At 37.4% G+C, this 57,671-nt stretch carries 55 protein-coding genes (2 of these 55 cut by a window edge); all 55 read left to right on the forward strand.

What is annotated here, in order from left to right; genetic code table 11:
* A protein-coding gene (gene fabD, locus AC1Q8N_RS12205) for an ACP S-malonyltransferase (RefSeq protein WP_098079060.1) crosses the window boundary here: on the forward strand, window positions 1-757 show its 3' portion. Its footprint begins 188 nt before the window's first position; only the last 757 of its 945 coding nucleotides appear in the window; its start codon lies off the left edge, out of view; its stop codon occupies window positions 755-757.
* The gene (fabG, locus tag AC1Q8N_RS12210; protein ID WP_048546017.1) at window positions 757-1,497 is read left to right on the forward strand and encodes a 3-oxoacyl-[acyl-carrier-protein] reductase; all 741 of its coding nucleotides are present in this window, start codon (window positions 757-759) and stop codon (window positions 1,495-1,497) included. Before fabD ends, fabG begins: the two co-directional genes overlap by 1 nt.
* 69 nt (window positions 1,498-1,566) lie before the next feature.
* Window positions 1,567-1,800: an acyl carrier protein gene (gene acpP / locus AC1Q8N_RS12215; RefSeq protein ID WP_000786062.1), complete on the forward strand. Its 234-nt coding sequence runs from the start codon at window positions 1,567-1,569 to the stop codon at window positions 1,798-1,800.
* Window positions 1,801-1,859: 59 nt separating this feature from the next.
* Window positions 1,860-2,597 (forward strand): ribonuclease III, encoded by a 738-nt coding sequence (gene rncS / locus AC1Q8N_RS12220; protein WP_001146867.1) that lies wholly within the window; start codon window positions 1,860-1,862, stop codon window positions 2,595-2,597.
* Window positions 2,598-2,744: 147 nt separating this feature from the next.
* The gene (gene smc / locus AC1Q8N_RS12225; protein WP_048546015.1) at window positions 2,745-6,314 is read left to right on the forward strand and encodes a chromosome segregation protein SMC; all 3,570 of its coding nucleotides are present in this window, start codon (window positions 2,745-2,747) and stop codon (window positions 6,312-6,314) included.
* Between the two features lie 15 nt (window positions 6,315-6,329).
* Window positions 6,330-7,319 carry a signal recognition particle-docking protein FtsY gene (ftsY, locus tag AC1Q8N_RS12230; protein ID WP_000007644.1) on the forward strand — a complete coding sequence of 330 codons (990 nt, stop codon included), beginning with the start codon at window positions 6,330-6,332 and terminating at the stop codon, window positions 7,317-7,319.
* A gap of 133 nt (window positions 7,320-7,452) precedes the next feature.
* On the forward strand, window positions 7,453-7,785 hold the full coding sequence (locus tag AC1Q8N_RS12235; protein ID WP_000891061.1) for a putative DNA-binding protein: 333 nt from the start codon (window positions 7,453-7,455) through the stop codon (window positions 7,783-7,785).
* A 12-nt stretch (window positions 7,786-7,797) separates the two neighbouring features.
* Complete coding sequence (gene ffh, locus AC1Q8N_RS12240; protein WP_048546014.1) at window positions 7,798-9,147, forward strand: signal recognition particle protein; 1,350 nt, start codon at window positions 7,798-7,800, stop codon at window positions 9,145-9,147.
* Window positions 9,148-9,247: 100 nt separating this feature from the next.
* Complete coding sequence (rpsP, locus tag AC1Q8N_RS12245; RefSeq protein WP_000268750.1) at window positions 9,248-9,520, forward strand: 30S ribosomal protein S16; 273 nt, start codon at window positions 9,248-9,250, stop codon at window positions 9,518-9,520.
* Between the two features lie 14 nt (window positions 9,521-9,534).
* A complete protein-coding gene (locus AC1Q8N_RS12250; protein WP_000737397.1) occupies window positions 9,535-9,762 on the forward strand; it encodes a KH domain-containing protein in 228 nt (75 codons plus the stop codon).
* Window positions 9,763-9,883: 121 nt separating this feature from the next.
* Window positions 9,884-10,399: a ribosome maturation factor RimM gene (gene rimM, locus AC1Q8N_RS12255; RefSeq protein ID WP_048546010.1), complete on the forward strand. Its 516-nt coding sequence runs from the start codon at window positions 9,884-9,886 to the stop codon at window positions 10,397-10,399.
* Entirely contained in the window at window positions 10,399-11,133 is a 735-nt protein-coding gene (trmD, locus tag AC1Q8N_RS12260) for a tRNA (guanosine(37)-N1)-methyltransferase TrmD (protein WP_098079062.1), read from the forward strand. Before rimM ends, trmD begins: the two co-directional genes overlap by 1 nt.
* Window positions 11,134-11,279: 146 nt before the next feature.
* Window positions 11,280-11,624 carry a 50S ribosomal protein L19 gene (gene rplS, locus AC1Q8N_RS12265; protein WP_001186518.1) on the forward strand — a complete coding sequence of 115 codons (345 nt, stop codon included), beginning with the start codon at window positions 11,280-11,282 and terminating at the stop codon, window positions 11,622-11,624.
* A 101-nt stretch (window positions 11,625-11,725) separates the two neighbouring features.
* Window positions 11,726-12,277, forward strand: a complete 552-nt coding sequence (gene lepB / locus AC1Q8N_RS12270) for a signal peptidase I (RefSeq protein WP_000711857.1) — start codon at window positions 11,726-11,728, stop codon at window positions 12,275-12,277.
* Between the two features lie 20 nt (window positions 12,278-12,297).
* Window positions 12,298-13,188, forward strand: coding sequence for a ribosome biogenesis GTPase YlqF (gene ylqF, locus AC1Q8N_RS12275; protein ID WP_048546006.1), 891 nt, complete (start codon window positions 12,298-12,300; stop codon window positions 13,186-13,188).
* A 52-nt stretch (window positions 13,189-13,240) separates the two neighbouring features.
* Entirely contained in the window at window positions 13,241-14,014 is a 774-nt protein-coding gene (rnhB, locus tag AC1Q8N_RS12280) for a ribonuclease HII (RefSeq protein WP_048546004.1), read from the forward strand.
* A gap of 194 nt (window positions 14,015-14,208) precedes the next feature.
* A complete protein-coding gene (gene sucC, locus AC1Q8N_RS12285; protein ID WP_001020778.1) occupies window positions 14,209-15,369 on the forward strand; it encodes an ADP-forming succinate--CoA ligase subunit beta in 1,161 nt (386 codons plus the stop codon).
* A 19-nt stretch (window positions 15,370-15,388) separates the two neighbouring features.
* The gene (gene sucD / locus AC1Q8N_RS12290; RefSeq protein ID WP_000115178.1) at window positions 15,389-16,291 is read left to right on the forward strand and encodes a succinate--CoA ligase subunit alpha; all 903 of its coding nucleotides are present in this window, start codon (window positions 15,389-15,391) and stop codon (window positions 16,289-16,291) included.
* An 87-nt stretch (window positions 16,292-16,378) separates the two neighbouring features.
* Window positions 16,379-17,248: a DNA-processing protein DprA gene (gene dprA, locus AC1Q8N_RS12295; RefSeq protein ID WP_048546002.1), complete on the forward strand. Its 870-nt coding sequence runs from the start codon at window positions 16,379-16,381 to the stop codon at window positions 17,246-17,248.
* 144 nt (window positions 17,249-17,392) lie between these two features.
* The gene (topA, locus tag AC1Q8N_RS12300; protein ID WP_001286953.1) at window positions 17,393-19,471 is read left to right on the forward strand and encodes a type I DNA topoisomerase; all 2,079 of its coding nucleotides are present in this window, start codon (window positions 17,393-17,395) and stop codon (window positions 19,469-19,471) included.
* A gap of 48 nt (window positions 19,472-19,519) precedes the next feature.
* Window positions 19,520-20,824, forward strand: coding sequence for an FADH(2)-oxidizing methylenetetrahydrofolate--tRNA-(uracil(54)-C(5))-methyltransferase TrmFO (trmFO, locus tag AC1Q8N_RS12305; protein ID WP_000211997.1), 1,305 nt, complete (start codon window positions 19,520-19,522; stop codon window positions 20,822-20,824).
* A gap of 65 nt (window positions 20,825-20,889) precedes the next feature.
* Window positions 20,890-21,789: a tyrosine recombinase XerC gene (gene xerC, locus AC1Q8N_RS12310; RefSeq protein WP_001101235.1), complete on the forward strand. Its 900-nt coding sequence runs from the start codon at window positions 20,890-20,892 to the stop codon at window positions 21,787-21,789.
* A gap of 42 nt (window positions 21,790-21,831) precedes the next feature.
* On the forward strand, window positions 21,832-22,374 hold the full coding sequence (gene hslV, locus AC1Q8N_RS12315; RefSeq protein ID WP_000526271.1) for an ATP-dependent protease proteolytic subunit HslV: 543 nt from the start codon (window positions 21,832-21,834) through the stop codon (window positions 22,372-22,374).
* A 22-nt stretch (window positions 22,375-22,396) separates the two neighbouring features.
* Window positions 22,397-23,788: an ATP-dependent protease ATPase subunit HslU gene (hslU, locus tag AC1Q8N_RS12320; protein ID WP_000550070.1), complete on the forward strand. Its 1,392-nt coding sequence runs from the start codon at window positions 22,397-22,399 to the stop codon at window positions 23,786-23,788.
* A 78-nt stretch (window positions 23,789-23,866) separates the two neighbouring features.
* Window positions 23,867-24,646 (forward strand): GTP-sensing pleiotropic transcriptional regulator CodY, encoded by a 780-nt coding sequence (gene codY, locus AC1Q8N_RS12325; RefSeq protein ID WP_000421290.1) that lies wholly within the window; start codon window positions 23,867-23,869, stop codon window positions 24,644-24,646.
* A gap of 350 nt (window positions 24,647-24,996) precedes the next feature.
* The gene (gene rpsB, locus AC1Q8N_RS12330; protein WP_048546000.1) at window positions 24,997-25,698 is read left to right on the forward strand and encodes a 30S ribosomal protein S2; all 702 of its coding nucleotides are present in this window, start codon (window positions 24,997-24,999) and stop codon (window positions 25,696-25,698) included.
* Window positions 25,699-25,801: 103 nt separating this feature from the next.
* On the forward strand, window positions 25,802-26,689 hold the full coding sequence (gene tsf, locus AC1Q8N_RS12335; protein WP_048545999.1) for a translation elongation factor Ts: 888 nt from the start codon (window positions 25,802-25,804) through the stop codon (window positions 26,687-26,689).
* 66 nt (window positions 26,690-26,755) lie between these two features.
* Window positions 26,756-27,478 carry a UMP kinase gene (pyrH, locus tag AC1Q8N_RS12340; protein ID WP_048545997.1) on the forward strand — a complete coding sequence of 241 codons (723 nt, stop codon included), beginning with the start codon at window positions 26,756-26,758 and terminating at the stop codon, window positions 27,476-27,478.
* 2 nt (window positions 27,479-27,480) lie between these two features.
* Window positions 27,481-28,038: a ribosome recycling factor gene (gene frr, locus AC1Q8N_RS12345; protein WP_000531506.1), complete on the forward strand. Its 558-nt coding sequence runs from the start codon at window positions 27,481-27,483 to the stop codon at window positions 28,036-28,038.
* Between the two features lie 85 nt (window positions 28,039-28,123).
* Window positions 28,124-28,900: an undecaprenyl pyrophosphate synthase gene (gene uppS / locus AC1Q8N_RS12350; RefSeq protein ID WP_000971311.1), complete on the forward strand. Its 777-nt coding sequence runs from the start codon at window positions 28,124-28,126 to the stop codon at window positions 28,898-28,900.
* A gap of 17 nt (window positions 28,901-28,917) precedes the next feature.
* Window positions 28,918-29,709: a phosphatidate cytidylyltransferase gene (cdsA, locus tag AC1Q8N_RS12355; protein ID WP_048545995.1), complete on the forward strand. Its 792-nt coding sequence runs from the start codon at window positions 28,918-28,920 to the stop codon at window positions 29,707-29,709.
* Between the two features lie 23 nt (window positions 29,710-29,732).
* On the forward strand, window positions 29,733-30,875 hold the full coding sequence (dxr, locus tag AC1Q8N_RS12360; RefSeq protein ID WP_000790363.1) for a 1-deoxy-D-xylulose-5-phosphate reductoisomerase: 1,143 nt from the start codon (window positions 29,733-29,735) through the stop codon (window positions 30,873-30,875).
* A 16-nt stretch (window positions 30,876-30,891) separates the two neighbouring features.
* Window positions 30,892-32,148, forward strand: coding sequence for an RIP metalloprotease RseP (rseP, locus tag AC1Q8N_RS12365; protein ID WP_001090238.1), 1,257 nt, complete (start codon window positions 30,892-30,894; stop codon window positions 32,146-32,148).
* Window positions 32,149-32,257: 109 nt separating this feature from the next.
* Window positions 32,258-33,958, forward strand: coding sequence for a proline--tRNA ligase (locus AC1Q8N_RS12370; protein WP_048545992.1), 1,701 nt, complete (start codon window positions 32,258-32,260; stop codon window positions 33,956-33,958).
* Between the two features lie 124 nt (window positions 33,959-34,082).
* The gene (locus tag AC1Q8N_RS12375; protein WP_098642749.1) at window positions 34,083-38,384 is read left to right on the forward strand and encodes a PolC-type DNA polymerase III; all 4,302 of its coding nucleotides are present in this window, start codon (window positions 34,083-34,085) and stop codon (window positions 38,382-38,384) included.
* 333 nt (window positions 38,385-38,717) lie between these two features.
* Window positions 38,718-39,188: a ribosome maturation factor RimP gene (gene rimP / locus AC1Q8N_RS12380; protein WP_000359099.1), complete on the forward strand. Its 471-nt coding sequence runs from the start codon at window positions 38,718-38,720 to the stop codon at window positions 39,186-39,188.
* Window positions 39,189-39,205: 17 nt separating this feature from the next.
* A complete protein-coding gene (gene nusA, locus AC1Q8N_RS12385; protein WP_000102596.1) occupies window positions 39,206-40,312 on the forward strand; it encodes a transcription termination factor NusA in 1,107 nt (368 codons plus the stop codon).
* A gap of 11 nt (window positions 40,313-40,323) precedes the next feature.
* Window positions 40,324-40,596: an RNase P modulator RnpM gene (rnpM, locus tag AC1Q8N_RS12390; protein ID WP_000071127.1), complete on the forward strand. Its 273-nt coding sequence runs from the start codon at window positions 40,324-40,326 to the stop codon at window positions 40,594-40,596.
* A complete protein-coding gene (locus AC1Q8N_RS12395; RefSeq protein WP_001286521.1) occupies window positions 40,597-40,908 on the forward strand; it encodes a YlxQ family RNA-binding protein in 312 nt (103 codons plus the stop codon).
* Window positions 40,909-40,912: 4 nt separating this feature from the next.
* A complete protein-coding gene (gene infB / locus AC1Q8N_RS12400; protein ID WP_000036353.1) occupies window positions 40,913-42,973 on the forward strand; it encodes a translation initiation factor IF-2 in 2,061 nt (686 codons plus the stop codon).
* The gene (locus tag AC1Q8N_RS12405; RefSeq protein WP_000582364.1) at window positions 42,970-43,251 is read left to right on the forward strand and encodes a DUF503 domain-containing protein; all 282 of its coding nucleotides are present in this window, start codon (window positions 42,970-42,972) and stop codon (window positions 43,249-43,251) included. The genes infB and AC1Q8N_RS12405 overlap by 4 nt, the downstream gene beginning before the upstream one ends.
* A 15-nt stretch (window positions 43,252-43,266) precedes the next feature.
* Window positions 43,267-43,623, forward strand: a complete 357-nt coding sequence (gene rbfA / locus AC1Q8N_RS12410; protein ID WP_000776445.1) for a 30S ribosome-binding factor RbfA — start codon at window positions 43,267-43,269, stop codon at window positions 43,621-43,623.
* Window positions 43,624-43,709: 86 nt separating this feature from the next.
* Window positions 43,710-44,633, forward strand: a complete 924-nt coding sequence (gene truB / locus AC1Q8N_RS12415; RefSeq protein WP_048545987.1) for a tRNA pseudouridine(55) synthase TruB — start codon at window positions 43,710-43,712, stop codon at window positions 44,631-44,633.
* 43 nt (window positions 44,634-44,676) lie between these two features.
* Window positions 44,677-45,648 carry a bifunctional riboflavin kinase/FAD synthetase gene (gene ribF, locus AC1Q8N_RS12420; protein WP_098642747.1) on the forward strand — a complete coding sequence of 324 codons (972 nt, stop codon included), beginning with the start codon at window positions 44,677-44,679 and terminating at the stop codon, window positions 45,646-45,648.
* A 100-nt stretch (window positions 45,649-45,748) separates the two neighbouring features.
* Window positions 45,749-46,018, forward strand: a complete 270-nt coding sequence (gene rpsO, locus AC1Q8N_RS12425) for a 30S ribosomal protein S15 (protein WP_001229392.1) — start codon at window positions 45,749-45,751, stop codon at window positions 46,016-46,018.
* A 160-nt stretch (window positions 46,019-46,178) separates the two neighbouring features.
* On the forward strand, window positions 46,179-48,317 hold the full coding sequence (pnp, locus tag AC1Q8N_RS12430) for a polyribonucleotide nucleotidyltransferase (RefSeq protein WP_046957398.1): 2,139 nt from the start codon (window positions 46,179-46,181) through the stop codon (window positions 48,315-48,317).
* A 152-nt stretch (window positions 48,318-48,469) separates the two neighbouring features.
* Window positions 48,470-49,369 carry a polysaccharide deacetylase family protein gene (locus AC1Q8N_RS12435; RefSeq protein ID WP_098079068.1) on the forward strand — a complete coding sequence of 300 codons (900 nt, stop codon included), beginning with the start codon at window positions 48,470-48,472 and terminating at the stop codon, window positions 49,367-49,369.
* 86 nt (window positions 49,370-49,455) lie between these two features.
* On the forward strand, window positions 49,456-50,697 hold the full coding sequence (locus AC1Q8N_RS12440) for a M16 family metallopeptidase (protein WP_000593006.1): 1,242 nt from the start codon (window positions 49,456-49,458) through the stop codon (window positions 50,695-50,697).
* 129 nt (window positions 50,698-50,826) lie between these two features.
* Entirely contained in the window at window positions 50,827-51,078 is a 252-nt protein-coding gene (locus AC1Q8N_RS12445) for a YlmC/YmxH family sporulation protein (RefSeq protein WP_048545981.1), read from the forward strand.
* Between the two features lie 273 nt (window positions 51,079-51,351).
* Window positions 51,352-52,254, forward strand: a complete 903-nt coding sequence (gene dpaA, locus AC1Q8N_RS12450) for a dipicolinic acid synthetase subunit A (protein WP_000954740.1) — start codon at window positions 51,352-51,354, stop codon at window positions 52,252-52,254.
* Complete coding sequence (gene dpaB / locus AC1Q8N_RS12455) at window positions 52,251-52,850, forward strand: dipicolinate synthase subunit B (RefSeq protein ID WP_001049480.1); 600 nt, start codon at window positions 52,251-52,253, stop codon at window positions 52,848-52,850. The genes dpaA and dpaB overlap by 4 nt, the downstream gene beginning before the upstream one ends.
* Before the next feature lie 150 nt (window positions 52,851-53,000).
* Entirely contained in the window at window positions 53,001-54,047 is a 1,047-nt protein-coding gene (gene asd, locus AC1Q8N_RS12460; protein WP_000414854.1) for an aspartate-semialdehyde dehydrogenase, read from the forward strand.
* A 23-nt stretch (window positions 54,048-54,070) separates the two neighbouring features.
* Window positions 54,071-55,303 carry an aspartate kinase gene (gene dapG / locus AC1Q8N_RS12465; RefSeq protein WP_000692477.1) on the forward strand — a complete coding sequence of 411 codons (1,233 nt, stop codon included), beginning with the start codon at window positions 54,071-54,073 and terminating at the stop codon, window positions 55,301-55,303.
* An 11-nt stretch (window positions 55,304-55,314) separates the two neighbouring features.
* Complete coding sequence (gene dapA / locus AC1Q8N_RS12470; RefSeq protein ID WP_088321353.1) at window positions 55,315-56,193, forward strand: 4-hydroxy-tetrahydrodipicolinate synthase; 879 nt, start codon at window positions 55,315-55,317, stop codon at window positions 56,191-56,193.
* Between the two features lie 758 nt (window positions 56,194-56,951).
* A protein-coding gene (locus AC1Q8N_RS12475) for a ribonuclease J (protein ID WP_000823079.1) crosses the window boundary here: on the forward strand, window positions 56,952-57,671 show its 5' portion. The gene runs 951 nt beyond the window's last position; only the first 720 of its 1,671 coding nucleotides appear in the window; it begins with the start codon at window positions 56,952-56,954; its stop codon lies beyond the right edge, outside the window.

Consider the following 57,671-nt stretch of genomic DNA (forward strand, 5'->3'; position numbering starts at 1 on the left):
GCCGGCCTTATTAACAACGAGTTTTGCTATTTTGACAGCTTTGAAAGAGTATGATATTACACCAGACTTTGTTGCAGGGCATAGTTTAGGTGAATATAGCGCTCTTGTAGCAGCGGGTGCAATAACTTTTGAAGACGCTGTATATGCTGTAAGAAAACGTGGGGAATATATGGAAGAAGCTGTTCCTGGTGGAGAAGGTGCAATGGCGGCTATTTTAGGTGCTGATCCACATATGCTGAAACAAGTTACAGAAGAAGTAACAAGTGAAGGATATGCAGTGCAAATCGCTAATATGAATAGTAAGAAGCAAATTGTGATTTCTGGAACAAAGCAAGGAGTTGAGATTGCTTCTCAAAGAGCGAAAGAAAATGGTGCAAAGAGAGCAATTCCGCTTAAGGTAAGTGGACCGTTCCACTCTTCGCTTATGAAGCCAGCCGCGGAGAAGTTCCAAAGTGTCTTAAAAGAAATTACAATTCAAGATACGAATATTCCTGTTATCGCAAATGTAACAGCAGACGTTATTACAAGTGGTGCACTTATTCAAGAAAAGCTAATTGAACAGCTCTATTCGCCTGTCTTATGGTACCCGTCCATTGAAAATATGGTGAATCAAGGGGTAGATACATTTATTGAGATTGGACCTGGGAAAGTGCTTGCTGGACTTATGAAGTCAATTGATTCATCAGTGAAAGCATATGCGATATACGATGAAGAGACATTAAAAGATACCATTTCAAATTTGAGAGGAGAAAACTGATGTTAAAAGGGAAAGTAGCATTAGTAACTGGCGCTTCACGTGGAATTGGTCGTGCGATTGCGATTGATTTAGCGAAACAAGGGGCAAATGTTGTAGTAAATTATGCTGGTAATGAGCAAAAGGCGAATGAAGTAGTTGATGAAATAAAGAAATTAGGTTCGGATGCACTTGCAGTAAGAGCAGATGTTGCAAATGCTGAAGACGTTACAAATATGGTGAAACAAACTGTAGATACATTTGGACAAGTTGATATTCTTGTAAATAATGCAGGTGTAACAAAAGATAATTTATTAATGCGTATGAAAGAAGAAGAATGGGATACAGTTATTAATACAAATCTAAAAGGTGTATTCTTATGTACGAAGGCAGTATCTCGATACATGATGCGCCAGCGTCATGGACGTATTATTAATATCGCTTCTGTTGTTGGAGTGACAGGTAATCCAGGACAAGCAAACTATGTTGCTGCTAAAGCGGGTGTAATTGGATTAACAAAAACATCAGCAAAAGAATTAGCGAGCCGTAATATTACTGTAAATGCAATTGCTCCAGGTTTTATTGCGACTGATATGACGGATATATTAGATGAAAATATAAAAGCCGAAATGTTAAAGTTAATTCCTGCAGCTCAGTTTGGTGAAGCGCAAGATATCGCAAATACTGTAACGTTTTTTGCTTCTGATCAAAGCAAATATATTACAGGGCAAACGTTAAATGTTGATGGCGGAATGGTAATGTAATAAAAGAATTGATTTCAACTAGTTTTTTTGGCCAATATTTAATATAATATTTGAGGGGAGGTGAATGGAATGGCAGATGTTTTAGAGCGTGTAACAAAAATCATCGTTGATCGTTTAGGTGTAGAAGAAACTGAAGTAGTACCAGCTGCGAGCTTTAAAGAAGATTTAGGCGCAGACTCCCTAGATGTAGTAGAACTTGTAATGCAATTGGAAGATGAATTCGAAATGGAAATTTCTGATGAAGATGCTGAAAAGATTGCTACTGTTGGCGATGCTGTGACTTACATAGAGAGTCATCTATAATGCTTAAGTGAAGTCCCGTTTTTTTAGCGGGGCTTCTCGGCTTATATCTGGAGGGACTTATGCCGTACCGAAAACATAGAGAAAAAAAATACGAAACAAAATATCGTGAAGCGTTTAAAGTATTTCAAGAAGAGATAGGTATTACGTTTTCAGATGAAAAATTATTGATTCAAGCATTTACGCATTCATCGTATGTGAATGAGCATCGAAAAAAACCGCATGAAGACAATGAGCGTCTCGAATTCCTTGGAGATGCAGTATTGGAACTTACTGTGTCACAGTATCTGTTTCAAAAATATCCGACAATGAGCGAAGGAGAGTTAACGAAACTACGTGCAGCTATTGTATGTGAACCATCTCTTGTTCGTTTTGCAAACGAGTTGTCATTTGGTAGCCTTGTTTTATTAGGAAAAGGTGAGGAAATGACAGGTGGACGTGAACGACCAGCTTTATTAGCGGATGTCTTTGAAGCGTTTATTGGTGCCCTTTATCTTGATCAAGGGTTAGAAACAGTATGGGGCTTCTTAAAAGAAATTGTATACCCTAAAATTAATGAAGGTGCTTTTTCTCATGTGATGGATTATAAGAGTCAATTACAAGAGTTGATTCAGCGTGATGGTAGTGGCAATATTGAGTATCAAATTTTGCAGGAAAAAGGACCGGCCCACAATCGAGAATTTGTGTCACGTGTTACGTTAAATAACGTGGCTTTAGGTCTTGGTAGTGGTAAGTCGAAAAAAGAAGCAGAGCAACAAGCTGCTGCAGAAGCATTGAAAAAATTAAAAGAACAACTATAAGGAATCCCCCTTTGAATGAGGGGGATTCCTTATGCATAGAATGAAACTTTCTTTTTGTTTGTGAATAAAAGGAAGGGAAATCCGTATAATAGCTTGTTTTTGTATAGACAACAGTTATAACAACGGAGAATAGGAGGAAGGCCTTTCGTGTTTTTAAAAAGATTAGAAATAGCAGGGTTTAAGTCTTTTGCTGAGCGTGTATCTGTTGATTTTGTCCCAGGTGTAACTTCCGTAGTAGGACCTAATGGAAGTGGGAAAAGTAATATTACTGATGCGATTCGCTGGGTACTTGGTGAACAATCTGCAAAATCATTACGTGGTGCAAAGATGGAGGATATTATTTTTGCAGGCAGTGATACGAGAAGAGCAGTTAATGTTGCTGAAGTAACAATAACTTTAAATAATGAAGATCAACGTTTACCGATTGAATATAATGAGGTGTGTGTAACGCGTCGTGTATCTCGTTCTGGTGATAGTGATTTTTATATTAATAAACAATCATGTAGATTGAAAGATATTATCGATTTATTTATGGACTCTGGTATGGGAAGAGAAGCTTTTTCGATTATTAGCCAGGGGAAAGTTGAAGAGATTTTAAGTAGTAAATCAGAAGAACGTCGTGGTGTATTTGAAGAAGCTGCGGGAGTGCTGAAATACAAACTTCGTAAAAAGAAAGCTGAAGTGAAATTAGCAGACACACAAGAAAACTTAAATCGTGTACAAGATATCATTCACGAATTAAGTAGTCAAGTAGAACCTTTAGAAAGACAAGCTTCTATTGCGAAAGATTATCTCGAGAAAAAAGAAGAATTAGAGAAAGTAGAAGCGGCGCTTATTGTACATGAAATTGAAGAATTACATGAGAAATGGGAAGCGCTTCGAAATCAGTTTGGGCATAATAAAAACGAAGAAGTTAAAATGTCAACGCATTTACAAAAAGGTGAAGAAGAGCTTGAGGAATTACGAGGACAATTACAAGCAGTAGATGAGTCTGTAGATTCCTTACAAGAAGTGCTGCTTCTTTCTAGTAAAGAGCTAGAAAAGTTAGAAGGACAGCGCGAGTTATTAAAAGAGAGAAAACAAAATGCAACGACGCATTGTGCACAACTCGAACAGTTAATTGTTGAATTAACAGAGAAAGCTACAAGTTATGATGGTGAAATTGAATCCAGTACAGAAGTGTTGATGCAATTTGTAAATCAAGTAAAAGAGTTGGAGACAAAATTGCATGATAATGAGCTACTGCTTGCAACTTTTGCTGACAATTTAGAGGAACAAATTGAGAATTTAAAAGGTGACTATATTGAACTTTTAAATCAACAAGCTAGTCATCGTAATGAGTTATCTATGATTGAAGAACAATCTAAACAACAAAACTCAAAAAATGAACGACTCGATGAAGAAAATGCAAAATATGTAGAAATACGCATGGAAATTACAGCGAAAAAGACAAAACTTGTGGAAAGTTATGAACAAGTGAAAGAAAAAGTAGCTGGTATCCTTTCGAATATACAAAAGACAGAAGCGGCACTTGGGAAATGCAAGACGCAGTATAGTGAAAATGAAACAAAACTGTATCAAGCGTATCAATTTGTACAACAGGCACGTTCTCGAAAAGAAATGCTAGAAGAGATGCAAGAGGATTACTCTGGTTTCTATCAAGGGGTACGTGAAGTATTAAAAGCTAGAGAAGATAGGTTGCAAGGTATCGAGGGTGCTGTTGCAGAACTGCTAACGGTACCGAAAGAATATGAAATTGCAATGGAAATTGCTCTAGGTGCAGCGATGCAGCATATTGTCGTACAAAAAGAAGAACATGCTCGTAATGCAATTACGTTTTTAAAACAAAATAAACATGGACGAGCAACGTTTTTACCGCAAGCTGTTATTAAAAGTAGATCGTTATCATTTGAACAATTACGTATTGTAAATCAACACCCATCGTTTGTAGGTGTGGCGGCAGAACTTGTGCAATATAACAATAAATATGAAAATGTAGTTTCAAATTTATTAGGTACTGTTATTGTTGCGAAAGATTTACGTGGGGCGAATGAGTTGGCGAAACAACTGCAATACCGTTATCGCATTGTAACAATCGAAGGTGATGTAGTGAACCCTGGTGGTTCTATGACTGGTGGAGCGGTAAAACAGGCGAAATCTTCTTTATTAGGACGTCAACGTGAGCTAGAAGAGTGGACGAACAAGTTAACTGATATGGAAGAAAAAACGACAAAGTTAGAAAACTTTGTTAAAGCAGTAAAGCAAGAGATTCAAGAAAAAGAAGTGAAAATACGGGAACTAAGGCAAAGTGTAGAAGCAGAGCGTGTAGATGAACAGAAATTAAGAGAAGAAATTAGTCGCTTAGAATTAGAAGAACATCGTATTAATGATCGTTTATCTATTTACGATTTAGAGATTGAAGGATTTTTACAAGATCAAGTGAAAATACAGGGACGTAAAGAAGAGCTAGAAAAGATTTTAGCAACGCTTCAAGCGGAGATTACGGAATTAGATAGCAAAATTATCGCTTTAACAAAACAAAAAAGTGAGCAGCATTCTTCGAAGGAAAAAGTGCAAAAAGAAATGACTGAGTTAAAAGTGTTGGCGGCTGAAAAGCAACAACGCTTATCTAATCAAAAAGAAAAAGTTGAACGATTGACGAAGGAAAAAGAAGAAACGGATGCAACGCTTGTCAAAACGAAAGAGGATTTAGCATTCTTAAAACAAGAAATGACATCTAATTCAAGTGGTGAAGAACAGATTACGAATATGATTGAGAAGAAAGCATATGATCGTAATCAAACTTCAGAGTTAATTCGCTCTCGTCGTGAACAACGCGTATCGTTACAAGAGAGAGTAGAACATTTAGAACGTAATCTGAAAGAAACAACAGGTAAACATAAATACATTCTTGAGATGCTGAAAAATCAAGAAGTAAAAATAAACCGACTTGATGTAGAGTTAGAAAATAGATTACAACATTTACGTGAAACATATACGATTTCATTTGAAGCAGCAAAACTGAAGTATACAATGATGATGCCTGCAGAGGATGCACGTAAAAAGGTGAAACTAATTAAATTATCCATCGAAGAGCTAGGCACAGTGAACTTAGGGGCAATTGAAGAGTATGAGCGTGTAGCAGAGCGTCATACATTCTTACTAGAGCAAAAAGATGACCTAGAAGAAGCGAAAGCGACATTGCACCAACTTATTACCGAAATGGATGAAGAAATGAAAAAACGTTTTTCTACTACGTTTGAAGGAATTCGAATGGAGTTTCAATCGGTATTCTCTGAATTATTTGGAGGCGGTAGAGCGGATTTAGTCATGACGAATCCAGAGGACTTATTAAATACTGGTATTGATATTGTAGCGCAACCGCCAGGGAAGAAACTGCAAAACTTAGGTTTACTTTCTGGTGGGGAGCGTGCTTTAACAGCGATTGCGCTGTTATTCGGTATTTTAAAAGTGCGCCCAGTCCCATTCTGTGTATTAGATGAGGTAGAGGCGGCTCTTGATGAGGCGAATGTTGCCCGTTTTGCGCAGTATTTAAAGAGATTTAGTGATGAGACACAGTTTATTGTCATTACACATAGAAAAGGTACAATGGAAGAGTCTGACGTATTGTACGGTGTCACAATGCAAGAGTCAGGGGTATCTAAACTTGTTTCGGTTCGTTTGGATGATGGAGAAGAACTAGTTGCAAGTAATTAGGAAGGATGGGACAGTATGAGTTTTTTTAAAAAATTAAAAGAAAAAATTTCAAAACAAACAGATACGGTAACAGAGAAATTTAAACATGGATTAGAAAAAACGAGAAATTCGTTTGCAGATAAAGTAAATGATTTAGTTTATCGTTATCGTAAAGTAGATGAAGATTTCTTTGAGGAATTAGAAGAAATTTTAATTGGTGCAGATGTCGGAGTTTCGACGGTAATGGAATTAATTGATCAATTGAAAGAAGAAGTGCAACGTCGTAACATCCAAGATCCAAAAGAAGTACAAGCTGTTATTTCAGAAAAGTTAGTAGGAATTTACAAAGGCGACAGTGAATTTAGTAACGAAATTAATATGCAAGAGGATCAATTAACAGTTGTTTTATTTGTCGGTGTTAACGGTGTAGGGAAAACGACGACGATTGGTAAACTAGCACATAAATTCAAATCAGAAGGTAAGTCTGTCCTATTGGCGGCAGGAGATACATTCCGCGCAGGAGCGATTGAACAATTAGAAGTATGGGGCGATCGCGTTGGTGTAGAAGTGATTAAACAAGGGTCAGGATCTGATCCAGCGGCGGTTATGTATGACGCTGTACAAGCCGCGAAAGCACGTAAAGTAGACGTATTACTATGTGACACAGCAGGACGCTTACAAAATAAAGTAAACTTAATGAAAGAGTTAGAGAAAGTGAAACGTGTAATTGAGCGTGAAGTACCGGGGGCTCCTCACGAAGTATTACTTGTTATTGATGCAACAACAGGACAAAACGGTTTAAGTCAAGCGAAGACATTCCGTGAAGCAACGAATGTTACTGGTATTGTTTTAACGAAGTTAGATGGAACTGCTAAAGGTGGTATTGTATTAGCGATTCGTAACGAAATGGATGTACCAGTGAAATTTGTTGGATTAGGAGAGCAAATGGATGACTTGCAGCAGTTTGATCCAGAACAATATGTGTATGGTTTATTTGCGAACTTAGTAGAAACAGAAGAAGTGTAAGTGAAAGAAGCGGTCTTTTCCGCTTCTTTTTCTATAAAAATATGTGATGTTAAGAAAAAAACTTGACACTCTTTTGTACTCCATGTAAACTAATTCATGTAAAGGGAAATCACTTAACAAAGGATGATCCAACATGCTCGAGAAAACAACGAGAATGAACTATTTATTTGATTTTTATCAATCGTTGTTAACGCAAAAACAAAGAAGTTATATGTCGCTTTATTATCTAGATGATTTATCTCTTGGTGAAATTGCGGAAGAATTTGATGTAAGTCGCCAAGCCGTGTATGATAACATTAAACGGACTGAAGCGATGCTTGAAGAATATGAAGATAAATTAGTATTACTTCAAAAGTTTCAAGAGCGACAGCGACTTGTTGCAAAGCTAAAACAGCTAATCAGCGAAGAAGAGCATGTGAATGAAGAAATGAAACAAGTTGTTGAAGCTATCGAAAAATTAGATTAGGAGGGCGGCAATATGGCATTTGAAGGATTAGCCGACCGACTTCAACAGACAATGCAAAAAATCCGCGGCAAAGGAAAAGTTTCTGAAGCCGATGTGAAAGAAATGATGAGAGAAGTTCGTCTAGCTCTTTTAGAAGCGGACGTTAACTTTAAAGTAGTAAAAGATTTTGTAAAGCGTGTGTCTGAACGTGCTGTCGGACAAGATGTAATGACAAGTTTGACACCTGGACAACAAGTAATTAAAGTCGTACAGGAAGAACTTACAGAACTTATGGGCGGAGAGCAAAGCAAAATTGCTGTTGCTAATAGGCCACCGACTGTTATAATGATGGTTGGTCTGCAAGGTGCGGGTAAAACAACGACGACAGGTAAGCTTGCGAATTTGCTTCGTAAAAAGCATAATCGTAAACCAATGCTTGTTGCAGCGGATATTTACCGTCCAGCAGCGATTAAACAGCTTGAAACATTAGGGAAGCAATTGGACATGCCTGTATTCTCTTTAGGAGATCAAGTAAGTCCTGTTGAAATTGCGAAACAAGCGATTGCAAAAGCAAAAGAAGATCATCACGATTATGTTTTAATTGATACAGCAGGTCGCCTGCATATTGATGAAGAACTAATGGATGAATTAGCGAAAGTGAAAGAAGTTGCGAAACCGGATGAAATTTTCCTTGTTGTCGATGCGATGACGGGACAAGACGCGGTAAATGTTGCACAAAGTTTCCATGAACAGTTAGGTTTAACAGGTGTTGTATTAACGAAATTAGATGGTGATACGCGCGGTGGTGCGGCATTATCTATTAAGGCGGTAACAAATACACCGATTAAATTTGTTGGTATGGGTGAAAAACTAGATGCGATTGAAGCGTTCCATCCAGAGCGTATGGCATCCCGTATTTTAGGGATGGGAGACGTCTTAACATTAATTGAAAAAGCGCAAGCTACAGTTGATGAAGAGAAAGCAAAAGAACTTGAGCAAAAAATGCGTACGCTTTCGTTTACGCTTGACGATTTCCTAGAACAACTTGGACAAGTGCGTCAACTTGGACCGCTTGATGAATTGTTAGGAATGCTTCCTGGTGCAAATAAAATTAAAGGTCTGAAAAATGCGCAAGTTGATGAAAAACAAATTGGGCATATTGAGGCAATTATTCGTTCTATGACTAAATTAGAGCGAGAACAACCGGAAATAATCAATGCTAGTCGCAAAAAGCGCATTGCCAAAGGTAGCGGTACAACGGTACAAGAAATCAATCGTTTAATCAAGCAATTTGATGATATGAAAAAGATGATGAAAACGATGACGGGAATGCAAAAAGGTAAGAAAAAAGGACTAGGTGGATTGAAGTTTCCATTCATGTAAGGAAAAAAGATGGCTCTGTTAAGAAAAAATACTTTACAAAGCAATAGTCTTTTTGCTAATATAATTATCTGTGTGAAATAAATTCGGAGGTGCTTTATAAATGGCAGTTAAAATTCGTTTAAAACGTATGGGAGCTAAAAAAACTCCTTTCTATCGTGTAGTTGTTGCAGATTCTCGTTCTCCTCGTGACGGACGTTTCATTGAGGAAATCGGTACTTACAATCCGGTTGCTCAACCAGCTGAAGTTAAGATCAACGAAGAAGCAGCATTAAAATGGTTAGGAAATGGTGCTAAACCATCTGATACAGTTCGTAACTTATTCTCTAACCAAGGTATCATGGAGAAATTCCACTTATCTAAACAAGGTAAGTAATTGAGGCAATGACTATGAAGAAGTTAGTCGAGACGATTGTCAAGCCTCTTGTCGATCATCCTGAAGATGTAAAAGTTACACAGGAACTTTACAACGGAGAGATAAAGTATCGATTAACTGTACATCCTGAGGATGTTGGAAAAGTCATTGGAAAGCAAGGGAAAGTTGCGAAAGCAATTCGAATGCTCTTGTATTCAGTGGGACATCATAATGATGAAAAAGTAACACTGGAAATTCAATAAACGTAAAAAGGGCGAGGAGTTATTTCCTCTCCCTTTTTTAACATTTAAAGAGAAGTTGCATGTTCCATATGTGAAATGGAGATGCTTAATTTATATAGAAACCAGGGGTGACATACTATTTATGACAAAATGGTTTAACGTAGGGAAAATTGTAAATACTCATGGCGTAAGAGGAGAAATACGTGTTATTTCTCGTACTGATTTTCCAGAAGAGCGATATAAAGTAGGAAACACGTTATACATAAGTAATGAGAAAAGTACAGACTACCTTCCAGTGAAAGTAACTTCTCATCGTCAACATAAGACATTTGATCTATTAACATTTGAAGGATACAATAATGTAGATGAAGCAGAGAAGTTTAAAGGTTCTTTAATAAAAGTACCAGAAGAGCAGTTAGGTGAACTAGCTGAAGGCGAATACTACTACCATGAAATTATTGGTTGCAATGTTGTAACGGAAGAAGGAGAAGCGTTAGGAACAATAAAAGAAATTTTATCTCCTGGTGCAAATGATGTTTGGGTAATTAAACGTCCAAAAGGCCAAGATCTATTAATTCCTTATATTGATGATGTTGTACTTCAAGTTAACATTGAGAATAAATTAGTAACCATTCATGTAATGGAAGGGCTATTATAATGAAAATTGACATTTTAACATTGTTTCCAGATATGTTTACGGGTGTGTTTGGATCTTCAATTTTAAAGAAAGCACAAGAAAAAGAAGCGGTAGAGCTTCGTGTTGTCAATTTCCGCGATTATACAACGAGTAAGCATAATAGCGTAGATGATTATCCGTATGGTGGTGGCGCTGGGATGGTATTAACCCCCCAGCCCATCTTTGATGCAGTGGAAGAGTTAACGAAGGAAACAGAACGTAAACCGAGAGTTGTCCTAATGTGTCCACAAGGAGAGCGTTTTACGCAGAAGAAGGCAGAAGAACTTGCTGAAGAAGAGCATGTTATTTTTGTGTGTGGTCATTATGAAGGGTACGATGAACGAATTCGTGAGCATCTCGTAACGGATGAAATTTCTATCGGTGACTACGTATTAACCGGCGGAGAGTTAGCCTCTATGGTTATTACGGATAGTGTCGTGCGTCTCCTCCCGGGAGTGCTAGGAAATCATGCTTCACAAGTCGAGGATTCGTTTAGTACAGGTTTATTAGAACATCCTCATTATACACGTCCAGCTGATTTTCGTGGTATGAAGGTACCGGATGTACTAATGTCAGGAAATCATAAAAATATTGATGAATGGCGACACAAAGAATCACTACGTCGTACGTACACGCGTAGACCGGATTTACTGGAAGAACGAGAATTATCTAAGCAAGAAGCGAAATGGTTAGAACAAATTAAAGAAGACAAGTAAGGGCTTGATATATTTTCTATTGCAACAGTCCTAGCAATATGCTATTATAACACTTGTGCTACTGAAATCAGTGGCCGTATTAACGATGTTCCGCTGTAATTTATTAAGACTTTATAAGAGCATCTGTTTAAAGGAGAGAATTTAATATGCAACAATTAATCGCAGAAATTACTCAAGGCCAATTAAAAACTGACCTTCCTTCATTCCGTCCTGGAGACACTTTACGTGTACACGTAAAAGTAGTTGAGGGAACTCGTGAAAGAATTCAGCTTTTCGAAGGTGTTGTAATTAAACGTCGTGGTGGCGGAATCAGTGAAACATTCACAGTTCGTAAGATTTCTTACGGTGTAGGTGTTGAGCGTACATTCCCAGTTCACACGCCAAGAATCGCGAAACTTGAAGTACTTCGTCGTGGTAAAGTACGTCGTGCTAAGTTATACTACTTACGTAACCTTCGCGGTAAAAAAGCACGTATTAAAGAAATTCGATAAGACATGTATGGGAGCTTGTAAATACACAAGCTCCCTTTTTCCAATCTATATAAAATTTTGATATAATACGAGCAGCTTACATAATCGTGGAGGGGAAACGCATGAAAAAAGAAAAGAGTTCACTTTGGGAATGGATCAAAGCAATTTTGATTGCTGTTGTATTAGCGGGTGTTATTAGACAGTTTTTCTTTGCTCCAATTCTCGTAGATGGAGTATCGATGGCGTCTACTTTACATGATCGCGATCGAATGATTGTCAATAAAATTGGTTATCACATAGGAGATCCGAAACGATTTGATATTATCGTATTCCGAGCAACGGAAGATAAAGATTATATTAAGCGCATTATCGGCCTGCCAGGCGATGAAATAGAGTATCGTAATGATAAACTATATGTTAACGGAAAGGCTTATGAGGAGCCGTATTTAGACAAGCAAAAAAAACAAATTGCTGACGGACCGCTTACATATGATTTTACTCTTGAAGAAATGACAGGGAAGAAAACTGTTCCAGAAGGTCAATTATTTGTTTTAGGCGATAATCGTCGTTTTAGTAAAGATAGCCGTTCGATTGGTACAATTTCAATGGACCAAGTGATTGGAAAAGCAAATATACTATATTGGCCGTTAAAAGATGCTCGTATTGTGAAATAAAAGAAAAAGAAGGTGGCAACATGGTAATTCAATGGTTCCCGGGACATATGGCAAAGGCTAGACGCCAAGTAACAGAAAAATTAAAGTTAATTGATGTTGTAATTGAGCTTGTAGATGCTCGATTACCTTTATCTTCTCGAAATCCAATGATCGATGAGATTATTACACATAAGCCGAGGCTTGTTGTTTTAAATAAAGCGGATATGGCAGATGATCGTTTAACAAAGCAATGGATTGCATATTTTAAAGAAAAAGGCCAAATGGCAATTTCAATTAACGCACAAGCTGGACAAGGTATGAAGGAAATTGCAGCGGCTTGTAAAGTGTTGGTGAAAGAAAAATTTGATAAAATGGTTGCAAAAGGTATTAGACCGAGAGCAATTCGTGCATTAATTGTAGGTATACCGAATGTTGGTAAATCTACGTTAATTAATAAGTTGGCGAAGAAAAATATTGCTAAAACAGGAGATCGTCCTGGTGTAACAACAGCTCAACAATGGATTAAAGTTGGGAAGGAAATGGAACTGTTAGATACACCGGGTATTTTATGGCCTAAATTTGAAGATCAATTGGTGGGTCTTCGTTTAGCGACAACAGGCGCAATTAAAGATTCAATTTTAAATTTACAAGATGTTGCTGTTTACGCTTTACGTTTTATGGAAAAACATTATCCAGAACGTTTGAAAGATCGATATAATTTAAATGAAATTCCAGAAGATATTGTGGAGTTATTTGATGCAATTGGAAAAAATAGAGGCTGTTTAATGGGCGGCGGAATGATTGATTACGATAAAACATCTGAGCTTATACTTCGTGAGCTTCGTGGTGGGAAACTTGGGAAAATGACGTTTGAAACACCAGAAGAGTTTGCGGAGCAAGTAGAAGGTGTTGAAAAAGTAGAAGAAGTATAAGACGTGCGTTTGTACGTCTTTTCTTTTTTGTATATAAAAGGAGTGTGCGTGAATGCAAAAAGTGACTATTCAAGAAGCGGAACATTTACTGCAAAAAATTATGAGTGAAGAGGACGACCGCTTTCAAATATTAATGAAAGATGAGCGAAAAGGGGTACAAAAGCTCATTTTGAAGTGGCATAAACAAAAAGAGTTAGCGCAGAAAGAAAAAGAAAAGTTTTTCGAAATGTCCAAGTATGAGATTGCATTACGTGAAAAAGGGCTCACATTTATTGCAGGTATAGATGAAGTAGGGCGTGGGCCGCTAGCTGGGCCTGTCGTGACGGCAGCTGTTGTCCTTCCGGAAGATTTTTATATTCCAGGGTTAAATGACTCGAAAAAGCTGAGTGAGGCGAAGCGAGAGCGTTTTTATGATGAAATTAAAGCACAAGCAATTGCAATTGGAGTTGGAATTGTATCACCACAAGTTATTGATGAGATAAATATTTATCAAGCGACGAAACAAGCGATGTTAGATGCTGTTGCGAATTTATCTTGTGCACCAGAACATTTATTAATTGATGCGATGAAACTTCCTACACCAATTCCGCAAACATCCATTATTAAAGGTGATGCGAAAAGTATTTCTATTTCAGCTGCATCCATTATTGCGAAAGTAACGAGAGATCGTATGATGAAAGAGCTTGGAGAAAAGTATCCTGCATACGGATTTGAACAACATATGGGATATGGCACAAAACAACATTTAGAAGCGATTGAAGCGCATGGAGTATTAGAAGAACATCGTAAATCGTTTGCACCAATTAAAGATACGATTCAAAAATAAGCTGCGAATATGCAGCTTATTTTTTTATTTTGGTATATGAACATTATTATTTTCAAAAAAGAATAAAGCGATTTCAGTTTTCTGACACTTTATTGTAGACAGCGTGCCAATCATCTTATACAATGGCAATGTAATGTTTTTTAAACATTAAAAAACTTTTCGAGTAAAACAGGAAAACAGGGGAGGATGGGACCATGAATATCCATGAGTACCAAGGTAAGGCAGTCCTTAAAAGCTATGGGGTTAGCGTTCCGAACGGGAAGGTTGCATTTACAGTAGAAGAAGCTGTAGAAGCAGCGAAAGAATTAGGAACGGATGTATGTGTAGTAAAAGCACAAATTCACGCTGGTGGACGCGGCAAAGCTGGCGGAGTAAAAGTTGCAAAAAATTTAGATGAAGTTCGTACATATGCAGAGAGCATTTTAGGAACTACACTTGTGACACATCAAACAGGTCCTGAAGGTAAGGAAGTAAAACGCTTACTTATCGAAGAAGGTTGCGATATTAAAAAAGAATATTATGTTGGTCTAGTTTTAGATCGTGCAACTTCTCAAGTTGTTTTAATGGCATCTGAAGAAGGTGGAACAGAAATTGAAGAAGTAGCAGAGCAAACACCTGAAAAGATCTTTAAAGAATATATTGATCCAGCAGTAGGCTTACAAGGCTTCCAAGCGCGCCGAATCGCGTTTAACATCAATATTCCAAAAGAGCTTGTAGGACAAGCTGTGAAGTTTATGATGGGCTTATACCGTGCGTTTATCGAAAAAGATTGCTCTATCGCGGAGATCAATCCACTTGTTACAACAGGTGACGGTAAAGTTATGGCATTAGATGCGAAATTAAACTTTGATTCTAATGCTTTATATCGCAATAAAGACATTTTAGAACTTCGTGATCTTGATGAAGAAGATTCAAAAGAAATTGAAGCTTCTAAATATGACTTAAACTACATTCCTTTAGATGGAAATATCGGTTGTATGGTTAATGGTGCAGGTTTAGCGATGGCTACAATGGATATCATTAAACATTACCATGGCGATCCAGCTAACTTCTTAGATGTTGGTGGCGGTGCAACAGCTGAAAAAGTTACAGAAGCATTCAAAATTATCCTTTCTGACAAAAATGTAAAAGGTATCTTCGTTAACATTTTTGGTGGCATTATGAAGTGTGATGTTATCGCAGAAGGTGTTATTGAAGCGACGAAACAAGTAGGTCTTGAATTGCCTTTAGTTGTACGTCTTGAAGGTACAAACGTAGAGTTAGGTAAGAAAATTTTAAATGAGTCTGGCTTAAATATTGTTGCAGCAGAATCTATGGCAGACGGTGCACAAAAAATTGTTTCACTAGTGGGCTAATAGAAAGCGGGGGAGAAAAATGAGCGTATTAGTTAATAAAGATACAAAAGTTATTGTTCAAGGTATTACAGGTTCTCAAGGTTTATTCCACACAAAACAAATGATTGAATACGGTACGAAAATTGTCGGTGGTGTAACGCCAGGTAAAGGTGGCACTGATATTGAAGGTGTACCAGTATTTGATACTGTAGAAGATGCAGTGAAAGCAACAGGCGCAAACGCTTCAGTTGTATACGTTCCACCCGCTTTTGCGGCTGATGCAATTATGGAAGCAGTTGATGCAGAAATCGATTTAGTAGTATGTATTACTGAAGGTATTCCTGTATTAGATATGGTAAATGTAAAGAGATATATGGCGGGTAAACATACACGTTTACTTGGACCAAACTGTCCTGGTGTTATTACGCCTGATGAATGTAAAATTGGTATTATGCCAGGGTACATTCATAAAAAAGGCCATGTAGGTATCGTATCTCGCTCTGGTACATTAACGTATGAGGCTGTACATCAGTTAACACAAGAAGGTATTGGCCAATCTACTGCTGTAGGTATCGGCGGGGACCCAGTTAACGGTACGGACTTTATAGATGCGTTAAAAGCATTTAATGAAGATGAAGAAACACATGCTGTAATTATGATTGGTGAAATTGGTGGTACAGCGGAAGAAGAGGCGGCTGAATGGGTGAAAGCTAATATGACAAAACCTGTTGTAGGCTTCATTGGTGGCCAAACAGCGCCTGCTGGCAAACGTATGGGCCATGCTGGTGCAATCATTTCTGGTGGTAAAGGAACTGCTGCTGAAAAGATTAAAACGATGGAAGCTTGTGGTATTAAAGTAGCGGAAACTCCAGCCGTTATGGGTGAAACACTAATCTCTGTCTTAAAAGAAAAAGGTCTATTTGAGACTTGTAAAAACTACTAATCTGTTGAAAGACACCTTCTTGCTTGAAGGTGTCTTTTTACGCAATTCTTGTTTACATAATAAAAATTATGGGTAAGGAGAATTAAGATGAAAAGAGAACGATTATTACATCTTCATTATTTTTTAGCAGATCATTGGAAGGCAATGGAAAGACTACTATATGTCGATCCTGAATTGAAGGGAATATACACGTTTAATACAAAACAAATGGAATACTACACTGGAATATCCTCGAAAAAATCTTTAGAATTAGTAAATTTTCTTCAAAGTTCAAATCTCCCACAATATATATCTTATTTAGAGAAAAATCGAATCTTCTATATGACTATATGGGACGAAGATTATCCACAATTATTACGTGAAATACAGGATCCCCCATTTGTATTATATGGAAAAGGAGAGAAGTGTTTTCTCAGTAAAGCGAATAAATTAGCAGTTATTGGAACGAGAGAACCAATTTTATATGGACATGAGAGTTTAAAATTTATTTTACACCCATTATTAGAAAGGGAATGGCTTATTGTCAGTGGGTTTGCAAGAGGGATAGATACAATGTCTCATGAAATTACAGTAAGACGGCATTGCCCGACTATTGCAATACTAGGACATGGATTATCGTATATGTATCCAAAAGAGAATAGACATTTATATGAAACGTGGAATGAATATATATTGTTATTAACAGAGTATCCGCCGCACTATGCACCGAAAAAATGGTATTTTCCAAAAAGGAACCGGATTATTAGTGGTATAAGTAAGGGTGTTTTAGTTGTAGAAGCGAAATCAAGAAGTGGAACACTTATTACTGCGGACCTTGCTTTAGAGCAAAATAGAGAGGTATTTGCACTTCCTGGACCTATATTTATAGATAGTGCATCAGGAACGAATCATCTGATTCAACAAGGAGCAAAACTAGTAAGAAATGCAGAAGATATCTTGGAAGAAGTTTTAAATTAACTTTATATTTTTATGTTTTTATTAAACAATTATTGACAAATGGTAGATAGGCACTGTATGGTATATTCATTCTTGATTGACAAAAACAAGAGAAATCAATAAGATTGATGAAGACTTGAATCCACCTCTTAAGGAGGCACTAGCATGTCAGATTACCTCGTAATCGTGGAGTCGCCTTCTAAGGCGAAGACCATTGAGAAATATTTAGGGAAAAAATACAAAGTTGTCGCGTCTATGGGACACGTTCGCGATTTACCTAAAAGCCAAATGGGGATAGAAGTAAAGAACAACTTCACCCCGAAGTATATTACCATTCGTGGTAAAGGTCCCGTCTTAAAAGATTTAAAATCAGCGGCCAAAAAAGCAAAGAAAGTCTATCTCGCGGCCGATCCAGACCGCGAAGGGGAAGCGATTGCTTGGCATTTAGCCAATACGTTAAATGTGGACGTTGAATCAGATTGCCGAGTTGTGTTTAATGAGATTACAAAAGATGCAATAAAAGAATCATTTAAACATCCTCGTGCGATTAATATGGATTTAGTAGATGCACAGCAAGCAAGGCGTATACTAGATCGTCTTGTTGGTTACAATATTAGTCCTTTATTATGGAAGAAAGTAAAAAAAGGATTAAGTGCAGGACGCGTACAATCTGTAGCAGTTCGTTTAATTATCGAACGTGAAAAAGAAATTCAAATCTTTGAGCCTGAAGAATTCTGGACAATTAAGACAGAATTTGTGAAAGGGAAAGACACATTTGAAGCAAGTTTTTACGGTGTAGATGGTGAAAAAGTTCAATTAACGAATGAAACGCAAGTGAATGAAATAATTGAACAGATGAAAGATAATGCGTTTTCAGTTGAAAATGTAACGCGAAAAGAGCGAAAACGTAATCCTGCATTACCGTTTACAACATCTTCCTTGCAACAAGAGGCAGCGCGTAAGTTAAACATGCGAGCAAAGAAAACAATGATGCTCGCGCAGCAATTGTATGAAGGTATAGATCTTGGAAAGCAAGGGACTGTAGGTCTTATTACGTATATGAGAACTGACTCAACACGTATCTCAGAAACAGCTCAAACAGAGGCGCGTACTTACATTACTGAGGCGTTTGGTGCGGAATACATAGGGACAGAAAAGAAGAAAGAAACGAAAAAGTCGAACGCGCAAGATGCGCATGAGGCAATTCGTCCTACTTCGGTAATGAGAAGGCCAGAGGAACTAAAGAGTTTCTTAAGTCGTGATCAACTTCGGTTGTATAAACTGATTTGGGAGCGATTTGTTGCAAGTCAAATGGCGTCTGCTATAATGGATACTGTGACAGCTAGACTCATTAATAACAATGTTCAGTTCCGTGCAAGTGGATCGGTTGTAAAGTTTCCAGGATTTATGAAAGTGTATGTAGAGTCGAAAGATGACGGGGCTGAAGAAAAGGATAAAATGTTGCCACCTTTAGAAGTAGGGGAAACGGTATTTTCGAAGGATTTAGAACCGAAGCAACACTTTACACAACCTCCGCCGCGCTATACAGAGGCTCGTCTAGTAAGAACACTTGAAGAGCTTGGAATTGGAAGACCGTCGACTTACGTGCCGACACTTGAAACGATTCAAAAACGTGGATACGTAGGTTTGGATAATAAACGCTTCGTTCCAACTGAACTTGGTGAAATAGTAATTGAACTTATTTTAGAGTTTTTCCCAGAAATTATTAACATTGAATTTACTGCTAACATGGAGCAAAGTCTTGATGAAGTAGAAGAAGGAAATGCGAATTGGGTAAAAATTGTTGATGATTTCTACGTAGGCTTTGAACCGCGTTTAGAAAAAGCGGAAAAAGAAATGCGTGAAGTGGAAATTAAAGATGAACCAGCTGGGGAAGACTGTGAATTGTGTGATCACCCAATGGTCTTTAAAATGGGTAAATACGGGAAATTTATGGCTTGTTCGAATTTCCCAGATTGTCGTAATACAAAACCGATTGTGAAAGAAATCGGTGTTACTTGTCCGAAGTGTGATAAAGGTCAAATTATTGAACGCCGTAGTAATAAAAAGAAACGTCTTTTCTATGGATGCGGTACGTATCCAGAGTGTGACTTTGTATCTTGGGATAAACCAATTGGTCGTAAATGTCCGAAGTGCGAAGGTATGCTTGTAGAGAAGAAGTTGAAAAAAGGCGTGCAAGTACAATGTATTTCGTGTGATTATGAAGAAGAACAACAAATGTGAGCGTAACTGCTCACATTTTTTTCGGGAAGAAAAGGAAAGGTGATAAATATGACAACACAAGTAGTAAACGTCATTGGCGCAGGTCTTGCAGGAAGTGAAGCAGCTTACCAAATTGCAAAACGTGGTGTCCAAGTAAAATTATATGAAATGAGACCGGTAAGGCAAACGCCAGCTCATCACACAGATAAATTTGCAGAGTTAGTATGCAGTAACTCGCTTCGCGCAAACACATTAACAAACGCTGTTGGTGTTATTAAAGAAGAAATGCGTTTAATGGACTCTGTTATTATTCGTGCAGCTGATGAGTGCTCTGTACCAGCAGGAGGGGCTTTAGCTGTAGATCGTCATGAATTTGCGGCAAAGGTAACGGAGTATGTGAAAAACCATCCGAACGTAACTGTGATGAATGAAGAAATTACTGAAATTCCAGAAGGACCTACTGTTATCGCGACAGGTCCACTTACGTCTCCTGATCTTGCTGCACAATTAAAAGAATTAACAGGTGAAGATTATTTTTATTTCTATGATGCTGCAGCACCGATTGTTGAGAAAGACAGCATTGATATGAATAAAGTATATTTAAAGTCTCGTTACGATAAAGGGGAAGCTGCATATTTAAACTGCCCAATGACGGAAGAGGAATTTGACCGTTTTTACGAGGCTTTAATTGCTGCTGAAACAGTACCTTTAAAAGAATTTGAAAAAGAAATTTTCTTTGAAGGCTGTATGCCGGTAGAAGTTATGGCAAGTAGAGGAAGACAGACGCTAGTATTTGGACCGATGAAACCTGTTGGATTAGAAGATCCGAAAACAGGAAAAACGCCATATGCTGTTGTTCAGTTACGTCAAGATGATGCAGCAGGAACGTTATACAATATCGTAGGTTTCCAAACGCATTTAAAGTGGGGACCACAAAAAGAAGTGTTACAGTTGATTCCAGGACTGGAAAACGCAGAGATTGTACGTTATGGTGTAATGCATCGTAATACGTTTATTAATTCACCTAACTTGCTTCGTCCAACATATCAATATAAACAACGTGATGATTTATTCTTCGCTGGTCAAATGACTGGAGTAGAGGGATATGTTGAATCAGCGGCGTCAGGATTACTAGCGGGTATTAACGCTGCTCGACTTGTGAAAGGTGAAGAACCGGTTGTATTACCGCCTGTAACTGCAATGGGAAGTATGGCGAATTATATTACTGCGACAAACGCGAAAAACTTCCAGCCGATGAATGCAAACTTCGGTTTGTTTGCACCGTTAGAGAAGAAAGTTAAGAGGAAAGCAGAACGAAATGAAGCATATGCAACACGCGCTTTAGAAACAATTCAAAATTTTGTAAATATTTAGTTAAATTTCTTGCAAAGGCTACTAAGTTGTGATACGATTTAGTAGCCTTTATTGAGGTGAATTGTGTGAATGTGAAGAAATTGTTACAATTATTCGTTGGATATTTACAAATTGAAAGAAATTATTCAAAATATACAATTGCAAGTTATCAAAATGATTTAGAACATTTTGTGCAATTTATGGAGCGAGAAGGCATATCCTCTTTTTTAGATGTTACATACGCGGATGTTCGTTTGTACTTAACGACGTTGCACGATGAAAAGTTAGCCCGTAAATCTGTCGCAAGAAAAGTATCAAGCTTACGAAGTTTATATCGTTTTTTGATGCGTGAAGGTTATCGGAAAGATAATCCGTTTGCACTTGCGTCACTCCCCAAAAAAGAATTGTCAATCCCAAAGTTTTTATATGCTGAAGAATTAGAGGAATTATTTGAAGTTGCTGATACGGAAACACCGCTAGGTCAAAGGAATCAAGCTTTATTAGAGTTGATGTATGCGACTGGAATCCGTGTGAGTGAATGTGTCAATTTACAACTTACCGATATTGACTTCGCGGTGGGAACAATTTTAGTAATGGGAAAAGGAAAAAAACAAAGGTATATTCCGTTCGGAAGCTATGCGCAAGATGCTTTAATTACTTATATAGAGAACGGGAGAAAACAGTTGGCTCACAAAACTGAAGAACACTCTCATATGGTATTTTTAAATGCGAAAGGCACGCCGCTAACAAGTCGAGGGGTACGCTATGTATTAAACGAGCTCATTAAGAAGGCTTCACTGACAATGCGGATAAGTCCCCATATGTTAAGGCATACATTTGCTACTCATATGTTAGATGAAGGGGCAGATTTACGTACTGTACAGGAGCTACTCGGTCATGAGAATTTGTCGACGACACAAATTTATACGCATGTCTCTAAAGAAAGATTGCGTTCGGTCTACATGAAGCATCACCCGCGGGCATAAATTGCTTTTAAAGCTATAAAAACATATAAAGGAGTTTTTTCTATGGGAAATTTCCACGCTACAACGATATTTGCAGTTCATCATAATGGAGAATGTGCAATGGCTGGAGATGGTCAGGTGACAATGGGAAATGCAGTTGTAATGAAACATACAGCTCGTAAAGTCCGTAAACTTTTCCAAGGGAAAGTTTTAGCTGGCTTTGCAGGTTCCGTTGCTGACGCATTTACTCTTTTTGAAATGTTTGAAGGGAAATTAGAAGAGTACAATGGGAACTTGCAGCGTGCTGCAGTTGAGATGGCAAAACAATGGCGTGGCGACAAAATGTTACGTCAGCTAGAAGCGATGCTCATTGTCATGGATAAAACAACTATGCTTCTTGTTTCAGGTACAGGAGAAGTGATTGAACCAGATGATGGGATTTTAGCGATTGGATCTGGTGGGAATTATGCGCTTTCTGCAGGTCGTGCTTTAAAGCAATATGCAAGTGAACATTTAACAGCGAAGCAAATTGCGAAAGCGAGTTTAGACATTGCTGGCGATATTTGTGTTTATACAAACCACAATATAATTGTGGAAGAATTGTAGAATCGTAAGGGAGGCATTTTATATGCATTTACATTTTACTCCGCGTCAAATTGTGGAAAAATTAGATCAATACATTATTGGTCAAAAAGATGCGAAGAAAGCGGTTGCTGTAGCTTTAAGAAATCGATATCGTCGAAGTAAATTAGCTGAAAATCTACGTGATGAAATTGCACCTAAAAATATTTTAATGATTGGACCGACAGGTGTTGGTAAAACAGAGGTAGCACGACGAATGGCGAAACTCGTTGGAGCACCTTTTATTAAGGTTGAAGCTACCAAATTTACAGAAGTTGGATATGTAGGTAGAGATGTAGAATCGATGGTACGTGACCTTGTGGAAACGTCAGTTCGTATCGTGAAAGAAGAAATGGTAATTAAAGTACAAGACAAAGCAGAAGAACAAGCGAACCAACGTCTTGTTGAAATTTTAGTGCCGAGTCCGGAGAAACAATCTGGATTTAAAAACCCATTAGAAATGCTATTTGGCGGTGCTCAAAATTCGAATCAAACATCTGATGCACAGGAAGATGTTGAAATCGAAAAGAAACGTCAAGATGTGGAAAGAAAGCTTGCTGCAGGACTTCTTGAAGATGAAATTGTATCGATTGAAGTGACTGAGCAACAGTCTTCCATGTTCGATATGTTACAAGGAACTGGCATGGAACAAATGGGAATGAATTTCCAGGATGCATTAGGGAGTTTTATGCCGAAAAAAACAAAAAAACGTAAACTTTCTGTGAAAGAAGCAAGAAAACTCTTGACAAATGAGGAAGCACAGCGCTTAATTGATATGGATGAAGTTACACAAGAGGCTGTTTATCGTGCTGAACAGCTCGGGATTATTTTTATCGATGAAATTGACAAAATTGCTGGTAAGCAGTCGAATAGCGTAGATGTATCACGTGAAGGTGTGCAACGTGACATTTTACCAATTGTAGAAGGATCGAATGTTGCGACAAAATACGGATCAGTAAAAACGGATTATATTTTATTCGTTGCAGCTGGAGCGTTTCATATGTCTAAACCGTCGGATTTAATTCCGGAACTGCAAGGGAGATTTCCGATTCGAGTAGAATTAACAAAATTATCGACAGATGATTTTGTTAAAATATTAATCGAGCCTGACAATGCGTTAATTAAACAATATATGGCTTTATTAGCGACTGAAGGTATAGAAATTGAATTTTCAGACGAAGCTATTCGTAAGATTGCTGAGATTGCTTATCAAGTTAATCAGGATACAGATAATATTGGAGCAAGAAGACTTCATACGATTATGGAGAAACTCCTTGAAGATTTATCGTTTGAAGCATCTGAAATTACGTTAGAGAAAATAACGATAACACCTCAATACGTTGAGGAGAAATTAGCAACGATTGCTAAAAATAAAGATGTGAGCCAGTTTATTTTGTAATAGTGTCATCAGGTGACTCGCCCTAGTTTCCAAGTGATGAAAAAAATATGTAAGTAACATGTAGGAGGAACTTTTGAAATGGAATTATTAGCAAAAACAAGAAAATTAAATGCGTTATTACAGAGCGCAGCAGGAAAGCCTGTAAACTTTAGAGAAATGTCTGACACAATGTGTGAAGTAATCGAAGCGAACGTATTCGTAGTAAGCCGTCGTGGTAAATTACTAGGTTATGCAATTCACCAACAAATTGAGAATGAGCGTATGAAACAAATGCTTGCAGAGCGTCAATTCCCGGAGGAATACACGCAAAGCTTATTCAACATTACAGAAACATCTTCAAACTTAGATGTAAACAGTGCTTACACAGCATTCCCAGTAGAAAATAGAGAATTATTTGGTCAAGGTTTAACTACAATCGTACCAATCGTTGGTGGCGGTGAGCGTCTAGGCACATTAGTGTTAGCTCGTCTTGGTCAAGAGTTCTTAGACGATGATTTAATCCTTGCTGAATACAGTTCAACTGTAGTAGGTATGGAAATCTTACGTGAAAAAGCAGAAGAAATCGAAGAGGAAGCACGTAGTAAAGCTGTTGTTCAAATGGCGATTAGCTCATTATCTTACAGTGAGTTAGAAGCGATTGAGCATATCTTCGAAGAATTAAATGGAACAGAAGGTTTACTTGTTGCAAGTAAAATTGCTGATCGCGTAGGAATTACTCGCTCTGTAATCGTAAATGCACTACGTAAATTAGAAAGTGCTGGTGTTATTGAATCTCGCTCTTTAGGTATGAAAGGAACATACATTAAAGTGCTAAACGACAAGTTTCTACAGGAACTTGCTAAATTAAAAACAAACTAATTTATAAAACTCTCCTCGTTTTTTGAGGAGAGTTTTTTGTGTGTAAAAGATTAATGGTGTCTGTAAAAAGCGTCATAATCGTGTTCTTTGGAAAAGCTATGAGTTGAATTTCACTTTTTTGCTTAAAAGAAATGCAGGTTGGTAATACTAGAATTCGAGTGTGAACAAAGAAAGTTTTACATTGTTCGCATTTTCGACTTGATTGTAATATTTCAGTATGATATAGTAAGCAGTGGTGTCAGTACAAAGTACACACGTTTGCTGATTTAAGTGTTGGTGCTACGTTTGTAGTTTCGCTTAGAGATGAAGTAAACGGAGGATATCAAAAACCATTTAGGAGGAACTATATTATGTCAGTAATTTCTATGAAGCAATTGCTTGAAGCTGGTGTTCATTTCGGACATCAAACTCGTCGTTGGAACCCAAAAATGAAGCGTTACATTTTCACAGAGCGTAACGGTATCTACATCATCGACTTACAAAAAACTGTGAAAAAAGTTGAGGAAGCTTACAGAACGATGCGCGACATCGCTGCTGAAGGTGGAGACATTTTATTCGTAGGTACTAAAAAACAAGCACAAGAAGCTATTAAAGAAGAAGCAACTCGTGCTGGTATGTACTTCGTTAACCAACGTTGGTTAGGTGGAACTTTAACAAACTTCCAAACAATCCAAAAGCGTATCAAGCGTCTTAAAGACATCGAAAGAATGCAAGAAGATGGTACTTTCGAAGTACTTCCTAAGAAAGAAGTTGTTCAACTTAAAAAAGAGTTAGAGCGTCTTGAGAAATTCTTAGGCGGTATTAAAGATATGAAAGGTCTTCCAAGTGCATTATTCATAGTAGACCCTCGTAAAGAGCGTATTGCAGTTGCTGAAGCACGCAAATTACACATTCCAATCATCGGTATCGTTGATACAAACTGTGATCCAGACGAAATCGATCACGTTATCCCAGCAAACGATGATGCAATTCGTGCTGTAAAACTTCTTACATCTAAAATGGCAGACGCGATCCTTGAAGCAAAACAAGGTGAAGAAACTGTTACTGCGTAACAAATTTGGAAAGGTGATAAGGGGTTCGGCCTTTTATCACCTTTTTTAAGGTATAAACACCTTTATAAAAGGTATAAATACATATTTTAGGAGGATGAAAAATATGGCAATCACTGCACAAATGGTAAAAGAACTTCGTGAAAAAACAGGCGCAGGTATGATGGACTGCAAAAAAGCTTTAACTGAGACTAATGGCGACATGGAGAAAGCAATTGACTTCTTACGTGAAAAAGGTATTGCAAAAGCTGCTAAAAAAGCAGACCGCATCGCTGCTGAAGGCTTAACTTTCATCGAAACAAACGGTAACGAAGGTTTAATCTTAGAATTAAACTCTGAAACTGATTTCGTTGCGAAAAACGAAGGTTTCCAAGCATTAATTAAAGAATTAGCTGCACACTTATTAACTAACAAACCAGCTAACATTGAAGAAGCTATGGCTCAAACAATCGAAGGCGGCAAAACAGTAGAAGAGCACATCAACGAAGCAATCGCTAAAATTGGTGAAAAACTTACACTTCGTCGTTTCGAAATCGTATCAAAAACTGATGCGGATGCATTCGGCGCTTACCTACACATGGGTGGACGTATTGGTGTATTAACAGTTCTTGAAGGTTCTACTGACGAAGCTGCTGCTAAAGATGTAGCAATGCACATCGCAGCAGTTAACCCTAAATACATCGACCGCGATGCTGTAACAGCTGAAGAAGTTGAGCATGAGCGTCAAGTATTGACACAACAAGCTTTAAACGAAGGCAAGCCTGAAAAAATCGTTGCAAAAATGGTTGAAGGCCGTCTAGGCAAATTCTTCGAAGAAATTTGCTTACTTGACCAGGCATTCGTTAAAAACCCTGATATGAAAGTTCGTCAGTTCGTTGAGTCTAAAGGCGGAACATTAAAAGGATTCGTTCGCTACGCTGTTGGTGAAGGTATCGAAAAACGCGAAGACAACTTTGCTGAAGAAGTAATGAACCAAGTAAAAGGTAGCAACTAATAAAGATTAGGGAACACATTGTGTTCCCTTTTTTAAAATAAAGATGTAAGCAATTGGAGGTTCATTATGAGTAAACCGAAATATAATCGTGTCGTATTAAAGCTAAGCGGAGAAGCGTTAGCTGGCGAACAAGGATTTGGAATTAACCCGTCTGTTATTAAATCAGTTGCGGAACAAGTGAAAGAAATTGCAGAACTTGATGTAGAGGTTGCTGTTGTTGTTGGTGGCGGAAACATTTGGCGTGGAAAAATCGGAAGTGAAATGGGAATGGATCGTGCTGGAGCAGATTACATGGGTATGTTAGCAACAGTTATGAACTCATTAGCTCTTCAAGATAGCCTAGAGAATGTTGGAATTCAAACTCGTGTTCAAACTTCAATCGAAATGCGTCAAGTAGCAGAGCCTTACATTCGTCGTAAAGCAATTCGTCATCTAGAGAAAAAACGTGTTGTTATCTTTGCAGCAGGTACAGGTAACCCATATTTCTCTACAGATACAACGGCAGCACTACGTGCAGCGGAAATCGAAGCAGACGTTATCTTAATGGCGAAAAACAATGTAGATGGCGTATATAATGCAGATCCATCTCTTGACCCAACAGCTACGAAATACGAAACACTTACTTACTTAGATGTATTAAAAGAAGGTTTAGGTGTAATGGATTCAACAGCTTCTTCTTTATGTATGGACAATGATATTCCATTAATTGTATTCTCGGTTATGGAAAAAGGTAACATTAAACGTGCCGTTTTAGGCGAAAATATCGGAACAGTTGTAAGGGGGAAATAAATATGGGACAACAAGTATTGAAGTCTTCAAATGAAAAAATGGAAAAAGCAGTTGCTGCTTACTCTCGTGAATTGGCAACAGTTCGCGCAGGTCGTGCAAGCTCGTCTGTATTAGATAAGGTACAAGTTGATTACTATGGTGCACCAACACCTGTTGTGCAATTAGCGAACATTACAGTTCCAGAAGCACGTTTACTTGTAATTCAACCTTATGATAAAACTTCTATCGGTGATATTGAAAAAGCAATCTTAAAAGCAGATTTAGGCTTAAATCCTTCTAATGATGGAACTGTAATTCGTATTGCATTCCCTGCATTAACAGAAGAGCGTCGTCGCGATCTTGTAAAAGTTGTGAAAAAATATGCTGAAGAAGCAAAAGTTGCTGTTCGTAACGTACGTCGTGACAGTAACGATGATCTTAAGAAGCTTGAAAAAGCTGGCGATATTACAGAAGATGATTTAAGAGGATATACTGAAGATATCCAAAAAGAAACAGATAAATATATTGCAAAAGTTGACGAAATCGCAAAAAACAAAGAAAAAGAAATCATGGAAGTGTAATAGCGATACCTTCGCAAATATGACCCTCTTCTTAAGGGGGTCTTTTTACACTTTTAGGCATACGTCTGCTTGCTGGAGGGTATGAATGATGTTTAAAAACTTTCCTTTTTTTAAAAGTAAAAAGGTCGCATCGTTTGATCATCTCGTTGAAAAAGTGAAAAAAGGATACATCCCAGAACATATTGCCATCATTATGGATGGTAATGGAAGATGGGCAAAGAGGAGAGCGATGCCTCGTATTGCGGGACATCATGAAGGCATGCAAGTTGTAAAGAAAATCACAAAATTTGCAAGCAAACTTAATGTGAAAGTGTTAACTCTTTATGCTTTTTCAACTGAGAACTGGAAAAGACCGAAAAAGGAAGTTGACTATTTAATGAGGCTTCCAGAAGAATTTCTAGGTACATTTTTACCAGAATTGATTGAAGAGAACGTACAAGTCCGAGTGATAGGACAACAAGATCGTCTTCCTACGCATACACGCAGAGCGATGGAAAAGGCCATGGAAGATACGAAAGAGAATACGGGATTAATTCTTAATTTCGCGTTAAACTATGGAAGTCGAGATGAGATCGTTTCTGCTGTGCAACATATGGTGAAAGATAGTGAGGAAGGAAAAATTCGTGTTGAAGATGTAAGTGAAGAAATGCTTTCTTCCTACTTAATGACGAGTTCTTTACCTGATCCAGAGTTGTTAATTCGTACGAGCGGAGAGCTACGTATTAGTAATTTCATGTTATGGCAAATTGCATATTCGGAGTTTTGGTTTACAGATGTGTATTGGCCAGATTTTACCGAGGAACATTTGCTAAATGCGATTACAGACTTTCAACATAGAGGGCGCAGATTCGGAGGCGTGTAGAAAGAGAGGGTTTGGTAGTGAAACAGAGAATTATTACTGGAGTGGTTGCTGCCGCGCTATTCATTCCCATCGTAATTTACGGTGGCGTGCCTTTTACGGTTTTAGTGTATGCACTTGCTTCTATAGGTTTATATGAATTAATTCGTATGAATAAGCTTACGCTTATTTCAATACCAACAGTTTTAGCTGCAGTATTATTATGGGTTATTTTAATTCCAAGTAGTGCATCAGAACTGTTTACTTGGATTGGATTAGGTAAATTAGAAATCACATTTGTGATTGTTTTATTACTTTTATCATATACAGTCCTTTCTAAGAATACATTTACTTTTGACCATGCTTCCTTTTTACTAATGGCAACAACATATGTTGCAATGGGATTCTTATATTTGAATGAAACGAGAATTTTAGGAATTAAATATGTGTTTTGCGCATTATTTGTTATATGGGCTACCGATTCAGGCGCATATTTCGTAGGGAAAGCATTAGGAAAAAGAAAATTATGGCCAGAAATTAGTCCGAATAAAACGATTGAAGGTTCATTAGGCGGCATCGTTTGTGGGATTGTTGTGGCACTTGTTTACAATATGTTCTTCCCAGTTGAGGCTAATGTAGGGATTTTAATTGTGTTGACAATTATCATTTCTATTTTTGGACAAATTGGTGATTTAGTACAATCTGCATTTAAACGTCATTATGGCGTAAAAGATTCAGGTACAATTTTACCTGGACATGGTGGTATATTAGATCGAACAGATAGTTGGTTATTTGTTTTACCAATTCTCTACTTCTTATTACAATACAATTAATAAATGAACGAGGGGTTGGAGTCATGAAAAACATTAGTTTATTAGGTGCAAGCGGATCAATTGGTACACAAACTTTAGATGTATTACGCTCGCACCCAGACCAATTCCGTCTCGTTGCTTTTTCTGTAGGGAAAAATATTGACTACGCAGTAAAGGTAATTCAAGAATTTTCTCCGCAAATTGTCTCTGTGCAAAGAGAGGAAGATGTTTTAAAATTACAAGCTGTCTCTGGTAATACAAAAATTGTATATGGTAGTGAAGGGCTTTTAGAAGTAGCATTACATCCAGATGCAGAGATTGTAGTAAATGCTGTTGTAGGTAGCGTAGGGTTGTTACCAACACTTCGTGCAATTGAGGCGAAAAAAACAATCGGAATTGCAAACAAAGAAACGTTAGTAACCGCAGGGCATCTTGTAATGGAAGCAGCACGAAAACATAATGTTTCGTTACTTCCAGTAGACAGTGAACATTCAGCTATTTTTCAATGCTTGAATGGTGAAAATGAAAAAAGAATTTCTCGACTAATTATTACGGCTTCTGGTGGAAGTTTCCGTGATAAAACGAGAGATGAATTGCATCATGTGACCGTAGAAGATGCGCTTCGACATCCAAACTGGTCAATGGGTTCGAAAATTACAATTGATTCTGCTACAATGATGAATAAGGGGCTAGAAGTAATTGAAGCACATTGGCTTTTTGGTATCCCTTATGAGCAAATCGATGTTGTTTTACATAAAGAAAGTATTATTCATTCTATGGTTGAATTTGAAGATCGTAGTGTGATGGCACAGCTTGGCTCACCTGATATGCGAGTACCAATTCAATACGCACTTACATATCCTGATCGATTACCTCTTTCAGACACAAAGCAGTTAAATTTATGGGAAATGGGAACATTGCATTTTGAGAAAATGAACCAAGAACGTTTCCGTTGTTTGCGTTTTGCGTATGAAGCTGGAAAAACAGGTGGAAGTATGCCAGCTGTAATGAATGCAGCGAATGAAGTAGCTGTTGAAGCGTTTTTACAAAAGAGAATTGGTTTCTTAACAGTGGAAGACCTCATTGAAAAAGCAATGAACCATCACAATGTCATTGCACGTCCGAGCTTAGAGGAAATTCTGGAAATTGATGCAACCACAAGACGGTTTGTGATGGAACAAATTTAGCAAAGGTGGTATGGAATTGAATACAGCGATTGCCTTTATATTAATTTTCGGTGCACTCGTATTTTTCCATGAGCTAGGGCATCTATATTTCGCAAAAAGAGCAGGTATTTTATGCCGTGAGTTTGCGATTGGTTTTGGTCCGAAAATATTCTCATTTGAAAAGAATGAAACGGTGTATACGATTCGATTACTGCCCCTTGGTGGCTATGTAAGAATGGCTGGCGAAGATGCAGACACAGTTGAGTTAAAGCCTGGAAAAAAGGTTGGCCTTGTATTAAATGAAAAAGACGAAGTTGCGAAATTAGTTTTTGATGGATATGAAAAGTATCCAAATGTTCGTGTCATTGAAGTCGAACAAGCTGATTTAGAGCATAATTTAACAATTTCGGGCTATGAAGAGTACGAGGAAGAGCTTCAAACATTCCGAGTGAATGAAAAGGCTCGTATTATTACTGCTGGTGAAGAAATACAAATTGCTCCGTATAATAGGCAATTCGGCTCCAAGAAATTGGGTCAACGTGCCTTAACAATCTTTGCAGGTCCTGCAATGAACTTCATTTTAGCATTTGTTATTTTTGTGATTCTTGGATTTGTACAAGGTGTTCCTGTTGACAAGCCAATGGTCGGAAAAGTAATGGAGAATAGTGCAGCCGAGCAAGCCGGATTAAAAGAAAATGATACAATTCAAGCAATCGATGGGAAAAACACAAGTACATGGAAAGATGTTGTTACCATTGTACGTGAAAACCCAAATAAAGAAATTACGTTACAAGTAAAGCGTGATAATGAACAGTTTAATGTAAAAGTAACGCCAACACTCGATAAAGAAGGAAAAGACGAAGTAGGTAGAATTGGTGTTTACTCTCCAGTAGAGAAAACAGTAATGGGTTCTATTAAATCAGGATTTGAACAAACATACCAATGGACAAAACTAATTTTTGATTCACTTGTGAAATTAGTAACTGGTCAATTCTCTATTAATGAGTTGTCAGGTCCAGTAGGAATTTATAATCTAACAGATCAAGTCGTAGATTATGGATTTACGCGTGTATTAAGTTTAGCAGCAGTTTTAAGTATTAACCTTGGTTTATTTAATTTACTACCAGTCCCTGCTTTAGACGGTGGACGTTTGTTCTTCTTCTTAATTGAAGCGTTACGAGGGAAACCAATTGACCGCCAAAAAGAAGGAATGGTTCACTTTATTGGTTTTGCATTATTAATGTTACTTATGTTAGTTGTAACTTGGAATGACATTCGTAAGTTTTTCTTGTAAAATAAAGTGAAACTTATAATGAAATAGAGCTCGTAGAATAAAATCCCTCACCTAACTCGAGGTGAGGGGTTTTACTGCGTGTAAGAGTAAAATGAAGAGGTGCGAATAAATGAAACAAAGTATGGTATTCAGTCCTACATTACGTGAAGTTCCAGCTGATGCGGAGATTAAGAGTCATCAGTTATTACTTCGTGCAGGTTTTATGCGTCAAAATGCTTCTGGTATTTATAGTTTTCTACCATTTGGATTAAAAGTACTACACAAAGTAGAACGTATCGTTCGAGAAGAAATGGAGCGCGCAGGAGCTGTTGAATTATTAATGCCAGCGATGCAAGCTGCAGAATTATGGCAAGAATCAGGCCGTTGGTATTCTTACGGATCTGAATTAATGCGTATGAAAGATCGTAACGCTCGTGAATTCGCATTAGGAGCGACACATGAAGAAGTAATTACGGATCTTGTACGTGATGAAGTGAAATCATATAAAAAATTACCGTTAACATTGTACCAAATTCAAACGAAATTCCGTGATGAACAAAGACCTCGTTTCGGTTTATTACGTGGAAGAGAGTTTCTAATGAAAGATGCATACTCTTTCCATGCTACACAAGAGAGTTTAGATGAAGTATACGATCGCTTATACAAAGCATACTCTAACATTTTTGCTCGTTGTGGCTTGAATTTCCGTGCAGTTATTGCTGACTCTGGAGCAATGGGCGGAAAAGATACGCATGAATTTATGGTATTATCTGAAGTTGGTGAAGATACAATTGCATACTCTGATACATCTAATTATGCAGCAAACATCGAAATGGCTCCTGTGGTAGCTACGTACACGAAGAGTGATGAAGCAGAAAAGGCACTTGAAAAAGTAGCAACACCAGATCAAAAAGCAATTGAAGAAGTATCTGCATTCTTAAACATTGAAGCTGACAAGTGCATTAAGTCTATGGTATTTAAAGTAGATGAGAAATTAGTAGTTGTACTTGTTCGTGGTGATCATGAAGTAAACGATGTAAAAGTGAAAAATGTATACGGCGCTTCAGTTGTTGAGCTTGCTTCTCATGAAGAAGTGAAAGAGTTATTAAACTGTGATGTTGGTTCTTTAGGACCGATTGGTGTAACAGGTGATATCGAAATTATCGCAGACCATGCTGTAGCATCAATTGTTAACGGATGTTCAGGAGCGAACGAAGAAGGGTTCCATTATGTAAATGTAAATCCAGAACGTGACTTTAAAGTAAGTCAATATACAGATTTACGCTTCATTCAAGAAGGAGACCAGTCTCCAGATGGAAATGGAACAATTCTTTTCGCACGCGGAATTGAAGTTGGCCATGTATTCAAATTAGGAACTCGTTATAGTGAAGCAATGAACGCAACATTCCTAGATGAAAACGGAAAAACACAACCACTTATTATGGGTTGTTACGGTATCGGTGTATCTCGTACAGTGGCAGCAATCGCAGAGCAGTTTAATGATGAGAACGGTTTAGTTTGGCCAAAAGCTGTTGCACCGTTCCATGTGCATGTAATTCCAGTAAATATGAAATCTGATGCGCAACGTGAAATGGGTGAAAACATCTACAACTCATTACAAGAGCAAGGGTACGAAGTATTACTAGATGATCGTGCAGAACGTGCAGGAGTTAAATTTGCAGATGCAGATTTATTCGGCCTTCCAGTTCGCGTGACAGTTGGTAAAAAAGCAGACGAAGGTATTGTAGAAGTGAAAGTACGTGCTACAGGCGAGTCTGAAGAAGTGAAAGTAGAAGAACTTCAAACATATATTGCAAATATTTTAAAATAAGAAGAGGTACCTCGTAATGAGGTACCTTCTCTTTCTTTGTAAACGTATTTTGTAAAAGAAGAAGGGAGAAATCTTTCTTTGTAGTACGTTTCAATTTATAATAGCAAATGGAAGGAGAGTGCTTATGTCTTTAACAAATGAACAACAAGAGCGATTTCAAATTTTGCTCCAGCAGTTGCAAATACCAGACGACCTTATAAATCAATATTTACAAGGTGGTGGCATTGAAAGGCTCGTTATTGATAAAACGAATAAAAGTTGGCATTTTGATTTACAAGTGCCACGAATTTTGCCTACAGAATTATATGAATTGCTAGAAACAAAGCTTAAGCAATCATTTTCTCATATTGCAAGAACAACATTTGCATTAGAAACAGAGAATAAACAATTTACAGAAGAAGAAGTGAGGGCGTATTGGCCACTTTGTACGGAACGAATTACATTTTCACCTATGTTTGCTTACTTAAAAAAGCAGCTTCCGCAGGTGAATGGAGTGAAGTTGCTAATAAATGTGAATAATGAGCTCGAATCTACTGCTTTAAAGAAAAACGTTGCGAAACCAGTAGGGGATCAATACGAAACTTTTGGATTCCCGCGTTTTCAGTTAGACACACATATACAGCAAAATACAGAAGAAATGCAAAAGTTTCGTGAGCAAACGCAGCAAGAAGATCGTGAACGTGTTATACAAGCTATGGAAGAAATGGCAAAGAAGCAAGCTGAAGAAAGTAGCGTTGTGCATGAAGGACCGGTTGTACTCGGATATCTTATTAAGCCGGATGAAGAGATTACACCGATGCGAGAAATTCAAGATGAAGAAAGAAGAAAAACAGTTCAAGGGTATGTCTTCCATGTAGAAACGAAAGAGCTACGTAGTGGCCGTACGTTATTAACTTTAAAAATAACAGACTATACGGATTCAATTATGATCAAAATGTTCTCGCGTGACAAAGAAGATATTCCAATGCTGCAATCCTTGAAAAAAGGAATGTGGGTGAAAGCGCGTGGTTCTGTTCAAAATGATACATTCGTTCGAGATTTAGTAATGATTGCAAATGATATAAATGAAATAACAGGACCGTCTCGTAAAGATAAAGCGCCAGAAGGTGAAAAACGTGTAGAGCTGCATCTTCACACACCGATGAGCCAAATGGACGCTGTTACTCCTGTTTCTAGACTTGTTGCCCAAGCAGGTAAATGGGGACATGAGGCAATCGCTGTTACAGACCATGCTGTTGCGCAGTCTTTCCCAGAGGCATATTCTGCGGGGAAAAAGGCTGGGGTTAAAGTTATATACGGTGTAGAGGCGAATTTAGTTAATGATGGTGTACCGATTGCATATAACGAAGCGCATCGTTTACTTGCGGAGGAAACTTATGTTGTTTTCGACGTTGAGACGACAGGTTTATCAGCTGTATATGATACTGTTATCGAGTTAGCGGCTGTAAAAGTAAAAGGTGGCGAAATTATTGACCGCTTTGAATCTTTCGCAAATCCACATCAACCATTATCTGCGACGATTATTGAATTAACAGGTATTACAGATGATATGTTAACGGATGCACCAGAAGTGGACGAAGTGTTTAAAAAGTTTGAAGAATGGATGGGCGACCATACACTTGTTGCTCATAACGCAAGTTTTGATATGGGCTTTATTAACGTAGGTTTTAAAAAGGCTGGACTAGAAAAAACGAATAATCCTGTTATTGATACGTTAGAACTTGCAAGATTCTTATTCCCGGAAATGAAAAACCATCGATTAAATACGATGTGTAAAAAGCTTGATATTGAATTAACGCAACATCACCGTGCGATTTATGATACAGAAGCAACGGGATACTTACTTGTGAAAATGTTAAAAGATGTGATTGAAAAGGGATTTGAATATCACGATCAATTAAATGATAGCATGGGGCAAGGGGATGCGTATAAGCGTGGACGTCCAAGTCATATGACGTTACTTGCGACATCAGATGTAGGGTTGAAAAATTTATATAAACTTGTTTCCTATTCTCACCTAAATTACTTTTACCGTGTACCACGAGTACCAAGGTCACTATTAAAAAAATATCGTGAAGGAATTTTAGTAGGAACGGCTTGTGATAAAGGTGAAGTGTTTGAGGCGATGATGCAAAAAGCTCCTGAAGAGGTAGAAGAAATTGCGCAGTTCTATGATTACATTGAAGTAATGCCTCCAGAGGTGTTACGTCATTTAGTAGAGCGTGAACTTGTTCGAGATGAGGGACAATTAAAAACAATTATTTCTAACTTAGTAAAACTAGGTGAGACGTTAGATAAACCAGTTGTTGCTACAGGAAACGTGCATTATATAGATCCAGAGGATGCAATGTATCGCAAGATTTTAGTCAGTTCGCAGGGCGGAGCCAATCCGTTAAACCGACATTCATTACCACCTGTACATTTCCGTACAACGGATGAAATGTTAGAGTGTTTTTCATTCTTAGGTGAAGACGTAGCGAAAGAAATTGTTGTAACGAATACACAAAAGATTGCATCATTAATTGGTGATGTTCATCCAGTGAAAGATGATCTATATACACCGAAAATTGAAGGTGCAGATGATGAGACGCGTGATATGAGTTATGAAATGGCGCGTAGCATTTATGGTGAAGAGTTACCTGAAATTGTAGAAGCACGTTTAGAAAAAGAATTAAAAAGTATTATTGGGCATGGATTTGCCGTAATTTATTTAATTTCACATAAGCTTGTGAAAAAATCGTTAGTAGACGGATATTTAGTAGGTTCACGTGGATCGGTAGGTTCATCATTCGTTGCAACGATGATGGAAATTACAGAAGTAAACCCATTACCACCACACTATGTATGTCCGAAGTGTAAGCAATCAGAATTCTTTAATGATGGTTCTGTAGGTTCTGGTTTTGACTTGCCGGATAAAGAATGTCCTGCATGTAATGTTCCATACGTGAAAGATGGACATGATATTCCGTTCGAAACGTTCCTTGGATTTAAAGGAGATAAGGTACCCGATATCGATCTGAACTTCTCCGGGGAATACCAACCACGTGCCCATAACTATACGAAAGTACTGTTCGGTGAAGATTATGTATACCGTGCGGGTACAATAGGTACAGTTGCGGAAAAAACGGCTTATGGATATGTAAAAGGTTATGCAAATGATCATAATTTAACGATTCGAAATGCAGAGATTGACCGATTAGTAGCAGGATGTACGGGCGTAAAACGTACAACCGGACAGCATCCAGGTGGTATTATCGTTGTGCCAGATTACATGGATATCTTTGATTTCTCACCAATTCAGTTTCCGGCAGATTCAATAGGGGCTGAGTGGAGAACGACACACTTTGATTTCCACTCCATTCATGATAATTTATTGAAACTTGATATACTAGGACACGATGATCCTACTGTTATTCGTATGTTACAAGATTTAAGTGGTATTGATCCGAAAACAATCCCAACAGACGATCCGGAAGTAATGAAAATTTTCTCAGGCCCGGAATCGTTAGGGGTAACGGAAGAACAAATTAACTGTAAAACAGGTACACTTGGTATACCAGAGTTTGGTACGAAATTCGTAAGGCAGATGTTAGAAGAGACGAAACCTACGACATTCTCTGAGTTAGTCCAAATCTCTGGACTATCACATGGTACAGACGTATGGCTTGGTAATGCAAACGAGTTAATTTATAACGGTACATGTACGCTGAGTGAAGTTATCGGTTGTCGTGATGACATCATGGTATATTTAATCTATCAAGGTTTAGACCCATCATTAGCCTTCAAAATCATGGAGTCAGTTCGTAAAGGTAAAGGTGTACCGGAAGAATGGGAAGATGACATGAAAAGTAATAATGTACCAGGTTGGTATATTGATTCATGTAAGAAAATAAAGTACATGTTCCCTAAAGCCCATGCGGCTGCTTACGTACTTATGGCTGTACGTATTGCATACTTTAAAGTACATTTCGCGCTTCTATTCTATGCGGCATACTTTACAGTTCGTGCAGACGACTTTGATGTAGAGGCGATGGCGAAAGGTTCAGCATCTATACGTGTAAGAATTGATGAAATTGCGCAAAAAGGTTTGGATGCAGCGCCGAAAGAAAAAAGTTTATTAACAGTACTAGAAATGACACTTGAAATGTGTGAGCGTGGATACTCATTCCAAAAGGTTGATTTATACCGTTCGCATGCAACAGAATTTATTATTGATGGGGATACTTTAATTCCTCCATTTAATGCAGTGCCTGGACTTGGTACAAACGCAGCTTTAAGTATTGTAGAAGCACGCAAAAATGGAGATTTCTTATCAAAAGAAGATTTACAGCAGCGCAGTAAGGTTTCCAAAACAATTATTGAGTATTTAGATAGTCAAGGTTGCTTAGGCGATTTACCTGATCAAAACCAGTTATCACTGTTCTAATAGGTAGGAAAATTCTTTGCAAATCAACATTTGCTATGGTATACTATTAACCGAGATAACCATGTCATGTATACTGTGTAAAAAAAAGAGTGGGGAAACCCACTCTTTCGTGTTACTATCTACGTTTTATTGATGTGGAGAGGTAAGAAATTTCTGTCGTATATACATATTTTGTTACAAGTTTTACTTCTTAAATTTGGTAATACTAAGACAGATATTCCCTGCTTAACGGCAGGGGCTTTTGTTAGCTAACGAGAAAGAATAAGATGGACCGTTTTTATGGACGGGGTCTTTTCTTGTAAATGGTACATGGCGGCAGGAAGGAGGCTGTTTATGGATAAGAAAGTCACAGAAGTTGTAGAAGCATTTGCGCAGCCAATCGTTGAAGAGTTAAATCTTGAACTTGTAGATGTAGAGTATGTGCAAGAAGGACAAGACTGGTTCTTACGCGTATTCATCGATTCTGAAAAGGGAGTCGACATTGAAGAATGCGGTGCGGTAAGTGAACGTTTAAGCGAAGCTTTAGATAAAGAGGATCCAATTCCTCATCTTTACTTTTTGGATGTATCATCTCCTGGAGCGGAACGCCCATTAAAGAAAGAGAAAGACTTCCAGCAAGCGGTAGGAAAACAAGTGGCAATTAAAACATATGAGCCGATTGATGGTGAAAAAATGTTTGAAGGAAAGCTACTTTCCTACGATGGTACTACAATTACATTATTATTAACAATTAAAACACGTAAAAAAGAAATCCAAATTTCAATGGATAAAGTTGCAAATGCGCGACTTGCTGTTACGTTTTAGTTAGAAGGGGGATCTTCATGAGCACTGAGTTGTTAGATGCCTTGCTCGTATTAGAGTCAGAAAAAGGAATTAGCAAAGATATTATTATTGATGCGATTGAAGCAGCGTTAATCTCTGCTTATAAACGCAATTTTAACCAAGCACAAAACGTTCGTGTGAGCTTTAACCCAGAAGTGGGAACAATTCAAGTTTTAGCACGTAAAGACGTTGTTGATAATGTGTTTGATCCACGTCTTGAAATTTCTGTTGAAGAAGCAAGACAAATTAATCCAAACTATCAAGATGGTGACGTACTAGAGATTGAAGTAACACCAAAAGATTTCGGTCGTATTGCAGCACAAACTGCAAAACAGGTTGTAACACAACGAGTGCGCGAAGCAGAGCGTGGTGTTATTTACTCTGAGTTTAGTGACCGTGAAGAAGATATCATGGTGGGTATCGTACAACGTCAAGATGCTCGTTTCATCTATGTAAGCTTAGGGAAAGTAGAAGCTTTATTACCTGTAAGTGAGCAAATGCCAAACGAACAGTACAAACCACATGATCGTATTCGCGTATTCATTACGAAAGTAGAAAAAACAACGAAAGGACCACAAATTTACGTATCACGTACACATCCTGGTCTTTTAAAACGTTTATTCGAAATGGAAGTTCCTGAAATTTATGATGGAACTGTTGAAATTCGTTCTGTAGCACGCGAAGCAGGCGATCGCTCTAAAATTTCTGTACATGCAGAGAACATTGATGTTGATCCAGTAGGTTCTTGTGTAGGACCGAAAGGACAACGTGTACAACGCATTGTAGACGAACTAAAAGGCGAAAAGATTGACATCGTTCGCTGGTCAAATGATCCAGTAGAATATGTTGCAAATGCTTTAAGCCCATCACAAGTTGTTAAAGTGCTTGTAGATGAAGAAGAAAAAGCAACAACAGTTGTTGTTCCAGACCACCAACTTTCATTAGCTATTGGTAAGCGTGGACAAAATGCACGTCTTGCAGCTAAATTAACAGGTTGGAAAATTGATATTAAGAGTGAGTCTGATGCGAAACAACTTGGTATTGTAACAGAAGAAGATAGCGTAATCGCATTCGGATTCGATTCAGTTGAAGACGAAATCGAATAGAGGTGATGAGTATGAGCAATCGAAAAGTTCCGTTACGAAAATGTGTTGCAACGCAAGAAATGAAATCAAAACGAGAGCTCGTTCGCATTGTTCGTTCCAAAGAGGGAGAAGTGTCCATTGATTTAACTGGAAAGAAATCAGGACGAGGTGCTTATTTATCAAAAGATAAAGAAAGTATTCTTCAAGCCCAAAAGAAAAATGTTTTGGAACATCATCTAAAAGCGAAAATCGACGGTTCTCTATACGAAGAGCTTCTTGAGCTTGTTGAGAAGGAGTCGAAATAAGTGTCCGATTGGAAATCGTTTTTAGGACTAGCAAACCGGGCTCGGAAAATTATTTCGGGTGAAGAACTTGTTTTAAAAGAAGTACGAAGTGGCAAAGCAAAACTTGTATTGCTATCTGAAGATGCGTCAGCAAATACTACAAAACGCATCACGGATAAAGCGACGTATTACAACGTACCAATGAGAAAGGTCGAAAATCGACAACAATTAGGGCATGCGATTGGGAGAGACGAGCGAGTCGTTGTAGCTGTGTTAGATGAGGGCTTTGCGAAAAAGCTGCGTAGCATGCTCGATACAAATTACCGGGGGTGAAGGTATGAGTAAAATTCGAGTGCATGAATATGCAAAACAACATAATATCTCAAGTAAAGATCTTATGACAAAACTAAAAGAAATGAATATCGAGGTTTCGAATCATATGACAATGTTAGAAGATGAAGTAGTAAATAAATTAGATAATGCGTATCAAACTGAAAAACCTTCTGTTGCAGATGAGTTTGAAGTAGAAGAAAAAGTTGTTCGTAGTAAAAAGAACAGCAATAAGAAAAAGAAAAAAGGCAAGGGAAATGAAGACAAACGTCAAGATAACTTTGCTGGAAGACAACAAACACAAACTGTAGAAACACCAGATAAAGTTACTTTCTCTGGAAGTCTTACAGTAGGTGAGCTTGCTAAAAAATTAAGCAAAGAGCCATCTGAAATTATTAAGAAGCTCTTTATGCTTGGAATTATGGCAACAATTAACCAAGACTTAGATAAAGATACAATTGAGTTAATTGCTACTGATTATGGTATTGAAGTAGAAGAAGAAGTAGTTGTAAGTGAAACTGAATTTGAAACATTCATCGATGAGCAAGATGATGAAGAGAACTTAAAAGAGCGTCCAGCTGTAGTTACAATTATGGGGCACGTTGACCATGGTAAAACAACTTTACTTGACTCTATCCGTAATTCAAAAGTAACTGCAGGCGAAGCAGGTGGAATTACTCAGCATATTGGTGCATACCAAGTTGAAGTAAATGACAAGAAGATTACATTCTTAGATACGCCTGGTCACGCGGCATTTACAACGATGCGTGCTCGTGGTGCGCAAGTAACGGATATTACAATCCTTGTTGTTGCAGCTGATGACGGTGTTATGCCACAAACAGTTGAAGCAATTAGCCATGCGAAAGCTGCTGGAGTACCAATTATTGTAGCTGTGAATAAAATGGATAAACCAGCGGCAAATCCTGATCGTGTAATGCAAGAATTAACAGAATATGAATTAGTTCCAGAAGCTTGGGGCGGAGATACAATTTTCGTACCAATTTCTGCAATTCAAGGTGAAGGAATTGACAACTTATTAGAAATGATTCTTCTTGTAAGTGAAGTAGAAGAATATAAAGCAAATCCAAACCGCTATGCAACTGGTACTGTAATCGAAGCACAGCTTGATAAAGGTAAAGGAACTATCGCGACATTACTTGTTCAAAACGGTACACTTCGAGTTGGAGATCCAATCGTTGTTGGTACTTCATTCGGACGTGTTCGTGCAATGGTAAGTGATATTGGTCGTCGTGTAAAAGTTGCTGGTCCATCAACTCCTGTTGAAATTACAGGTTTAAACGAAGTACCACAAGCGGGAGATCGTTTCATGGCATTCGCTGATGAGAAGAAAGCTCGTCAAATCGGTGAATCACGTGCACAAGAAGCGTTACTTGCTCAGCGTGGTGAAAAATCTAAATTAAGCCTTGAAGATTTATTCCAACAAATCCAAGAAGGCGATGTAAAAGAAATTAACTTAATTGTGAAAGCAGACGTACAAGGTTCTGTAGAAGCAATGGCAGCGTCACTTCGTAAAATTGATGTTGAAGGTGTTAAAGTTAAAATTATCCATACAGGCGTAGGTGCGATTACAGAATCTGATGTTATTTTAGCTTCTGCATCTAATGCAATTGTAATTGGATTTAACGTACGCCCTGACGTGAATGCGAAGCGTACAGCTGAATTAGAGAATGTTGATGTTCGTTTACACCGTATTATCTATAAAGTAATCGAAGAAATCGAATCAGCAATGCAAGGTATGCTGGATCCAGAATTCGAAGAAAAAGTAATCGGTCAAGCGGAAGTACGCCAAACATTCAAAGTAACAAAAGTTGGAACAATCGCAGGTTGTTACGTAATTGACGGTAAAATTACACGTGATAGTGGCGTGCGTATTATCCGTGATGGCGTAGTAATTTTCGAAGGACAACTTGATACGTTAAAACGTTTCAAAGATGACGTAAAAGAAGTTGCACAAAACTATGAGTGTGGTATTACAATCGAGAGATATAATGATCTTAAAGAAGGGGACATCATTGAAGCGTACATTATGGAAGAAGTGAAGCGATGATTATCGCTTCACTCTCATTCGAGTGTATGATTTACGATGTGCATTCTTTAAAAGAGAAACGAGCAATTTTGCAACGGGTGCTAACTCGTGTGAAGCAGCGTTATAATGTAGCTGTTTCAGAAGTAGGGCATCAAGATGTATGGCAACGTACAGAAATTGCAATTGTTTCTGTATCCTCTAATCGTGTTATTTGTGAAAAAGAAATGAATCGTGTACTCGAGTATATCGATTCATTTCCTGAAATTGAACGTACAATAACGCAATTGGAATGGTATTGAATGAGGTGAAGAGTTATGAAATTACGTGCAAACCGTGTAGGCGAGCAAATGAAAAAAGAATTAGGCGACATCATCAGTCGTAAAATTAAAGATCCACGTGTTGGATTTGTTACAGTAACAGATGTACAAGTGAGTGGAGATTTACAAATTGCTACAGTATATATTTCTGTTTTAGGTGATGAGGAACAGAAAGAAAGTACATTAAAAGGTTTAGCGAAGGCAAAAGGTTTCATTCGTTCAGAAATTGGCCAGCGTATTCGTCTTCGTAAAACACCGGAAATTTCCTTTGAGTTTGATGAGTCTATCGGATATGGTCATCGAATTGATACACTTTTACATCAAATTAATAAAGACGGTAAACGTGAAGAATAATGGATAGACATTTGTCTATCCATTTTTTCAATGCAAAATTAATTTTAGATAATTACTATGAAAGAATTATGATGAGGTGAACATATATGGAAGGTGTAGTATTATTACATAAGCCAAAAGGCATGACATCACATGATTGTGTATTTAAATTAAGAAAGATATTGCGTGAGAAACGAATTGGTCATACAGGAACATTAGATCCAGATGTAACAGGAGTATTACCTATTTGTGTAGGACGAGCAACGAAGATTGCACAATTTTTAACAAGTGAGACGAAAACATATGAAGGTGAAGTAACGCTTGGATTTTCAACGACAACTGAAGATGCTTCTGGTGAAGTTGTTGAAACGAAAAATGTAGATCGTGTTATTACTCGTAAGGAAGTAGAAGGGGCTCTTGCTGCATTAACAGGTACGATTGAACAAATGCCTCCGATGTTTTCAGCTGTAAAAGTTAACGGAAAAAAATTATATGAATATGCAAGAGCAGGACAAGAAGTTGAACGTCCAGTTCGTACAATTACAATTCATGAATTTGTATTACTAGATGACCGTGAAGTGTTTGAGGGGGAAAATATTTCATTCCGTTTCCGTGTAACGTGTAGTAAAGGGACATATGTAAGAACGTTAGCAGTAATGATTGGTGAAAAACTTGGTTTCCCATCACATATGTCTCACCTTGTAAGAACAGCTTCTGGTGAGTTTTTATTAGAAGATTGCATATCATTTGAAGAAATTGAAGAAAACGTGCAAAATGGAACAGTAGAGTCTATCTTCATTTCAATTGATGAAGCATTAAGTAAGTTTCCGAAAATGGTTGTAGATGAAAAGCAAGCAGAGAAAATAAAGAATGGTATGTTCTTAAAAAATGAATTGCAAATAACGGCGCCATTTATAACAGTGTTTGATACAAATAATCGTTGCCTTGCAATTTATGAGCACCATCCAAAACACCCTGGTATGCTAAAGCCGATGAAAGTACTTGTGAATAATCAAGAACTAAAGCTATAATGAATTATTGGAAGGATTATTACAGAAAAAGGTGAATTCAAGCGTGAAACTTATTCATTTAACTCATCCACATGAACAAAATAAATTAGAATTACCACCTACTGTAATGGCATTAGGATTTTTTGATGGCATTCATTTAGGACATCAATGTGTGATTCGAACTGCGAAACAAATAGCTGATGAACGAGGATATAAAAGTGCAGTTATGACATTTTATCCGCACCCATCTGTTGTTTTAGGAAAAAAGGAAGCGCATGCGGAGTATATTACACCAATGTGTGATAAAGAAAAAATAATCGAAAACTTAGGGATCGATATATTATATGTTATTAAATTTGATGAATCGTTTGCAGGCTTATTGCCACAACAATTTGTAGATGATTATATTATTCGTTTGAATGTAAAGCATGTAGTAGCAGGGTTTGATTATTCATATGGACGTTTAGGAAAAGGAAAGATGGAGACTTTACCATTTCATGCAAGAGGGGAGTTTACACAGACTGTGATTGAAAAAGTTGAATTTCAAGAAGAGAAAGTAAGTTCTACAGCATTACGAAAGTTAATTCGAAATGGCGAAATGGAACAAATTCCATCTATTTTAGGTAGAGCATATACAGTAGGAGGAACGGTTGTACACGGTGATAAGCGTGGACGTCAAATTGGTTTTCCCACAGCTAATATAGGTTTAAGTGATGAGTATCTATTACCACCTGTAGGTGTTTATGCAGTGAGATTAAAAGTTCAAGATGAATGGTACGATGGTGTATGTAATATTGGATATAAACCAACTTTTAAAGAAGATGAGCGTCAATTATCTATTGAAGTGCACTTATTTGAATTTAACAAAGACATATATGATCAAAATGTTACAGTAGAGTGGCATATGCGTATAAGAGAAGAAAAGAAATTCAATGGCATCGATGAGTTAGTTGAACAAATTGCAAAAGATAAGAAAATAGCACAAGTATATTTTGCGAACGAAAAGAATATACTTGCTTTTTCAAATGAAAAGTAGTATTCTATGTTATGTACTTTATGACAACCATTGCTTGGCATTGCGACTCACCGACGCTTGCTAGGTAATTGGGGGTTTAATTAATAGGAGGTGAAATAGGATGGCTTTAACACAAGAGCGTAAAAATGAAATCATTGCACAATTTAGAACTCATGAGACTGATACTGGTTCTCCAGAGGTTCAAATTGCTGTCCTAACGGAGCAAATTAACACTCTAAACGAGCACTTACGTACTCACAAGAAAGATCATCATTCACGTCGTGGTCTATTAAAGATGGTTGGTAAACGTCGTAACTTACTAACTTACCTTCGTAATAGCGATATCACACGTTACCGTGAATTAATCACAAAGCTTGGCTTACGTCGATAGTCAAAGAAGCGGGAATATTCCCGCTTTTTTGTTAGGTAAAAATATATCTTCTACCCTTTATAGCTTACCTCATTTTCGGTAATACTAGAGGTAGAATATTGTGATATACTATCCATTTACATAGAAGAATTGAATACTTTAAATTGAGAGGGGTACTTAAATGAGTCAAGAAAAGCAAGTCTTCTCGATAGATTTAGCTGGTCGTCAGCTAACAGTTGAAACAAGTCAGCTTGCGAAGCAAGCGAACGGAGCAGTATTAGTAAGATATGGCGATACAGCGGTTCTATCTACAGCAACTGCATCAAAAGAACCAAAAAATGTAGATTTCTTCCCACTTACAGTAAATTATGAAGAGCGTTTATATGCAGTCGGAAAAATTCCTGGCGGTTTCATTAAACGTGAAGGTCGTCCGAGTGAAAAAGCAATTCTGGCAAGTCGTTTAATCGACCGTCCAATTCGTCCGCTTTTCGCAGATGGTTTCCGTAACGAAGTACAAGTTGTCAGCATAGTAATGAGTGTTGATCAAGATTGTTCTTCTGAAATGGCAGCTATGCTTGGTTCTTCATTAGCGTTATCGATTTCAGATATTCCATTTGAAGGCCCAATCGCGGGTGCAACAGTTGGTCGTATTAACGGCGAATTCGTTATTAATCCAACAGTAGAACAGCAAGAACAAAGTGATATTCACCTTGTTGTAGCTGGTACGAAAGATGCAATTAACATGGTTGAAGCAGGAGCAGATCAAGTGCCTGAAGAAACAATGTTAGAAGCAATTATGTTTGGACATGACGAAATTAAACGTCTAATTGCATTCCAAGAAGAGATTGTACAAGCTGTAGGTAAAGAGAAATCAGAAGTGAAACTTTATGAAGTTGACGCTGATCTTAATCAAGCTGTACGTGAAATGTCTGAGAAGGATATGCATTCTGCAATTCAAGTACATGAGAAACATGCACGTGAAGATGCAATTAACGAAGTGAAAAAGCGTGTAATTGAGCATTACGAAGCGCAGGAAGCTGACGCTGATACATTAGGACAAGTAAGTGAGATTTTATATAAAATTGTAAAAGAAGAAGTACGTCGTCTTATTACAGTTGAAAAAATCCGCCCAGATGGCCGTAAAGGTGACGAAATCCGTCCATTAGCATCAGAGGTTGGTATTTTATCTCGTACACACGGTTCTGGTTTATTCACACGTGGACAAACACAAGCATTAAGTATTTGTACATTAGGTGCATTAGGCGATGTACAAATTTTAGATGGTCTTGGTGTAGAAGAATCAAAACGTTTTATGCACCATTACAATTTCCCATCATTTAGTGTTGGTGAAACAAGACCGATGCGTGGACCAGGTCGTCGTGAAATTGGTCACGGTGCACTAGGAGAACGTGCTCTTGAGCCTGTAATTCCATCTGAAAAAGATTTCCCATATACAGTACGTCTTGTATCTGAAGTTTTAGAATCAAATGGTTCTACTTCACAAGCAAGTATTTGTGGTAGTACTTTAGCAATGATGGATGCTGGTGTTCCGCTTAAAGCTCCAGTTGCAGGTATTGCAATGGGGCTAGTTAAAACTGGTGAGCATTACACAATTTTATCTGATATTCAAGGTATGGAAGATCATTTAGGTGATATGGACTTTAAAGTAGCAGGTACAGCAAAAGGTGTAACTGCACTGCAAATGGACATTAAAATCGATGGTTTATCTCGTGAAATTTTAGAAGAGGCATTACAACAAGCAAAAGTTGGTCGTGTGCACATTCTAAATCATATGTTATCTGTTATTGCAGAGCCACGTACTGAATTATCAGCTTATGCTCCAAAGATTATTACAATGACAATTAACCCAGATAAAATCCGTGACGTTATTGGGCCGAGCGGTAAACAAATCAATAAAATTATTGAAGAAACTGGCGTTAAAATTGACATCGAGCAAGATGGTACAGTATTCATTTCTTCAATAAATCAAGAAATGAATGACAAAGCTAAGAAAATTATCGAAGATATCGTTCGCGAAGTACAAGTAGGTGAAATCTACGAAGGAAAAGTGAAACGTGTTGAGAAATTCGGTGCTTTCGTTGAATTATTCAGCGGTAAAGACGGATTAGTTCACATTTCTGAACTTGCACTTGAGCGTGTAGGTAAAGTAGAAGACGTTGTGAAAATCGGTGATGTAATTACAGTTAAAGTTATCGAGATTGACAAGCAAGGTCGCGTGAATCTATCTAGAAAAGTATTGCTAAAAGAAGAGCAAGAAAAAGAAGCTGCTAAAGAAGAAAACAAACAAGAGCAGCAATAAGTAAAAGCCAGTTAAACTGGCTTTTTTTGTTATGTAAAAAATATGATTTACATATATTTTTATGTCAGTATAGGTATAGTTTTCATTATAACGCTCAAATTAACAAAGATAAGAAGAAAAAAGGTTTTTATATAGTTAATGGGAGGGTTTATATGAAAGCTCGTGTATTGGCATACATATGTATATTCTTTTTATATGTCAGTGTAGGCTCTTATTCCGTTTTTGCACAGGATAACTTATATGAAGAAATTCAAAAACATGCAAAACAATATGAGATTGCACCTCAAAATGCGATGATTGATAAAATATGGAAATCAACACCAGGATATAATGGAAGACAAGTTGATATCGAAGCATCCTATAATAATATGAAGAAACTAAAGAAATTTGATCAAAGAAATCTTGAATTCAAGGAAGTATCACCGAGTGTCCACTTAGAAGATTTATCACCAGCCCCAATTTATAGGGGACATCCAAATAAAAAGATGGTGGGATTAACAATAAATGTGGCGTGGGGAAACGAGTATTTGCCTCGTCTATTAGAAATATTGAAAAAACATGATGTGAAAGCGACTTTCTTTTTAGAAGGACGTTGGGTGAAGGAAAATTTGCGATTTGCCAAAATGATTGTTGATGCAAATCAAGAAGTCGGAAATCATTCTTACACACACCCTAATATGAAAACGCTATCTTCTGATGAAATCCGAGATCAGTTACAAAAAACAAATCGAATGATCGAAGCAGCTACGAATCAAAAGGTAAGATGGTTTGCTCCGCCGAGTGGAAGTTTTCGGGATGAAGTCGTGAAAATTGCAGATGATTTCCAAATGGGAACGATTATGTGGACTGTAGATACAATTGATTGGAAGCGACCGGATCCAGATGTACTATTGCAGAGAGTGATGAGAAAAATACATCCAGGTGCTATCGTATTAATGCATCCAACGTCATCTACAGCAGAAGCATTAGATACAATGATTACAAAATTGAAGGAACAAGGATATAAAGTAGGGAATATAACAGAATTACTGGATGAAAAACGTGTGGATTAAATACATTTGCATGACATTCATCCTTAAACTTGTTATCATTAAATAATAGCACTTATTTAGAGAAACTGGCAGTAGGAGGAAAGTTTTTGATTAAAAAATATACTTGTAAAAATGGTGTAAGAATTGTTATGGAGAATATACCAACTGTAAGATCGGTTGCGATTGGTATTTGGATCCATGCGGGATCAAGAAATGAAAATGAAAAAAATAACGGGGTTTCCCACTTTTTAGAGCATATGTTCTTTAAAGGAACAGAAACACGTAGTGCACGCGAAATTGCAGAATCATTTGATAGCATTGGTGGGCAAGTGAATGCTTTTACTTCAAAAGAATACACTTGTTATTATGCAAAAGTGCTAGATGAGCATGCTAAATATGCTTTAGATGTATTAGCAGATATGTTCTTTAATTCAACATTTGATGAGGAAGAACTGAAAAAAGAGAAGAATGTCGTATGTGAAGAAATTAAAATGTACGAAGATGCTCCAGATGATATTGTGCATGATATGTTAACGAAAGCAACATATGAAACGCATCCGCTTGGATATCCTATTTTAGGAACAGAAGAAACGCTTGATACGTTTACAGGTGATACGCTACGCCAATATATCAAGGATCATTACACACCTGAAAATGTCGTTGTTTCAGTTGCAGGAAATATTGATGAAGCCTTTTTACAAACAGTAGAGCAATATTTCGGTAGTTATGAAGGAACAACAAATCGTGAACAAGTACATAGCCCAATTTTCCATTTTAATAAGGTAGCACGTAAAAAGGAAACAGAACAAGCTCATTTATGTTTAGGATATAAAGGCTTACAAATGGGACACGAAGATATTTATAACTTAATTGTATTGAATAACGTTTTAGGCGGTAGTATGAGTAGCCGTTTATTCCAAGAAGTACGTGAGCAACGCGGGTTAGCCTATTCAGTATTTTCTTACCATTCTTCTTATGAAGATACAGGTATGTTAACGCTGTATGGTGGAACAGGTAGCCAACAATTAGATACACTGTATGAAACAATGCAAGAAACATTAGAAACATTGAAAAATACAGGTATTACAGAAAAAGAGCTTATTAATAGTAAAGAGCAATTAAAAGGAAACTTAATGTTAAGTTTAGAAAGTACGAATAGCCGTATGAGCCGTAATGGTAAAAATGAATTGCTACTTCGTAAGCATCGTTCACTTGATGAGATTATTGAAAGTGTAAACACAGTAACAAAAGAAAATGTTGATGAGTTAATTCGTAACATGTTTACAGATGAATTCTCTGCAGCATTAATTAGTCCAGATGGAAAACTTCCAAAAGGAATAAAACTATAATTACTTTATATGAAGTATGTAAAAATAACCGTATCTCTTTTAAATGAGATACGGTTATTTTTTTTGGATATACAGAATAGGTACTAATTATAGATAACTTAAATTCATAATTCGGTAGGGGGAGAGTGTATGCGATTAAGTGAATTAAGTGGCAAAGAAATCGTAAATTTAGAAAGAGCAGAAAAAATGGGGGTTTTAGGTTATGTGGATTTAGAGATTGATGAGAAGGATGGCCAAATACAGGCTCTTATCATACCGGCTGGGAAATGGGGAGGTTTTAAAAAAGAACCACAAGAAGTAAGAGTCACGTGGAGCCAAATTAAGAAAGTAGGGCACGATATGATCCTTTGTGATATTACGGATCATTCAAAATCGAAGTGAAAGGTGGCCATTTTGGTCATCTTTTTTTGTTCATTCTCCTCTGAGTAAAAGCTCACATGAATCGAGCGTTTACCGGAAATCAATTTCCCGTATAATGTCCTCTCATATGTCGAATGTTGAGATGGAGGTCTAACTGCATACAAATAGCGGGATAAATCATACGTGCTTTTGTTTTTCAATCACCTAAAACTCGTACATTACATATGATGTGGAGGAAAAAGAAAAAGTAGGCACTTTTCTTATAAATGACAGAAAAAGAAGGTGAATTAGGGAATGTTGACTGAGATGCATATTGCTGTCATAGGAGGAGATGCAAGACAGCTAGAAGTAATTCGCAAGCTAGTTGAATTGGATGCGAAACTTTCATTGATAGGGTTTGATCAGTTAGATCATGGCTTCACAGGGGCAGCAAAAGAAAGTATACAAAATTTAGATTTCACTTCTGTAGATGCAATTATTTTGCCAGTTGCAGGTACAAATGCCAAGGGAGAAGTAGATACTATTTTTTCAAACGAAAAAGTTTCTATAACGAAAGAACAAATTGAAAATACACCAGAACACTTTACTATATATTCAGGTATTGGTACGCCTTACTTGGAAAATCTCGTATCTACTACAAACCGCAAACTTGTTAAATTATTTGATCGTGATGATGTGGCAATCTACAATTCTATACCAACTGTAGAAGGTACATTAATGATGGTAATTCAACATACCGACTATACAATTCATGGTTCCAATGTAATGGTTTTAGGATTTGGTAGAACAGGGATGAGTGTTGCCAGAGCATTTCAATCATTAGGAGCCCATGTCAAAGTTGGAGCAAGACGATCGGAACATATTGCACGTATTACAGAAATGATGTTTTCTCCTTTTCATATGCAAAATATTGAGAAAGAAGTAGGAAATATCGATATTGTCATTAATACAATTCCGCATCTCGTCGTGACAGCGAATGTTATTTCGAAAATGCCGGCTCATACGTTAGTAATTGATTTAGCTTCTAAACCAGGCGGTACCGACTTTAGATATGCGGAAAAAAGAGGAGTCAAAGCGCTGTTAGCACCTGGATTACCAGGTATTGTTGCTCCAAAAACAGCAGGACAAATTTTAGCGAACGTTCTTTCTCAGTTACTAGCAGAAGACGTAATAGCAAGAAAGGAGAATGGGGAATGAATTTAAAAGGGAAAAGAATAGGGTTTGGTTTTACTGGTTCACATTGTACGTACGAAGAAGTAATGCCTCATTTAGAAAAATTAATTGCTGAGGGAGCAGAAGTACGCCCCGTTGTTTCTTACACTGTTCAATCAACAAATACGAGATTTGGAGAAGGAGCAGAGTGGATTAAAAAGATTGAAGAAGTAACAGGATTTAAAGCAATTAATTCAATCGTTGGCGCAGAACCACTAGGACCTAAAATTCCACTAGATTGTATGGTAATTGCACCACTAACAGGAAATTCTATGAGTAAATTTGCAAATGCAATGACAGACTCTCCAGTACTAATGGCAGCGAAAGCGACGTTAAGAAATGGCAAGCCTGTCGTATTGGCTGTTTCGACGAATGATGCTTTAGGGTTGAATGGAGTAAATCTTATGCGCCTAATGGCAACAAAAAACATCTACTTCGTCCCATTCGGTCAAGATGCACCAGAGAAAAAACCAAACTCAATGGTAGCTCGCATGGAGCTGCTGGAAGATACAGTATTAGAAGCGCTGCAAGGGAAGCAATTGCAACCGGTTGTCGTAGAAAAATTCAGATATATGAATTAAAAAACGAAAAAAAACGGACAATTTTTGATGAAACCATCATTCTTACTGTAGAATATGATAAAATTAACGTTATTAAGATTAGAAGGGGTATTGTATACTCCTTCTAATTCTAAGTTATAGAAGGATTGGTATCTAGAAAGGGGCATAGTGATGGAAAAGCAAAAAACTTTTCATGTCGCTGTAGTTGGAGCAACCGGCGCAGTTGGTGAACAAATGTTAAATACTTTAGAGAAACGAGAATTTCCAATCGGGAAGTTAACGTTACTTTCATCTAAACGATCTGCAGGTAAGAAACTTGTATTTAAAGGCGAAGAATTTACAGTTCAAGAGGCAACTCCTGAAAGTTTTGAAGGAGTAGATATCGCACTATTTAGTGCTGGTGGATCTGTATCAAAACAATTAGCGCCAGAAGCAGCAAAGCGCGGTGCGATTGTTGTTGATAATACAAGTGCATTCCGTATGACAGAAAACGTGCCACTTGTTGTACCTGAAGTAAATGAAAACGACTTAAAAGAACATAATGGTATTATTGCAAATCCAAACTGTTCTACAATTCAAATGGTAGTAGCTCTTGAGCCAGTTCGTCAGCAATATGGTTTAAAACGAGTAATCGTTTCCACATATCAAGCTGTATCAGGTGCTGGTGCGGCAGCGATTGAAGAACTTCATGAACAATCACAAGCAATCTTAAATGGTGAAGAAGTGAAGGCGAATGTTTTACCTGTATCAGGTGATAAGAAACATTTCCAAATTGCTTTCAACGCGATTCCACAGATTGATAAATTCCAAGATAATGGATTTACGTTTGAAGAAATGAAAATGATTAATGAAACGAAAAAAATTATGCATATGCCTGAATTAGAAGTAGCGGCAACATGTGTACGTTTACCAGTTGTATCAGGTCACTCTGAGTCTGTTTACATCGAAGTAGAAAAAGAAGGCGTAACAGTAGAAGAATTCAAGAGCTTACTTGCAAATGCGGAGGGTATCGTTCTGCAAGATAATCCAGAAGAGCAGTTATATCCAATGCCAGCTACTGCAGTAGGTAAAAACGAAGTATTCGTTGGAAGAATCCGTAAAGATTTAAATAACGATAAAGGATTCCATCTTTGGGTCGTATCTGATAACTTATTAAAAGGCGCTGCATGGAATTCTGTTCAAATTGCAGAGCGCTTAGTAAAATTACAATTAGTGTAAACGGCTAAGAGAAGGTGCAAAATATGAAAATTATTGTTCAAAAATTTGGTGGCACATCCGTACGTGATGAAAATGGACGTAAGCATGCGCTTCATCATATAAAAAAATCGCTAGATGCGGGTTATAAAGTAGTTACTGTCGTATCTGCTATGGGCCGTAAAGGTGAACCATATGCAACTGATACTTTGTTAAGTCTTGTAAATCAAGAGGAATCTCGCATTTCTAATCGTGAGCAAGATTTATTATTATCATGCGGAGAATTAATCTCAGCAATCGTCTTCTCTAACATGTTAAATGAGAACGGTATAAAAGCAGCGGCATTAAATGGTGCACAAGCTGGTTTTGTAACAAATGATGATTTTACAAATGCTAAGATTATTGAAATGAACTGCGATCGTATACATGAAGAGCTAGAAAATCTAGATGTAATCGTCGTTACAGGATTCCAAGGACAAACGAAAAAAGGTGATACGACAACACTTGGACGCGGAGGTAGCGATACTTCAGCTTCTGCATTAGGTGTTGCGCTTCATGCTGAATTTATTGATATCTTTACAGATGTAGAAGGTGTTATGACTGCGGATCCTCGCATTGTAAAAGATGCACGTCATCTTCAAACGGTAACATACAATGAAATTTGTAACATGGCATATCAAGGTGCAAAAGTCGTTCATCCACGTGCAGTTGAAATTGCGATGCATGCCAAAGTACCACTTCGTGTACGTTCTACGTATTCTGATAGTGAAGGTACGCTTATTTCAGCATCGGACGGTGCGACAAAAGGTCGTGATGTAGAAGAACGTCCTGTTACAGGTATCGCTCATGTATCAAATGTGACGCAAATTAAAGTGCTTGCAAAAGAAACAGCATATGATTTGCAACAGCATGTGTTTAAAGAAATGGCGAATGAAGGAATCAGTGTCGATTTAATTAACATTTCACCTACTGGGGTAGCTTATACGGTGAGTGATAGTGTATCAAGTCGTGCAGTTGAATTATTAAAAAACCTTGGATATGAGCCAATTGTGACAGAGCATTGTGCAAAAGTATCTATTGTAGGAGCTGGAATGGCAGGATACCCAGGGGTTACTGCGAAAATCGTTACAGCTTTAGCGGAAAAAGGTATTCAAATTCTGCAATCGGCAGATAGCCATACGACAATTTGGGTTCTTGTAAAAGAAACTGATTTAGTGGAGGCTGTAAATGCATTACATAGTGCGTTTGAGCTTTCAAAAGAAAAGCAACTGGAACAATAAGGAGTGAGACCATGATAGATTTTGGGACAATTGCAACCGCGATGGTAACTCCGTTTGATAAAAACGGAAATATCGATTTTGCGAAGACAACGAAATTGGTAAATTATTTAATAGATAACGGTACAACAGCAATCGTGGTAGGAGGAACGACAGGAGAATCTCCTACATTAACTTCAGAAGAAAAAGTAGCGTTATATCGCCATGTCGTATCTGTTGTCGATAAAAGGGTGCCCGTAATCGCTGGAACAGGTAGTAATAATACGCATGCTTCTATTGACTTAACGAAAAAGGCGACAGAGGTTGGTGTTGATGCAGTAATGCTAGTAGCACCGTATTATAACAAACCGAGTCAAGAAGGAATGTATCAGCACTTTAAAGCAATTGCTGAAAGCACGCCGCTTCCGGTTATGCTATATAACGTTCCAGGACGATCTATTGTACAAATCTCCGTTGATACAGTTGTTCGTTTATCAGAAATAGAAAACATTGTTGCGATTAAAGATGCAGGCGGCGATGTGTTAACAATGACAGAAATCATTGGAAAAACAGCGGACGACTTTGCAGTATACAGCGGTGATGATGGTTTAACGTTACCAGCTATGGCAGTTGGAGCGAAAGGTATCGTTTCTGTAGCATCTCATGTGATTGGAAATGAAATGCAAGAAATGATTGCAGCATTCCAAGCAGGAGAATTTAAAAAGGCGCAAAAATTACATCAATTACTTGTAAGAGTAACGGATTCATTATTTATGGCGCCAAGCCCGACGCCAGTAAAAACAGCGTTACAAATGGTTGGGTTAGATGTAGGTTCTGTACGTTTACCACTTCTTCCATTAACAGAAGAAGAAAGAGTAACGTTACAATCTGTTATGCAATCTATCCCTCGTTAATAAAAAATGACCTAGTGTAGAACTAGGTCATTTTTTTATGGTATGAAAATCTTTGCCGCTCTTTTTAACCTACCATATTACTCCATGTGTTTGATCGCTTTTTCATTATGTATTGCAACATGTACAAGAAAATAATTGTACCCCTTTAAATGAATCAAAAAAACACAGTTATTATAGAATAAACATTTGTATAAACGTAATAAACTATCGATTCTGTTTTTCAGAGGAATTGTCTCAAATGTGACGTGATTCATAAAAAAGCTTCATTTTATAAGTGTTTTTGTTCGATTCTAGAAAAATAAGTCTTGAAAATCAATATAATGAAATAAATTTAGCGTATTTATGCCTATTTCTTCAAAATAATATGGAGTATAAAATCGGAGTAAATATAAAGGAAATACGTTCGATACTTTTGTTGTAATTCCGTTCTTTTACTTTCTCTTTCGCACGATTTAACTTGTGTTCTATTTCTTGTATCAGGTATAATATGGCTAAGTAGCTTAGTACGGGTATGCTTAGCAAAATTGGTAAAAATTATAATTTGATTACATTTTCATATCATATCGAATAAGATATTTGATTTATATAATGAAAGAGAGGTGAAACCTGGTTTAAAAAATAAACAAGGACATGATATCGCATAACGGTAAGGACATTCGTCTTGGACGGTGAATATATGGTGGTTGTAGAGTTTCCCCTGGTGTCTCTGCAATTTTAGTGAAATCAGTGTTTGAAAGATTTTTAAACCAGGCAACAACATGAAGAGAAAAGAGAATGAGTCTGTTAAAGTATTTGCTCTTGGTGGAGTAGGTGAAATCGGGAAAAACATGTACTGTGTTGAAATTGATTCTGAAATCTTTATTGTAGATGCAGGATTAATGTTCCCAGGAGATGAAATGTTTGGAATTGATATCGTTATTCCTGATATTACATATTTAGTGGAAAACCAAGAGCGAGTAAAAGGTTTATTTATTACTCACGGTCATGAAGATCATATTGGTGGAATTGTTTACGTACTTCGTAAATTATCAATTCCAGTGTATGCAACGAAATTAACAGTAGGACTTATACAAGAAAAACTTGGCGAAGCGGGTATGTTAGGCCGTGTAGACTTAAAAACAATCGATTCAAATTCAACAGTAGAGTTTAATACTACAACGGTGTCATTCTTTGGAACGACACATAGTATTCCAGATTCTGTTGGTGTTTGTTTCCATACATCAAAAGGTGCTATCGTATACACGGGAGACTTTAAATTCGATCAAACTCCAATTGGAAATAGTGGAGCAGACCTTGGAAAAATGGCACAAATCGGAAATGAAGGCGTACTGTGCTTATTATCTGATAGTACAAATGCTGAGCGTCCAGGCTATACAGGTTCTGAAAAAGAAGTTGGTGTAGAAATTTCTAAAGTGTTCTACGGCGCAGAAGGACGTATTATCGTTGCTTCATTTGCATCGAATGTACATCGTATTCAA

This window comes from Bacillus sp. GW823-FHT06B01, from assembly GCF_058952315.1.

Coding starts and splice junctions, on each gene's coding strand:
- fabG (WP_048546017.1), top strand. CDS start 757: ATGTTAAAAGGGAAAGTAGCATTAGTAACTGGCGCTTCACGTGGAATT.
- acpP (WP_000786062.1), top strand. CDS start 1,567: ATGGCAGATGTTTTAGAGCGTGTAACAAAAATCATCGTTGATCGTTTA.
- rncS (WP_001146867.1), top strand. CDS start 1,860: ATGCCGTACCGAAAACATAGAGAAAAAAAATACGAAACAAAATATCGT.
- ftsY (WP_000007644.1), top strand. CDS start 6,330: ATGAGTTTTTTTAAAAAATTAAAAGAAAAAATTTCAAAACAAACAGAT.
- AC1Q8N_RS12235 (WP_000891061.1), top strand. CDS start 7,453: ATGCTCGAGAAAACAACGAGAATGAACTATTTATTTGATTTTTATCAA.
- ffh (WP_048546014.1), top strand. CDS start 7,798: ATGGCATTTGAAGGATTAGCCGACCGACTTCAACAGACAATGCAAAAA.
- rpsP (WP_000268750.1), top strand. CDS start 9,248: ATGGCAGTTAAAATTCGTTTAAAACGTATGGGAGCTAAAAAAACTCCT.
- AC1Q8N_RS12250 (WP_000737397.1), top strand. CDS start 9,535: ATGAAGAAGTTAGTCGAGACGATTGTCAAGCCTCTTGTCGATCATCCT.
- rimM (WP_048546010.1), top strand. CDS start 9,884: ATGACAAAATGGTTTAACGTAGGGAAAATTGTAAATACTCATGGCGTA.
- trmD (WP_098079062.1), top strand. CDS start 10,399: ATGAAAATTGACATTTTAACATTGTTTCCAGATATGTTTACGGGTGTG.
- rplS (WP_001186518.1), top strand. CDS start 11,280: ATGCAACAATTAATCGCAGAAATTACTCAAGGCCAATTAAAAACTGAC.
- lepB (WP_000711857.1), top strand. CDS start 11,726: ATGAAAAAAGAAAAGAGTTCACTTTGGGAATGGATCAAAGCAATTTTG.
- ylqF (WP_048546006.1), top strand. CDS start 12,298: ATGGTAATTCAATGGTTCCCGGGACATATGGCAAAGGCTAGACGCCAA.
- rnhB (WP_048546004.1), top strand. CDS start 13,241: ATGCAAAAAGTGACTATTCAAGAAGCGGAACATTTACTGCAAAAAATT.
- sucC (WP_001020778.1), top strand. CDS start 14,209: ATGAATATCCATGAGTACCAAGGTAAGGCAGTCCTTAAAAGCTATGGG.
- sucD (WP_000115178.1), top strand. CDS start 15,389: ATGAGCGTATTAGTTAATAAAGATACAAAAGTTATTGTTCAAGGTATT.
- dprA (WP_048546002.1), top strand. CDS start 16,379: ATGAAAAGAGAACGATTATTACATCTTCATTATTTTTTAGCAGATCAT.
- topA (WP_001286953.1), top strand. CDS start 17,393: ATGTCAGATTACCTCGTAATCGTGGAGTCGCCTTCTAAGGCGAAGACC.
- trmFO (WP_000211997.1), top strand. CDS start 19,520: ATGACAACACAAGTAGTAAACGTCATTGGCGCAGGTCTTGCAGGAAGT.
- hslV (WP_000526271.1), top strand. CDS start 21,832: ATGGGAAATTTCCACGCTACAACGATATTTGCAGTTCATCATAATGGA.
- hslU (WP_000550070.1), top strand. CDS start 22,397: ATGCATTTACATTTTACTCCGCGTCAAATTGTGGAAAAATTAGATCAA.
- codY (WP_000421290.1), top strand. CDS start 23,867: ATGGAATTATTAGCAAAAACAAGAAAATTAAATGCGTTATTACAGAGC.
- rpsB (WP_048546000.1), top strand. CDS start 24,997: ATGTCAGTAATTTCTATGAAGCAATTGCTTGAAGCTGGTGTTCATTTC.
- tsf (WP_048545999.1), top strand. CDS start 25,802: ATGGCAATCACTGCACAAATGGTAAAAGAACTTCGTGAAAAAACAGGC.
- pyrH (WP_048545997.1), top strand. CDS start 26,756: ATGAGTAAACCGAAATATAATCGTGTCGTATTAAAGCTAAGCGGAGAA.
- frr (WP_000531506.1), top strand. CDS start 27,481: ATGGGACAACAAGTATTGAAGTCTTCAAATGAAAAAATGGAAAAAGCA.
- uppS (WP_000971311.1), top strand. CDS start 28,124: ATGATGTTTAAAAACTTTCCTTTTTTTAAAAGTAAAAAGGTCGCATCG.
- dxr (WP_000790363.1), top strand. CDS start 29,733: ATGAAAAACATTAGTTTATTAGGTGCAAGCGGATCAATTGGTACACAA.
- AC1Q8N_RS12370 (WP_048545992.1), top strand. CDS start 32,258: ATGAAACAAAGTATGGTATTCAGTCCTACATTACGTGAAGTTCCAGCT.
- AC1Q8N_RS12375 (WP_098642749.1), top strand. CDS start 34,083: ATGTCTTTAACAAATGAACAACAAGAGCGATTTCAAATTTTGCTCCAG.
- rimP (WP_000359099.1), top strand. CDS start 38,718: ATGGATAAGAAAGTCACAGAAGTTGTAGAAGCATTTGCGCAGCCAATC.
- nusA (WP_000102596.1), top strand. CDS start 39,206: ATGAGCACTGAGTTGTTAGATGCCTTGCTCGTATTAGAGTCAGAAAAA.
- rnpM (WP_000071127.1), top strand. CDS start 40,324: ATGAGCAATCGAAAAGTTCCGTTACGAAAATGTGTTGCAACGCAAGAA.
- infB (WP_000036353.1), top strand. CDS start 40,913: ATGAGTAAAATTCGAGTGCATGAATATGCAAAACAACATAATATCTCA.
- AC1Q8N_RS12405 (WP_000582364.1), top strand. CDS start 42,970: ATGATTATCGCTTCACTCTCATTCGAGTGTATGATTTACGATGTGCAT.
- rbfA (WP_000776445.1), top strand. CDS start 43,267: ATGAAATTACGTGCAAACCGTGTAGGCGAGCAAATGAAAAAAGAATTA.
- truB (WP_048545987.1), top strand. CDS start 43,710: ATGGAAGGTGTAGTATTATTACATAAGCCAAAAGGCATGACATCACAT.
- rpsO (WP_001229392.1), top strand. CDS start 45,749: ATGGCTTTAACACAAGAGCGTAAAAATGAAATCATTGCACAATTTAGA.
- pnp (WP_046957398.1), top strand. CDS start 46,179: ATGAGTCAAGAAAAGCAAGTCTTCTCGATAGATTTAGCTGGTCGTCAG.
- AC1Q8N_RS12435 (WP_098079068.1), top strand. CDS start 48,470: ATGAAAGCTCGTGTATTGGCATACATATGTATATTCTTTTTATATGTC.
- AC1Q8N_RS12445 (WP_048545981.1), top strand. CDS start 50,827: ATGCGATTAAGTGAATTAAGTGGCAAAGAAATCGTAAATTTAGAAAGA.
- dpaA (WP_000954740.1), top strand. CDS start 51,352: ATGTTGACTGAGATGCATATTGCTGTCATAGGAGGAGATGCAAGACAG.
- dpaB (WP_001049480.1), top strand. CDS start 52,251: ATGAATTTAAAAGGGAAAAGAATAGGGTTTGGTTTTACTGGTTCACAT.
- asd (WP_000414854.1), top strand. CDS start 53,001: ATGGAAAAGCAAAAAACTTTTCATGTCGCTGTAGTTGGAGCAACCGGC.
- dapG (WP_000692477.1), top strand. CDS start 54,071: ATGAAAATTATTGTTCAAAAATTTGGTGGCACATCCGTACGTGATGAA.
- dapA (WP_088321353.1), top strand. CDS start 55,315: ATGATAGATTTTGGGACAATTGCAACCGCGATGGTAACTCCGTTTGAT.